This is a genomic window from Runella zeae DSM 19591, from assembly GCF_000423565.1.
GTDB classification, from domain to species: domain Bacteria; phylum Bacteroidota; class Bacteroidia; order Cytophagales; family Spirosomataceae; genus Runella; species Runella zeae.
On the sequence record NZ_AUIF01000017.1, the window covers coordinates 1 to 57671 of the forward strand.

General features: G+C 42.8%; 54 protein-coding genes (1 of these 54 running past the window's edge). 36 read left to right on the plus strand and 18 right to left on the minus strand.

Annotated elements, in window-relative coordinates; all coding sequences use genetic code 11:
- Positions 1 to 272: IS110 family transposase (locus G563_RS33755; protein ID WP_037325935.1), on the minus strand; the 272-nt coding region annotated here is incomplete at its 3' end.
- Between the two features lie 182 nt (positions 273 to 454).
- Between G563_RS33755 and G563_RS0105005 the strand changes: the two genes are divergently transcribed.
- Entirely contained in the window at positions 455 to 1189 is a 735-nt protein-coding gene (locus tag G563_RS0105005) for a lysophospholipid acyltransferase family protein (protein ID WP_028664338.1), read from the plus strand.
- A 51-nt stretch (positions 1190 to 1240) separates the two neighbouring features.
- On the opposite strand, the gene G563_RS0105010 is transcribed toward G563_RS0105005, so the two are convergent.
- The 3 genes from G563_RS0105010 to hisA form a co-directional block, all read right to left on the minus strand.
- Positions 1241 to 1480: a hypothetical protein gene (locus G563_RS0105010; RefSeq protein ID WP_028664339.1), complete on the minus strand. Its 240-nt coding sequence runs from the start codon at positions 1478 to 1480 to the stop codon at positions 1241 to 1243.
- Entirely contained in the window at positions 1455 to 2054 is a 600-nt protein-coding gene (locus G563_RS0105015) for an RNA polymerase sigma factor (RefSeq protein ID WP_028664340.1), read from the minus strand. The genes G563_RS0105010 and G563_RS0105015 overlap by 26 nt, the downstream gene beginning before the upstream one ends.
- Before the next feature lie 305 nt (positions 2055 to 2359).
- On the minus strand, positions 2360 to 3088 hold the full coding sequence (hisA, locus tag G563_RS0105025; RefSeq protein ID WP_028664342.1) for a 1-(5-phosphoribosyl)-5-[(5-phosphoribosylamino)methylideneamino]imidazole-4-carboxamide isomerase: 729 nt from the start codon (positions 3086 to 3088) through the stop codon (positions 2360 to 2362).
- A 170-nt stretch (positions 3089 to 3258) separates the two neighbouring features.
- On the opposite strand from hisA, the gene G563_RS0105030 reads away from it, so the two are divergent.
- The 10 genes from G563_RS0105030 (at position 3259) to G563_RS0105075 (ending at position 14873) form a co-directional block, all read left to right on the plus strand.
- Complete coding sequence (locus G563_RS0105030) at positions 3259 to 5664, plus strand: endonuclease MutS2 (protein ID WP_028664343.1); 2406 nt, start codon at positions 3259 to 3261, stop codon at positions 5662 to 5664.
- Positions 5665 to 5709: 45 nt separating this feature from the next.
- Positions 5710 to 6897 carry a DUF819 family protein gene (locus tag G563_RS0105035; protein ID WP_028664344.1) on the plus strand — a complete coding sequence of 396 codons (1188 nt, stop codon included), beginning with the start codon at positions 5710 to 5712 and terminating at the stop codon, positions 6895 to 6897.
- 25 nt (positions 6898 to 6922) lie between these two features.
- Positions 6923 to 7747, plus strand: a complete 825-nt coding sequence (gene murI / locus G563_RS0105040; protein ID WP_037325936.1) for a glutamate racemase — start codon at positions 6923 to 6925, stop codon at positions 7745 to 7747.
- Between the two features lie 274 nt (positions 7748 to 8021).
- Positions 8022 to 9380 carry a Na(+)-translocating NADH-quinone reductase subunit A gene (locus G563_RS0105045; RefSeq protein ID WP_028664345.1) on the plus strand — a complete coding sequence of 453 codons (1359 nt, stop codon included), beginning with the start codon at positions 8022 to 8024 and terminating at the stop codon, positions 9378 to 9380.
- 37 nt (positions 9381 to 9417) lie between these two features.
- Positions 9418 to 10575, plus strand: coding sequence for an NADH:ubiquinone reductase (Na(+)-transporting) subunit B (locus G563_RS0105050; RefSeq protein WP_028664346.1), 1158 nt, complete (start codon positions 9418 to 9420; stop codon positions 10573 to 10575).
- On the plus strand, positions 10568 to 11299 hold the full coding sequence (gene nqrC / locus G563_RS0105055) for an NADH:ubiquinone reductase (Na(+)-transporting) subunit C (protein WP_051210771.1): 732 nt from the start codon (positions 10568 to 10570) through the stop codon (positions 11297 to 11299). The genes G563_RS0105050 and nqrC overlap by 8 nt, the downstream gene beginning before the upstream one ends.
- Complete coding sequence (locus tag G563_RS0105060; RefSeq protein ID WP_051210772.1) at positions 11296 to 11976, plus strand: NADH:ubiquinone reductase (Na(+)-transporting) subunit D; 681 nt, start codon at positions 11296 to 11298, stop codon at positions 11974 to 11976. Before nqrC ends, G563_RS0105060 begins: the two co-directional genes overlap by 4 nt.
- A gap of 45 nt (positions 11977 to 12021) precedes the next feature.
- Complete coding sequence (gene nqrE / locus G563_RS0105065; protein ID WP_028664349.1) at positions 12022 to 12636, plus strand: NADH:ubiquinone reductase (Na(+)-transporting) subunit E; 615 nt, start codon at positions 12022 to 12024, stop codon at positions 12634 to 12636.
- 6 nt (positions 12637 to 12642) lie between these two features.
- The gene (gene nqrF / locus G563_RS0105070) at positions 12643 to 13893 is read left to right on the plus strand and encodes an NADH:ubiquinone reductase (Na(+)-transporting) subunit F (protein ID WP_028664350.1); all 1251 of its coding nucleotides are present in this window, start codon (positions 12643 to 12645) and stop codon (positions 13891 to 13893) included.
- Between the two features lie 2 nt (positions 13894 to 13895).
- Entirely contained in the window at positions 13896 to 14873 is a 978-nt protein-coding gene (locus G563_RS0105075) for an FAD:protein FMN transferase (RefSeq protein WP_028664351.1), read from the plus strand.
- 27 nt (positions 14874 to 14900) lie between these two features.
- On the opposite strand, the gene G563_RS0105080 is transcribed toward G563_RS0105075, so the two are convergent.
- Positions 14901 to 15089, minus strand: a complete 189-nt coding sequence (locus tag G563_RS0105080; protein ID WP_037325937.1) for a hypothetical protein — start codon at positions 15087 to 15089, stop codon at positions 14901 to 14903.
- A gap of 147 nt (positions 15090 to 15236) precedes the next feature.
- On the opposite strand from G563_RS0105080, the gene G563_RS0105085 reads away from it, so the two are divergent.
- The 13 genes from G563_RS0105085 (at position 15237) to rimO (ending at position 27424) form a co-directional block, all read left to right on the plus strand.
- Positions 15237 to 15671: a CBS domain-containing protein gene (locus G563_RS0105085; protein ID WP_028664353.1), complete on the plus strand. Its 435-nt coding sequence runs from the start codon at positions 15237 to 15239 to the stop codon at positions 15669 to 15671.
- Positions 15672 to 15708: 37 nt separating this feature from the next.
- On the plus strand, positions 15709 to 17016 hold the full coding sequence (gene nhaD, locus G563_RS0105090) for a sodium:proton antiporter NhaD (RefSeq protein WP_028664354.1): 1308 nt from the start codon (positions 15709 to 15711) through the stop codon (positions 17014 to 17016).
- 228 nt (positions 17017 to 17244) lie between these two features.
- Positions 17245 to 18282, plus strand: coding sequence for a DUF4097 family beta strand repeat-containing protein (locus G563_RS0105095; RefSeq protein WP_028664355.1), 1038 nt, complete (start codon positions 17245 to 17247; stop codon positions 18280 to 18282).
- Between the two features lie 166 nt (positions 18283 to 18448).
- Complete coding sequence (locus tag G563_RS36735) at positions 18449 to 20380, plus strand: TlpA family protein disulfide reductase (protein WP_157585082.1); 1932 nt, start codon at positions 18449 to 18451, stop codon at positions 20378 to 20380.
- Between the two features lie 155 nt (positions 20381 to 20535).
- Complete coding sequence (rfbA, locus tag G563_RS0105105; RefSeq protein ID WP_028664356.1) at positions 20536 to 21396, plus strand: glucose-1-phosphate thymidylyltransferase RfbA; 861 nt, start codon at positions 20536 to 20538, stop codon at positions 21394 to 21396.
- Between the two features lie 61 nt (positions 21397 to 21457).
- Positions 21458 to 22048 carry a riboflavin synthase gene (locus G563_RS0105110; RefSeq protein ID WP_028664357.1) on the plus strand — a complete coding sequence of 197 codons (591 nt, stop codon included), beginning with the start codon at positions 21458 to 21460 and terminating at the stop codon, positions 22046 to 22048.
- Between the two features lie 31 nt (positions 22049 to 22079).
- Positions 22080 to 22466: a GxxExxY protein gene (locus G563_RS0105115; protein ID WP_084650767.1), complete on the plus strand. Its 387-nt coding sequence runs from the start codon at positions 22080 to 22082 to the stop codon at positions 22464 to 22466.
- 61 nt (positions 22467 to 22527) lie between these two features.
- The gene (locus G563_RS0105120; protein ID WP_028664359.1) at positions 22528 to 24000 is read left to right on the plus strand and encodes an alpha-amylase family glycosyl hydrolase; all 1473 of its coding nucleotides are present in this window, start codon (positions 22528 to 22530) and stop codon (positions 23998 to 24000) included.
- A gap of 51 nt (positions 24001 to 24051) precedes the next feature.
- The gene (locus tag G563_RS0105125; protein ID WP_028664360.1) at positions 24052 to 24558 is read left to right on the plus strand and encodes a GbsR/MarR family transcriptional regulator; all 507 of its coding nucleotides are present in this window, start codon (positions 24052 to 24054) and stop codon (positions 24556 to 24558) included.
- An 85-nt stretch (positions 24559 to 24643) separates the two neighbouring features.
- On the plus strand, positions 24644 to 25222 hold the full coding sequence (locus G563_RS0105130; protein WP_028664361.1) for a hypothetical protein: 579 nt from the start codon (positions 24644 to 24646) through the stop codon (positions 25220 to 25222).
- A 308-nt stretch (positions 25223 to 25530) separates the two neighbouring features.
- Positions 25531 to 25689: a hypothetical protein gene (locus G563_RS37905; RefSeq protein ID WP_157585084.1), complete on the plus strand. Its 159-nt coding sequence runs from the start codon at positions 25531 to 25533 to the stop codon at positions 25687 to 25689.
- Positions 25637 to 26113, plus strand: a complete 477-nt coding sequence (locus G563_RS0105135; protein WP_028664362.1) for a DUF6169 family protein — start codon at positions 25637 to 25639, stop codon at positions 26111 to 26113. The genes G563_RS37905 and G563_RS0105135 overlap by 53 nt, the downstream gene beginning before the upstream one ends.
- 3 nt (positions 26114 to 26116) lie before the next feature.
- Positions 26117 to 27424, plus strand: coding sequence for a 30S ribosomal protein S12 methylthiotransferase RimO (gene rimO / locus G563_RS0105140; RefSeq protein WP_028664363.1), 1308 nt, complete (start codon positions 26117 to 26119; stop codon positions 27422 to 27424).
- Between the two features lie 64 nt (positions 27425 to 27488).
- On the opposite strand, the gene G563_RS38390 is transcribed toward rimO, so the two are convergent.
- The 13 genes from G563_RS38390 to G563_RS0105210 all read right to left on the minus strand — a co-directional run bounded on the left by G563_RS38390 (position 27489) and on the right by G563_RS0105210 (position 42491).
- Entirely contained in the window at positions 27489 to 27653 is a 165-nt protein-coding gene (locus tag G563_RS38390) for a hypothetical protein (protein ID WP_169579715.1), read from the minus strand.
- A gap of 26 nt (positions 27654 to 27679) precedes the next feature.
- The gene (locus G563_RS0105150) at positions 27680 to 28126 is read right to left on the minus strand and encodes a DUF6934 family protein (protein ID WP_028664364.1); all 447 of its coding nucleotides are present in this window, start codon (positions 28124 to 28126) and stop codon (positions 27680 to 27682) included.
- 41 nt (positions 28127 to 28167) lie between these two features.
- Positions 28168 to 29532, minus strand: a complete 1365-nt coding sequence (locus G563_RS0105155) for a putative oxidoreductase C-terminal domain-containing protein (RefSeq protein ID WP_028664365.1) — start codon at positions 29530 to 29532, stop codon at positions 28168 to 28170.
- A gap of 52 nt (positions 29533 to 29584) precedes the next feature.
- Positions 29585 to 30370: a glucosamine-6-phosphate deaminase gene (locus G563_RS0105160; protein WP_028664366.1), complete on the minus strand. Its 786-nt coding sequence runs from the start codon at positions 30368 to 30370 to the stop codon at positions 29585 to 29587.
- Between the two features lie 137 nt (positions 30371 to 30507).
- Entirely contained in the window at positions 30508 to 31686 is a 1179-nt protein-coding gene (nagA, locus tag G563_RS0105165) for an N-acetylglucosamine-6-phosphate deacetylase (protein WP_028664367.1), read from the minus strand.
- Between the two features lie 83 nt (positions 31687 to 31769).
- Positions 31770 to 33092 (minus strand): sugar MFS transporter, encoded by a 1323-nt coding sequence (locus G563_RS0105170; RefSeq protein WP_028664368.1) that lies wholly within the window; start codon positions 33090 to 33092, stop codon positions 31770 to 31772.
- Between the two features lie 83 nt (positions 33093 to 33175).
- Positions 33176 to 34543, minus strand: a complete 1368-nt coding sequence (locus G563_RS0105175) for a Gfo/Idh/MocA family oxidoreductase (protein WP_028664369.1) — start codon at positions 34541 to 34543, stop codon at positions 33176 to 33178.
- A gap of 28 nt (positions 34544 to 34571) precedes the next feature.
- Positions 34572 to 34907, minus strand: a complete 336-nt coding sequence (locus G563_RS0105180; protein ID WP_028664370.1) for a high-potential iron-sulfur protein — start codon at positions 34905 to 34907, stop codon at positions 34572 to 34574.
- 34 nt (positions 34908 to 34941) lie between these two features.
- Positions 34942 to 37047, minus strand: a complete 2106-nt coding sequence (locus G563_RS0105185) for a PVC-type heme-binding CxxCH protein (protein WP_028664371.1) — start codon at positions 37045 to 37047, stop codon at positions 34942 to 34944.
- A gap of 292 nt (positions 37048 to 37339) precedes the next feature.
- Positions 37340 to 38602: an NHL repeat-containing protein gene (locus tag G563_RS0105195; RefSeq protein WP_028664373.1), complete on the minus strand. Its 1263-nt coding sequence runs from the start codon at positions 38600 to 38602 to the stop codon at positions 37340 to 37342.
- A 115-nt stretch (positions 38603 to 38717) separates the two neighbouring features.
- A complete protein-coding gene (locus G563_RS0105200) occupies positions 38718 to 40061 on the minus strand; it encodes a neutral/alkaline non-lysosomal ceramidase N-terminal domain-containing protein (RefSeq protein ID WP_028664374.1) in 1344 nt (447 codons plus the stop codon).
- A complete protein-coding gene (locus G563_RS0105205; RefSeq protein ID WP_028664375.1) occupies positions 40058 to 41458 on the minus strand; it encodes a DegT/DnrJ/EryC1/StrS family aminotransferase in 1401 nt (466 codons plus the stop codon). Before G563_RS0105205 ends, G563_RS0105200 begins: the two co-directional genes overlap by 4 nt.
- A 19-nt stretch (positions 41459 to 41477) precedes the next feature.
- Complete coding sequence (locus tag G563_RS0105210) at positions 41478 to 42491, minus strand: Gfo/Idh/MocA family protein (RefSeq protein WP_028664376.1); 1014 nt, start codon at positions 42489 to 42491, stop codon at positions 41478 to 41480.
- Positions 42492 to 42646: 155 nt separating this feature from the next.
- Between G563_RS0105210 and G563_RS0105215 the strand changes: the two genes are divergently transcribed.
- The 12 genes from G563_RS0105215 to G563_RS0105270 all read left to right on the plus strand — a co-directional run.
- Positions 42647 to 43285 (plus strand): GntR family transcriptional regulator, encoded by a 639-nt coding sequence (locus G563_RS0105215; protein ID WP_028664377.1) that lies wholly within the window; start codon positions 42647 to 42649, stop codon positions 43283 to 43285.
- 340 nt (positions 43286 to 43625) lie between these two features.
- On the plus strand, positions 43626 to 46790 hold the full coding sequence (locus G563_RS0105220) for a SusC/RagA family TonB-linked outer membrane protein (RefSeq protein ID WP_028664378.1): 3165 nt from the start codon (positions 43626 to 43628) through the stop codon (positions 46788 to 46790).
- 61 nt (positions 46791 to 46851) lie between these two features.
- Positions 46852 to 48639, plus strand: coding sequence for a RagB/SusD family nutrient uptake outer membrane protein (locus tag G563_RS0105225; RefSeq protein ID WP_028664379.1), 1788 nt, complete (start codon positions 46852 to 46854; stop codon positions 48637 to 48639).
- Between the two features lie 78 nt (positions 48640 to 48717).
- Entirely contained in the window at positions 48718 to 49512 is a 795-nt protein-coding gene (locus G563_RS0105230) for a creatininase family protein (protein ID WP_028664380.1), read from the plus strand.
- 2 nt (positions 49513 to 49514) lie between these two features.
- Positions 49515 to 49916 (plus strand): RidA family protein, encoded by a 402-nt coding sequence (locus G563_RS0105235; RefSeq protein WP_028664381.1) that lies wholly within the window; start codon positions 49515 to 49517, stop codon positions 49914 to 49916.
- The gene (locus G563_RS0105240) at positions 49913 to 50884 is read left to right on the plus strand and encodes a 3-hydroxyacyl-CoA dehydrogenase family protein (RefSeq protein ID WP_028664382.1); all 972 of its coding nucleotides are present in this window, start codon (positions 49913 to 49915) and stop codon (positions 50882 to 50884) included. The genes G563_RS0105235 and G563_RS0105240 overlap by 4 nt, the downstream gene beginning before the upstream one ends.
- A complete protein-coding gene (locus G563_RS0105245) occupies positions 50871 to 51995 on the plus strand; it encodes a mandelate racemase/muconate lactonizing enzyme family protein (protein WP_028664383.1) in 1125 nt (374 codons plus the stop codon). Before G563_RS0105240 ends, G563_RS0105245 begins: the two co-directional genes overlap by 14 nt.
- 15 nt (positions 51996 to 52010) lie before the next feature.
- Positions 52011 to 52937, plus strand: a complete 927-nt coding sequence (locus tag G563_RS0105250) for a DMT family transporter (RefSeq protein WP_028664384.1) — start codon at positions 52011 to 52013, stop codon at positions 52935 to 52937.
- Between the two features lie 13 nt (positions 52938 to 52950).
- Positions 52951 to 53904, plus strand: a complete 954-nt coding sequence (locus tag G563_RS0105255) for a dihydrodipicolinate synthase family protein (RefSeq protein WP_028664385.1) — start codon at positions 52951 to 52953, stop codon at positions 53902 to 53904.
- A 90-nt stretch (positions 53905 to 53994) separates the two neighbouring features.
- Positions 53995 to 54738: an SDR family NAD(P)-dependent oxidoreductase gene (locus tag G563_RS0105260; protein WP_028664386.1), complete on the plus strand. Its 744-nt coding sequence runs from the start codon at positions 53995 to 53997 to the stop codon at positions 54736 to 54738.
- A gap of 78 nt (positions 54739 to 54816) precedes the next feature.
- Positions 54817 to 56886 (plus strand): glycoside hydrolase family 20 zincin-like fold domain-containing protein, encoded by a 2070-nt coding sequence (locus tag G563_RS0105265; protein ID WP_051210774.1) that lies wholly within the window; start codon positions 54817 to 54819, stop codon positions 56884 to 56886.
- A 282-nt stretch (positions 56887 to 57168) separates the two neighbouring features.
- Positions 57169 to 57671 carry the beginning of a hypothetical protein gene (locus G563_RS0105270; RefSeq protein ID WP_037325967.1) on the plus strand. Its footprint extends 571 nt past the window's final position, so only the first 503 of its 1074 coding nucleotides appear in the window; its start codon is at positions 57169 to 57171; the stop codon falls past the right edge of the window.

Consider the following 57671-nt stretch of genomic DNA (forward strand, 5'->3'; position numbering starts at 1 on the left):
ATATGGCGAGCATTGACCAATATTAAATTCAGACTTTCACTCAAAATATTGTACACTGGCTTCCAGTAAACACCCGTACTCTCCATTGCTCCGTGGGTTACCTCTTTACTCTTTAACCATGATAAAAGCTCGCCTAAATCCTCAGTAAACGTTAAAAATGTTCGAGTTTCCACTCCTATACCATCACCTCGTATCGTTACTACTACCTTCTTCTCGTGGACATCTATGCCACACCCTCGTTTGATAATCAATTCAAAATTGTTAGATTCCATTGTATGAAAATTGTTGGTTTATATTCCAGAAATCAATTTTCATGCCTCTGTGTGTTATAACAATAGCATGGATGTTTCATGTGATTTTCAGACTTAGTAAAAGGTTTCTCTAAAAGATTTTCTTGTTCAATATTCGACAATTACTTTTACATTTTTGGTATTGTCATTTACAATTTTCGTTGATGAAACTTCTTTACACGATTTGGTGTGGTTTTTGGCTTATAATTATCTTTTTGATTTTATTTCCTACGATGTTTATTTGTTTACAACGTCGTCAATGGAAACCGTATGCTCATTGGCTTAATCGACTTTGGGGCAAGCTTTTCTTTCCACTAGCAGGTATCCGAATCGAAATAGAATATCGTTATAAACCTTCTACTGACAAAGCCTACGTTTTTTGTGCCAATCACTTTTCATACTTAGATATTGCAGTGATGGGGGTTATTTTAGACAATTACTTTGCTTTTGTCGGAAAGCATGGCGTAAAAAATATTCCTTTGTTTGGGTATATGTTTCGCCACTTGCACATACAAGTAAACCGAGAAAATAGCCAAAGCCGTGTATCCTCTCTCAACAAGGCTATTAAGACCTTATCACAAAATAGGAGCGTGGTGATTTATCCTGAAGGGGGTATCAAAACAAAACAGCCACCCAAAATGCACTATCCTTGGATGGACGGGGCTTTTAGGATGGCTATTCATCAACAAGTACCGGTAGTGCCGATAACCCTATTGACCAATTATAAAATTTTACCAGACAAAAATCCTATTCGCTTGCATAGATACCCAATGCGAGCGATAGTACACGAGCCTTTGCTTACCATAGGTCTAAGCTCTCAAGATGTCTCACTACTAAGAGACAAATGCTATCAAGTGATAGACGAAGAGTTAAAAAAGCATCATCTTCTCAAAAATTGAGAAGGAGAAAGAATATTACACAAAACAAAAAAGCAGCCCACCTTCAGCACATTAGGCTACCGGCAGACTGCTCTTATAATTTTGAGAATACTCCAGAATGTTAGCAACGACACCCTTAGAAGGGGTACGTTCTATTTTGTTCATTAGCATTTTTATCTCAAGGGTCTCAAGATAAAACTCTAAAAGCTCTTGATCGCTAATTAAAGCATCTTCAATGAGCGTGTTTTCTTCATCGGTAGTTTCTTCATAAACATACCGAATTACATCATCTGGGGTAAACGTTTGTGTCATATATAGGAACGCGTTTGCTGAGTTGCTTTCGCAAATTGATCAGCGCGTAACGCATTCTCCCCAAAGCCGTGTTGATACTCACTCCTGTGGCATCGGCAATTTCTTGGAAACTCATGTCTTCGTAGTGCCGCATAATAAGCACTTCTCTTTGAGGATCCGGCAATCGTTGAATCAGTTCGCGAAGGTGTTCGTGCGTTTCTTGACGAATCTGAAGTGACTCAATTGAGTCCTCTGAAAAGTCTAACGTATTAAACACGTTGCTTCCGTCTTCAAACACTATTTCGGGGTAGCGTTTGTCGCGCCGAAAATGGTCAATAGCCAAATTGTGAGCAATTCTCAATATCCACGGCAAAAACTTGCCTTCATCGTTATACTTACCAGATTTGATGGTGTCAATCGCTTTTACAAAACTATCTTGCATCAAATCCTCGGCCACGTACTGATCCTTAACAATCAAATAAATGGTGGTGTAAATTTTGGACTTGTGACGCTGAACGAGTTTTTCGAATGCTTTCTCGTTGCCATGCATATACAATGAAACCAGCTCACTGTCGCTAACTTGGTACTTTTCCATTTCAGTATGTACAATTAGTTAACGTAAAGCTTTGTTTCGATATTGTATCCTCCGTAGGTTTAAGTTGAAGAAAAATTATTTGCGTCTGTTCGTTGTGCCAAAGATAAAACATAAAAAAAATATTGTGCAAGTATTTGCCAAATTTTTTTTAAAGTGTAAAGGAAACACCAAATTTAATTCTGATTATTTTCTTGAATGCCGAATTAATGTCTGTATTACACTAATCAAAGAAAAAATTGGATAGGTGTATATTTTGAGGCTTAAATCAATGAGTTGCCTGTATTTTCCTTAAGTAAAAATCATTATTATGTGTAGGCTATCCACTTACTAAGCTCTGACAACGATACCCTGCCTTCATAGATAGCTTTACCAACAATCACGCCAAAAAGATTCATTTCGGCTAATTTTTCAATATCTCCCAAATTGCTCACTCCACCGCTCGCAATTATATTTAGAGAAGGAGATTGTTGTTGAAGTTTTTTGTACAAATCAAAGGATGGTCCTTGAAGCAATCCATCTTTGGCAACATCTGTACTGATAACATAGGTAGCACCTTTTTCTACCCATTGTTGTACAAAATCATATACCCAAATCGCCGTTCCTTCCTCCCAGCCGCTTACGGCTACTTTTTCGTTGCGAGCGTCGGCTCCTAAAATCATTTTATCGCCACCATGCTTTTGAAGCCATCCTTCAAATAGCTCAGGATTTTTGACGGCGATACTTCCACCCGTGACTTGTTTGGCTCCTGATTCAAATACGACTCGTAAATCATCATCGGACTGTACACCTCCTCCAAAATCAATATGAAGGCCTGTTTTGGTAGAAATAGTTTCTAGTACTTTCCAGTTTACGACTTTTTTGGCTTTTGCCCCGTCAAGGTCCACTAAGTGTAATCGACTAAGGCCTGCATCCTCAAATTGCTTGGCCACTTCTAATGGATTTTCGTTGTATACTGTTTTTTGACTATAATCGCCTTGGGTAAGGCGAACACATTTTCCTTCGATGAGGTCTATGGCAGGGATGATTTGAAACATGTTTTTAGGAAACTACAGAAGACTAAAATTGCTAAATACGATGCGAAAGTAGCTTAAACGCTGCGTTAGTCCTACCTTTGTAGGAACTTTTCGTGGAATATTTATCATTTATCACTAAGCATTTACTGCCTCTAAATGGATGAATATTCGGTGGTAAATGTTTGATATATATGTTATACCCGCAAGATTTAGAACAAAAATTAGGATTCGACCGTATTCGCGAGCAGCTAAGTGAGCTATGCCTAAGCCCACTTGGGCAAGCTTTTGTGCAAAAAATCCGCTTTTCCGACAATTTTGTCGTGATTGATAAACTTACCCGCCAAACAGCCGAAATGAAAAATATTTTGGAAGAAACGACGGGGGAGTTTCCAGCCCAAAACTATTTGGACGCTACGCCAGCTTTAGAAAAAATCAGAATAGAGGGCATGTTGCTCTCCTTGGATGAGTTTTTTGATCTTAAGCTTTCTCTACGCACCATTCGCCAAGTACTTAAGTTTTTGGCCGACCAAGAAGAAGGGCGCTTTCCGTTTTTGACAGATTTAGCAGGGAATATAAAAGTAGAAAAATCGGTTAGTGACGCCATTGACCGTATCATCGATGACCGTGGTCAAATCCGCGACAATGCTTCGCCTCAATTAGCGGATATTCGTCGTAGGTTGATTGCCGAAGCGGCAGGTGTACGCAAAAAACTTGATTCTATGCTCAAACACGCCAAAAGCAGTGGCTGGGTAGGAGATGATGTATCATTGACGGTCAGAAATGGCCGCATGGTGATACCTATTGCGGCCGAACATAAGCGCAAACTAAAGGGCTTTGTGCATGATGAATCTGCCACAGGGCAAACCCTCTTCATCGAACCCGCCGATGTGCTGGACGCCAACAACGAAATCAGAGAACTAGAATATGCCGAACGCCGCGAAATCAATCGGATTTTGATTGAATTGGCCAATCGCATCCGCCCTCATTTGGCTGATTTACAAAAAGCGTATCAGTTTTTAGGAATGGTAGACTTCATCAGAGCCAAAGCAAAATTTGCTTCTATACTCGGTGCTACCAACCCCAAATTTGTCAATCAGCCTATTGTAGACTGGCGTCTGGCACAGCACCCTTTGCTTTTTTTATTTTTCCAAAAACAAAATAGAAAAGTAGTGCCTCTCACCATTCAACTCCAGCAGAATCAGCGCATTCTGGTGATTTCGGGTCCGAATGCGGGAGGAAAGTCGGTGGCGTTGAAAACCCTCGGACTAGTACAATATATGCTACAATGTGGCTTGTTGGTACCCATGCGTGAGGACTCGACGGTAGGCCTTTTTCAAAACCTCTTTATTGATATTGGCGATGAGCAAAGCCTTGACAATGACCTCAGTACGTATAGTAGTCATTTGACTAATATGCGCCATTTTTTGCAGTTTTCGCACAAGCGTACTTTGTTTTTGATTGATGAGTTTGGGACTGGTACTGAGCCAAGTTTGGGTGGAGCTATAGCGGAGGCTATCTTAGAAGACCTTACCAAATCTGGGGCCTATGGCGTAATCAATACCCACTATACCAATCTTAAAACCTATGCCGACAAAACCAACGGCTTGGTCAATGGAGCGATGCGCTATGATGGAGAGCACCTTGAGCCGCTTTATGAGTTAGAAATCGGGAAGCCAGGCAGTAGCTTTGCTTTTGAAATCGCCTCTAAGATTGGTTTGCCCAAGACAGTGGTGGAAAGAGCTAAAGGTAAGCTTGGTACTCAACAAGTCAATTTTGAAAAATTGCTCAAAGAACTAGATATTGAAAAGAAAGTATTTGCCGACAAAAACCTAGAGATAGGAATCAAAGAACGCAAGCTAGCTCAACAACTTGTAGAAACGACCGCTTTGCAATTACGGCTTGATACTGAGCAAAAAAAGATTTTGAATGAAGCCAAACAAAAAGCGAAGCAGCTCTTAGCAGAAACCAACCAACGCATCGAAAACACGATTCGGGAAATCAAGGAAAACAAAGCCGAAAGAGATACTACCAAAATCGTAAGGCAGGAGTTAGAGCAATTTGAGAAAAAGGAACTCCAAATTGAAACCGTAATCGAACCAGAAAGAGAAGAGTTTTTACCAGAAAAAGGCGAAATCGCCGTGGGTAGTTTCGTTCGTATCAAAGGACAATCTACGGTGGGAGAAGTATTAGCTTTGAAAGGGAAAGATGCCGAAATACGCATCGGAGATTTAAAATCCAATATCAAACTCAATCGTCTTGAAAAAGTCTCCAAAAAGGCTTTTAAAGAAGCTACTGGCGAAAAAAGCCCCGGCCCAAAACTAGGAGGTATTGACCTCAATGAAAAGATGTTGAATTTTAGTTTTAATCTTGACATCAGAGGCAAGCGTGGCGAAGAAGCAATGGTAGAGCTTGATGATTTTATCAATAATGCCATTGTACTAGGCTACGACGAACTACGCATCGTTCATGGCAAAGGCGACGGGATATTGAGGCAATTGGTTCGAAATCACCTCAAGTCATTCAAACAAGTTGGCAAAATGAACGACGAACACCCCGACCGTGGTGGTGCTGGAGTTACGATTGTGCAGATGCGATAAGAAAGCTTATATTGCATCTGCAATCTACTTCATCATCAGCCCACTATGCCTTTGTTTCAAGACCCACTCGCTATCTTAGTTGTTTTGATGCTCAATATCGTTATTTCTGAGCAGCTAGCACGTTTGCCTTATCTACGTCATATGGGGACGGCACTAATCGTCATTTTGTTTACCGCCCTTACTTCCAATATCGGCTTGATTCCTGCCTCCACTGATGTACCTCCTCTGTATGACGGCATTTTTACTTACCTCGCTCCCGTTTCTATTTTTTATTTATTGCTTACTGTCAATCTAAAGGATATTCAAAAGGCGGGCAAGCCCATGATAGGTAGTTTTTTGCTCGGAGCACTTGGTACAATGTTGGGCGTTACTGCGGGGATTGTTGCTATCAACGGCCCCGAGGGTTTCGGTAAATTTTATTATGCACTAGGAGGGATGTTTACGGGTACCTACATTGGAGGAAGTAGTAACTTCAACGCGATTGCTCTTCATTATGGTATTAACAAAGAGGGGCATTTGTATGCCTCTGCCACGGCGATAGATAATATTTTGACGGCTCTGTGGATGATATCAACCCTTCTTTTGCCGCAACTGTTGAATCGTTACTTTCCTCGTCGGAGTCCAAGTTCTTCTTCAGCCCAAGTTCTACCTTCACTTGAAACGGAAATATCTTCAGCCACCAACGATACCGAGACCTTCACTCCCCAAGATTTAGCTATCTTAATCGGTTTGGGGGCTTTTGGCCTTTTGGTATCTAGCCAAGTATCGCTTTGGTTTCCCAAAATACCTTCGATTTTGGTACTTACGACCTTGGCTTTAGGACTAGCACAGTGGCCTGTGATTCAGCGTTTGCGAGGAATGAAAGTGCTTGCTATGTTTTGTATTTACTTATTTTTGGCAGTTATTGGCGCATTCTGCGATATTGAAGCACTTTTCAAAGACGGCACTTTGGCTCTTAGTATGGTGATTTTCGTAAGTGTGCTCATTACGGTTCATGCCAGTATTATTTTTGGAATCGGAGCCTTATTGAAGCAAGATTGGGATATACTGGCGATTGCATCGCAAGCCAATGTGGGGGGCTCGGCCTCGGCTTTGGCTCTTTCCAAAAGTCTCAATCGCCCAGATTTGTACCTGCCTGCTATCTTGGTTGGAGCTTTGGGCAATGCCCTCGGTACGTACTGTGGGTTGGCAGTAGCTCAATTCTTAACTACTCTATTTGGTACTGAGTTTTAAAATAAATTGTAAAAGTAGGAAGTCGATGCAAGGAGCAATCGGAGTATTTGATTCGGGCTATGGAGGCCTCACTATTTTGAAGGAATTAGTAAAACAGCTTCCCTCTTATGATTATATGTATCTCGGCGACAATGCTCGCGCTCCTTATGGTACGCGGTCGTTTGATACGGTATATCATTATACTTTGGAGTGCGTCAAACATCTATTTGCCAAAGGTTGCCCTCTCGTTATTTTGGCATGCAATACCGCCTCGGCCAAGGCCTTACGCAATATCCAACAACTAGATTTGCCTCATATTGCTCCTGACCGAAGGGTATTGGGCGTCATTCGGCCCACTACCGAAGTCATTGGAAATTTTTCCCACACAGGGCATATTGGCATATTTGCGACGGCAGGTACCGTGGCTTCTGAATCTTATTTGGTCGAAATTGAAAAATTCTTCCCCAAAACTCAGGTCTTTCAAGAAGCGTGTCCGATGTGGGTTCCTTTGATTGAAAACAATGAATACGACAAAGAAGGGGCTGATTATTTTGTAAAAAAACACATTGATAATTTACTGAAAAAATCTCCTGAGATTGATGCTGTGCTGCTAGGATGTACGCATTATCCACTCCTTATCCAGAAAATTCGCCAATTTTTGCCTGCTCATATCCAAATCATCAATCAAGCCGAAATCGTCGCTAGAAGTTTGACAGATTATTTACATAGGCATCCCGAAATCGATGAGCGCTGTAGCAAAAATGGAAGCTGTGTTTTTTATACGACCGATTCTACTGAACCCTTCGATCGTCAGTCAGCTATTTTTTTTGGTGAAAATGTGAAGAGCTTCCATCAAGATTTAATTCCCTAAGTTGGCGCTCTTTCAATATTCGCCAATGAGGTTCGTATTTCTTCAAGTATTTTATTTATCTCCTTTTTTTGCGGCTTAATATTCCTATATCATCTTCTAAATGCTACAAATAGGCCTCTATGAAGTGGAAACGGTTTTTCTAGTTAATCTCTATACAAAAATAGTATAATTGCCTTATAATCAGTGTTATATACTGGTTTGAATTTTTTTGAAAATAATTAGGATTTTCAAAAAAAAAGATTTCTTTTGTATTATTAAAAGAATAAATAGTATTATGGCAAAAGTAATTACTATTAAAAAAGGTTATAATATAAAGCTAAATGGCGTAGCTGAAAACATAACCTCCTCCCTTGACCTCCCCAATTTAATCGCTATTAAGCCTCATGATTTTCCGATGCTTATCCCCAAGCTTTCTGTAGAAGTAGGGCAGGAAATATTGGCAGGTCATCCACTTTTTTATGATAAAAACAACCCCGTCATTCGTCTTCCTTCGCCAGTAAGTGGCGAAGTGGTGGAAATTGTCAGAGGTGAAAAAAGGCGAATTTTAGAAATTCGAATTTTGCCCGACAAAATACCCAAATATATTTCCTTTCCCTCTCCCAACCTTAAAGAAGCTGCGCGAGAGTCAATCATAGACCTATTATTAGAAAGTGGCTGCTGGAGTTATATTCGTCAGCGCCCTTACTGCTTCATCGCCAATCCTACTGATATTCCTAAAGCTATTTTTGTGTCTTGTTTCGACACGGCTCCCCTTGCTCCCGATTTGGGATATATTATCGAACAAGAACGCGCCAATTTTCAACTAGGAATTGAAGTTTTGGACAAACTTTCCAACGGCCATCTTCACATTTCAATTCACGATTCGACAAAAGAGAAAATTTCAGAAAGTGACTTTCAGAGACTTTCTCACCATAAAATACATCATTTTAGAGGTCCTCATCCCGCCGGCAATGTAGGTATTCAGATACACCATATTGCTCCTATTCAGAAAGGAGAAATTGTGTGGTATGTTCATCCGCAAGATGTGATTATTATTGGGCGTTTGTTCAGCGAAGGGCGCTATCGCGCTCACAGAACGGTCGCATTTACAGGAAGTGGGGTGGTTCATCCACACTATTTTAGAGTTATGACGGGTCAAAAGTTAAGCACTATCTTAGAGTACCAACTCCGTGAGGGCAGCTATCGTATTATACAAGGTAATATCCTTACAGGAAAGCAATCTAGCAGCGACGATTTTCTTTCTTTTTATGAAAACCAGCTAACTATTGTCCCTGAAGGAAACGAGCCTCAATTTTTGGGGTGGCTTCTTCCAGGCCTTCATAAGCTTAGTCTCTCTCGCACTTTTCTGTCGTGGCTTACCCCCAATCGTAGCTATAATCTGAATACCAATACCAACGGTGAAGAACGCGCCTTTGTCATGACAGGGCAATACGACAAAGTACTTCCCATGAATATCTATCCGGTACATTTGCTCAAAGCTATTATGGCCAAAGACATCGAACGCATGGAAGATTTGGGGATATACGAAGTATCGGAAGAAGATTTTGCGCTCTGTGAGTTTGTGTGTACTTCCAAAATTGACGTACAACGTATTATTAAAGAAGGCCTCGATTATATCCGCAGTGAAGGATAGTGACTTAGATAATGTTCAACCTCTACTCTCGTTTAGTGTGAAAATAGCTCAAAATCTCATAAAATCCGTAAAACCACATTTTGGGAAAGGGGGGCGATTTGAAAAATTCCACCCCGCCTTTGATGCGCTCGAAACGTTTTTGTTTGTACCAGCCCATACTACAGCTAGTGGGGTACACATACGCGACGCGATTGACCTCAAGCGAACCATGTTTACGGTTATTATTGCATTGGTACCCACCCTACTCTTTGGAATGTGGAATGTAGGTTATCAGCATCACCTTGCTTATGGCGTACAAGTATCAATGATGGATAATTTTTTATTTGGTTTTTGGAAAGTTCTCCCCATCATTGTGGTCTCTTATACGGTAGGGCTAGGGGTAGAGTTTATTTTTGCTATTATTCGCAATCACCAAGTCAGCGAGGGATACCTTGTTACGGGGCTACTGATTCCGCTTACCATGCCCGTCACGATTCCGCTCTGGATGGTGGCACTTGCGGCTATTTTCTGCACCGTATTAGGCAAAGAAATTTTTGGGGGCACTGGCATGAATTTCATGAACCCTGCTTTATTGGCGCGGGCCTTTTTATTCTTTGCTTTTCCAGCGTATATGTCTGGCGATATCTGGACCGATTTATCACCCGAAACCGGACATTCGCTTGTTGATGCCTATTCAGGTGCTACCAATCTCGTTGCTTTTGATACTGACTTCACAAAAATGGGGTCGGTATCTGATATGTTTTGGGGATTTGAACAGGGTTCTATCGGAGAGACAAGCACGTTTGCATGTCTGATTGGCGCTTTTATTCTTATTGTTACTGGCATTGGCAGTTGGCAAATCATCGTCTCTTGCTTTGTGGGGGCATTGTTGATGGGGCTGGTACTCAATGGCCTCGCGCCAGTCGACATCCCTACCCACCCTATGCACACTCCCGCCTACTATCATTGGCTGATGGGAGGGTTTGCATTTGGGGCTGTATATATGGCTACTGACCCCGTCAGTGCAGCACATACCGAAGTAGGTAAATGGATATACGGTTTACTTATTGGGATATTTACGGTTATCCTAAGAGTCTTTAATCCTGCATACCCAGAAGGAGTTATGTTGAGCATTTTATTGATGAATGTTTTCGCTCCTTTGATTGACCATATTGTAATAGAACAACACATCAAAAATCGCAAGAAACGTGCATAGCAATCGATATACTCTCATATATGCCGGTGTATTATCCATCATCACGGCGATTGTACTGACTGTAGCTGCCGAAGGGCTAAAGCCTGCCCAAGTGGCCAACATCGCTCTCGATAAGAAATCTAACATCTTGAAAGCGGTGCGTTTATCTTTTACAAAGGGGCAAGAAATTGAAAATGCCTATGCCAAAGGTATTCAGGAAGTTGTATTAAATAGTGCGGGAGAAATATTGACGGGACTAAAAATCAACGATATTGATTTAAAAAAAGAACTCTCTAAACCTGTCAAAGACCGACACCTTCCTTTATATATCTATACAGCACAAGACTCCCGCAAATATTACATTGTTCCGTTGAGAGGAGTAGGGTTGTGGGGGCCAATATGGGGCTATATCTCTCTTCAAGATGACCTAAATACCGTCTACGGTGCTTTTTTTGACCATAAAAGCGAAACCCCCGGCTTAGGTGCTGAAATCGCCGAAATCCCATTTCAACAACAATTTCAAGGAAAAAAAATCATCTCTGAGCAAGGGCAGTTTGTATCCGTAAACGTGGTCAAAAAAACGGATAAACTAAACCTCAGCGACGAACATCGCGTAGATGCTATCTCAGGGGGGACCATTACCTCCAAAGGCACTGATGCCATGCTCAAAAATTGCACAGCCCCCTATTTAGCTTATTTTGAAAAAATCAAAAACGAATCACCATCAAATCAACAAGCACCATGAGCACCGAAACTTCAGCTAGCTTGGCTACTCAGGAGACAAAAAAGGAGGGATTGTTGTCGAAAAAAAATATTCAAATTTTACGCGACCCTCTGGATGATACCAACCCTGTCACGGTACAGATATTAGGCGTATGCTCGGCTTTGGCGGTGACCGTCCAAGTGAAGCCTGCGCTTATCATGGCTTTGGGGGTGACTGTGGTTACGGCTTTTTCTAATCTTATTATTTCTCTCATTCGAAATTCTATCCCAAACCGTATTCGAATCATTGTGCAGCTTATCGTAGTAGCAATGCTCGTCACGATTGTGGATCAAGTATTAAAAGCCTATCTATTTGATGTCAGCAAAAAGCTATCCGTATTTGTGGGCTTGATTATTACCAATTGTATCGTTATGGGACGTCTAGAAGCTTTTGCGCTTGCCCAAAAACCTTGGCCTTCGTTTTTGGACGGCATTGGCAATGGGCTTGGGTATGGGATTATATTGGTGGTAGTAGCTTTTGTTCGGGAGTTGCTAGGGTCGGGTTCGGTATTTGGTATCAAAGTCGTTCCTCAATGGTTATACGATATGGGTTATGTCAACAATGGCCTCATGATGCTCCCTCCCGCTGCTTTATTTTTGATTGGAATCTATATTTGGTGGCAACGAAGCCGCAACAAAAACCTTATCAATGCCTCCTAATTCGGTGATTACTAGAGATATATTTACTCATAAAACTAAGTAAGTATGCAAAACCTAATCAATATCTTAATCAAGACCATATTTGTCGAAAATGTCATTTTTGCCTTTTTTTTGGGAATGTGTTCATTTTTGGCGGTGTCTAAGAAAATAAAAACGGCCTTTGGGCTAGGGTTAGCAGTGGTGTTTGTGATGCTCCTTACCACCCCGCTCAACTACCTTATTCTACGCTATATGCTTCAAGAAGGAGCATTGAGTTGGATACATCCTTCTTTGGCTTCGGTAGATTTAACATTTCTTTCGTTTATTTTATTCATATCCACTATTGCAGGGGCGGTACAATTGGTAGAGATGGTTGTTGAAAAATTCATGCCCGGTTTGTACAATTCTCTTGGCATATTTTTACCGCTCATTACGGTCAATTGTTCCATTTTAGGAGCTTCTTTATTCATGCAAGAACGCGAGTATAATTTTGCCGAAACTACCGCTTTCTCTCTCGGCGCGGGTATTGGCTTTTTCTTAGCGATTGTATTGCTTGCAGCCATTCGCGAACGCCTACGGTATTCCAATATTCCTGCACCTTTGCAAGGATTAGGGATTGCGATGATTATCACCGCCTTGATGGGGCTTGCTTTTTTAAGTTTTTCAGGAATTCAACTCTAACACCCTATGCTGCCCGTACTTTCTGCCAGTGTTGTTGTCTTTATTCTAGTGATTTTGTTGTTTGCATTCCTTATTTTGACGGCCAAGAATCGATTATTGCCCCAAAAGGATGTGGCTATTATCATCAACGGCAACCAAGACACTCCCCTCATTGTCAAACCCGGTTCCTCTTTGCTGTCAACCTTAGCTGCACAAAATCTCTTTTTAGCCTCCGCTTGTGGTGGCGGAGGCACCTGCGCCATGTGCAAATGCCAAGTATTTGAGGGGGGCGGCGAGGTATTGCCCACCGAAACCAATCACCTCAACCGCCGACAAGTAAACGAGAAGATAAGGCTTGCTTGCCAAGTCAAGGTCAAAGATGATATGGAAATCAGAATCCCCGACGAAGTTTTTGGGATTAAGAAATGGGAGTGTACGGTAATTTCAAACGAAAATGTATCTACTTATATCAAAGAGTTTGTGGTAAAACTGCCTGAAGGTGAACTGCTTAAGTTTAAATCAGGAGATTATATACAAGTGGACGTCCCCTCTACTATGATTGACTTCAAAACCCAGCTTTATCAGATTCCCGAGCGCTTTAAAGACGAATACGATAAGTTTAAGATTTGGGATTTGAAAACCAAAATCGATGAGCCGCTTTTTAGGGCGTATTCGATGGCCAACCACCCCGCCGAAGGCAACATCATTATGCTCAATATTCGATTGGCTACTCCTCCTTGGGATAGAACTCGCAATGCCTTTATGGATGTAAACCCTGGGGCTTGTTCTTCGTATGTTTTTTCACGAAAACCCGGTGATAAAGTCACCATAAGTGGTCCCTATGGCGAATTTCATATCAAAAATACTGAAAAAGAAATGATCTATATCGGAGGTGGTGCTGGAATGGCTCCCCTTCGTTCTCACGTTTTTCATTTATTTCATACCCTCCAATCGGGACGTAAAGTATCTTATTGGTACGGTGCGCGCAGCAAAAGAGAAATATTTTATGAAGAAGATTTCAGGGCGATAGAACGGCAGTTTCCTAATTTTCGGTTTGAAATTGCGCTGTCTATTCCTTTGCCCGAAGACAATTGGGAAGGTTATGTAGGGTTTATTCATGAAGTCGTAAAAAACGAATATTTGGATAGTCATGAAGCCCCTGAAGACATCGAATACTACTTGTGTGGCCCACCTATGATGCTATCGGCCGTACAAAATATGCTCGACAATCTTGGAGTGGCTAGAGAAAATATTGCTTTCGACGATTTTGGTAGTTAAGCATGAAAAGTTTGCAGAGGGGTATTTTGTTTATCAGTTTTTGGGTAAGTAGCTGCCAACAATCACCTACTTTCACTACTTTGGAAGGAGAGGCTCAAGGAACTACCTTTAAAATCGTGTATGAAAGTACGGAAGATTTTTCGCACTCTATCGATAGCCTTTTTAGAGTCATAGACCATAGTATGTCGCTCTGGGACAGTACTTCTATTCTACGCGCTGTCAATACCAATCACCCCTCCATAAAAGTTGATTATCATTTTGAAAAAGTGTTCGAAAAATCGCAGTCTATATCCCAAATCACCGATGGAGCTTTTGACATTACGGTGGGACCTTTGGTAAAAGCATGGGGATTTAGCTATAAAAAAGGAATGCCTTTTCCTGCCCAAACTACACTCGATAGCCTTCGACGATTGATAGGTTATCAGTCGGTGCAACTTAAAAATGGGGTAGTTCAGAAGCAAAACCCACGAACCGAAATCGATTTTAATGCTATCGCTCAAGGATACACGGTAGATGTAATGGCAGGCTTTTTGGAAGCTAAAGGTATTAAAAACTATCTGGTTGAAATAGGAGGTGAAGTGCGTGCTTTAGGACATAGCCAACACGGCAAAATATGGCAAGTAGGGATCGACAAACCTATTTCGGATCCTGATAATCAACGACAACTCCAAGCTATTGTCGCTTTAAATGGCAAAGCCTTGGCTACGTCGGGAAGTTATCGAAAGTTTGTGGTGCGGAATGGGCACAAATTCAGTCATGCTATCGACCCCAAAACTGGTACCCCTATTACTCACAATTTGCTAAGTGTCAGTGTGATTGCAGATGATTGTATGACTGCCGATGCCTTCGCTACTGCTTTTTTGGTGATGGGATTAGAAGCTGCAAAAAAAATAGCTCCCAATCAAAATTTAGAGTTTTACGGTATTTATACTACCACAGACGGTACATTTCAAACTTACCATACTTCAGGTTTTTTTTAATACCCCCTTCTTCACACTGAGGTAGGTTCAAGATTGATTGCTACAGGCTTCTCCTGATTTTTTTCCACAAACACCACACACAATTCCATCTTTTTGTAAAAACGGGTTATTGTTGGCACAGCTGCCTTTAAATTCGCCATTTTTGACAAAAATCAATCTCACGCCCAACAATAGCACACTTATAATCACTACCAAAACGGCTAAAACCAAAAGCATAACTATATCTCTTTTTTAATGACAATTGATCAAATAAATATTTACAAATATAATGATATTTTTCATATATTTATTTGTAAATATTTAATATTGTTTATATATTCGTCTATGTCTATTTGATGCTAACTCACTAAATATGAAAAGATTATGAAATCTGTTAAAAAATTGCTCGCAGACAAAGCTCAGTCCTATGTCTGGAGTGTTTCGTCTGACAATACTGTCATAGATGCCCTGCACTTAATGGCCGAAAAAAACATCGGTGCTGTAGTAGTAATCGACAACAATCAGCTCGTAGGGATATTTTCTGAGCGAGATTATGCACGAAAAGGAATCATCAAAGGGCGAAAAGCCAAAAGCACTCCTATTGCAGAAGTCATGACTTCAAGGGTATTTACGGTAAGTCCTGATACAGACATCAAAGAGTGTATGAAACTTTTTAGTGAGAAAAAATTCCGCCACCTCCCTGTCGTAGAAGATGACCAAGTGATTGGGATATTGAGTATTGGTGATATTGTAAATTCAATCATGAAAGAACAAGTAGATCATATCCAGTTTCTTGAAAGTTATATTACGAATGCCTAATTTTCGGCCCAATTCCCAACCTCTCTAATTTTCTATCATGATTATTTTACTGACGGCCGTATTCATCTTAGGGTACGTGCTTATTGCGCTTGAGCATCCTCTCAAGATCGACAAAGCAGCCTCCGCTTTATTGACGGGGGTTTTTTGTTGGGTCATACTACTCATTGGATATGACTACATGCCCGCCTTCCAAGGAACTAACGGAGATGCTCACGAGACGCTCAATGAATCCCTCTTCGAGCATTTGGGGGAAATCGCTGGTATTCTTTTCTTTCTACTTGGAGCGATGACTATCGTAGAGTTGGTAGATGTGCACGATGGATTTAAGGTAATTACAGATCGCATCTCTACTACCAATCGTGTCACTCTATTGTGGATTATTTCTTGGATAACATTCTTTTTATCAGCGGCCTTAGACAACATGACCACGGCTATCATCATGTGTGCTTTGCTTCGGCGGATTATTAAAGACAAGGAAAATATCTGGTTTTTTGGGGGCTTTGTGATTTTAGCAGCCAATGCCGGGGGAGCATGGTCGCCGATTGGAGATGTGACTACCATTATGTTGTGGATTGGCGGACAAGTAACTACTTTGAGTGTTATAAAAACCCTGATTCTGCCGTCGGCGGTTAGTCTTCTCACGCCTTTGTTAATAGCCTCTTATACTTTGCGCGGGCATATAGAAACCCCTAAAATAACCGAAAAAGAAAAAAAAGCTCATGCTCATACTACACCGCTAGAACGTAATTTAATGTTTGTACTAGGGGGCTTAGGATTACTCTCCGTACCAGTGTTCAAAGCCCTTACTCACTATCCACCTTATATGGGAATATTGCTAGCGGTGGGGCTTCTATGGTATTTTACTGAATTTTTGCATCGTCATAAAGAACCCGAATACAAACAAGGCTATTCGGTAGCGGCGATGTTGCACCGTATTGATACACCCAGTATTTTGTTTTTTCTAGGGATTTTGTTGGCAGTAGGTGCCCTCAATACTTCGGGGCATCTTCGTTTGATGGCTACTTATTTAAACCAAACTTTCGGGAGTATTTATTTGATTAATGCCCTCATTGGGTTATTGTCGGCGATTGTAGATAATGTACCTTTGGTAGCAGCCGCTATGGGAATGTACCCTATTTCGACCTATGCACCCGACCATGATTTTTGGAATTTGTTGGCCTATTGTGCTGGTACGGGCGGCAGTATTCTGATTATTGGCTCGGCGGCAGGCGTAGCTTCTATGAGTATCCTAAAAATTGATTTTTTATGGTATCTCAAACGAATCTCAGGATATGGATTGGCAGGATATTTGGCCGGAATCGGCGTTTATTATTTAACGCATTAGATGAAATTCACTACTTAGCTATAGGCGGCGATAAGCTTATAGCTAAAAAAGTTTCAATAGAATGACTTATCGTTGTGTTGATTTGAGAATTCCCCTTTCTAGAAATGCCTATCATTAAATGATTTTATTTTAAAAAAATATAGAGGTTATGCAACGTTGCGAATCGAATTAGCATCTTTCTAAAAAATCACCAACAATTTCATCCTCTCATTTATAAATTTACAGCTCATGAAAACCTTCTTAACCTTCGCAATGCTTGTTTGTACCGCCGCAGTTGCGCTTGCCCAAAACGACGACAAGCCTTATTTTACCAAAACATTTAGTCCTTCTTCTTTTAAAGCCTTGAATGTTCGCACTTCTGGAGGAAGCATTCAGGTGACGGGCGAAAGCGGTGAAGCAAGGGTAGAAATGTATGTACGGTCTAACAATTGGAACGGAAAGTCTTCCATGAGCAAGGAAGAAATCGACGAGCGTCTCCAAGATTATGAAGTAAGAGTGGCATTGGACGGCGAAACCCTCGTTTGCAAAGCCAAACGTAAAAGCGAAAACGATAGCTGGGACTGGAAAAAATCACTTAGTATCTCTTTTAAAGTGTTTGTTCCCGAAAAAACGACTACTGACTTAGCCACAAGCGGCGGAAGTATCAAATTGGCACGTTTGTCGGGTGTCCAAAACTTTACAACGAGCGGCGGCAGCCTTCATCTGAACGAATTAAGAGGTAACATCAAAGGTCGTACTTCAGGTGGTAGTATACATTTGACCAATTGCCGTGAACAATTAGATTTGAGTACAAGCGGTGGAAGTATTCATGCCGATGCCTGTGACGGTGATATTAGACTTGTAACTTCGGGAGGCAGTATTCAATTGGACGAAGTAACAGGCTATGTGAAAGCTACTACGAGTGGAGGAAGTATCAAAGGCGGCGGTATCAAAGGCGAGCTTGTGGCTTCTACTTCTGGCGGCTCTATTAGACTCATGGGCGTTTCCGCAGCACTTAAAGCAAGCACTAGTGCTGGTAGTATCCACGCCGAAATCGTAACTCTCGGCAAATACCTCGACCTCTCAACTTCGGCAGGCGGAATACATGTGCAGATGCCCCTCAACAAAGGGCTTGACCTTGACCTACGTGCCAATCGTGTAAATGTAGGTACGCTCCAAAACTTTAATGGTATTATGGAAAAAGACCGTATCAATGGCAAACTCAATGGCGGCGGAATACTCGTCAGCATGAGAGCTAGTTCGGGTTCTATTTCTATCAATGACTAAATCTTTAATTTTAGTTTGTAAAGGTTTCCTTATTAGGCCTCTTACTTCGGTGAGGGGTCTTTTTTAATTCCTATATTTTGAGATTTATTACTTGGGATTGTTTCCGTTTTTTTTGACTTTTGGTGATATAAACTCTTTACATTCCACATTTTACTTCATCTTTCCCATGAAACAAACACTTTTTTATGCTACTTTACTACTTATTTGGGGTAGCAGCGCCATAGCTCAATACAGTGGCAATTCTCTTAAATTAACTACTGATAGACCTATCGTAGGACAAGCAATGGGGGTAACATACGATCCTAGCCAAACAAAGCTAAGAGAGGCGACATCCATCGAAGCCGTTGTATATTGGTTGCGTACCAATGATGAGCCCCTCGCTCAAGCTTATGTGTTGACCAAAAAAGCCACAAAATTTGAGGGGCAAATTACGGCTCCAACCGATGCTGTCGCGTTTTGTATCATTCCCCAGACCGAAGAAAAGAAAGACTTTAACAATGGTCAAACTTATGCCTTTTTGTTGTATGGTCCCGACGCTAAGCCTCTTTCGGGTAGTTATGCAAGTCTAGGCTATGCCTACGCTAACTATTATTATGATATGGGCTTGGATGACCGTGATATTGACCTAGCCAAATCGCTTTTGGAAAAAGAGTTTAGTCTTTATCCTGCCAATAAACGCACGTTTTTTAAAGAATATGCTTCCACGCTGAGTCCTCGGAAAGAAGAAGACAAAAAACAGCTCCTTGCCGATGCAGATTTGCTTGCCCAAAGTACTGACTTAAAGGAAGAAGAATTGGGTACGTTACAACAAGTTTATCAAAGATTTCAACAAAAAGAAAAAGCCGAAGCTATCCAAAAAGTGAAAGAAAGTAAGTTTGGTAAAAAAGAAGATATGGTAGCTATGTATAGCAATTTTGTACGTACCAAATCAGCAATTGTCGACAAGAAAAAAGAATATGCTAAGGTCTGGAGTAATTTCCCGTCAGCGCCTAAAACTGTTGATTGGCAATACATGACATATATTCATAATAATTATTTGAGAATGCTCGCCGATTCTAATCAATGGGATGATTTCAAGAAAGTAGTGGCCGAAGCACGGCCTGAACTAAAATCTCAGTCGATACAAGTATATAACACAATCGCATGGAATTTGGCAAAAAAAGACCAAAACCTAGAACAAGCTGCCGAGCTATCGGCCCAAGCTACTCAATGGGCCAAGGAGCAAATCAATCAGCCTCGTCATGCCAGCGATCCTTCTTCTAGTACGGATGCGAAAATTCGGAAAGGACGTGAAAATCAATACAGTACCTTTGCTGATACCTACGGTTATATTTTACTCAAACAAGGCAAAGCAGCTGAAGCTGTGCCATTTTTAAAAGACGCGGCTGTCACTTATGGACATTATAAAAATGCCGAGGTAAACGAGCGATACATTCAAGCTTTAGAAAAAGTAAACCCTGCTGCTATCAAAGAAGTGGCCGAAAATGCCATTAAAAAGGGGAAAGCTAATGACGCTATCAATACTGCTCTCAAACAAGCATACGTGAAAGAAAAAGGAAATGAAAATGGTTTTGAAGGATACATAGCGGAGTTGAATCGTATCGCTTCCGAAAGCACTCGCGCCGAACTTCGCGAAAAAATGATTTTAAAACCTGCGCCTGCTTTTAGTCTCGTCAATCTAGAGGGAAAACCCGTTGCCTTGGCCGATTTGAAAGGCAAAACGGTAGTCGTTGATTTTTGGGCTACTTGGTGTGGGCCTTGTATTATGTCTTTTCCTGGCATGCAAAAAGCCGTTGATAAATTTAAAAATGATCCCAATGTAGCTTTTGTTTTCATTGATACTTGGCAAACCGAAGCCGACAAACGCAAAAACGCGGCTGACTTTATCGAAAAGAAAAAATATACTTTCAATGTATTGCTCGACGAAAAAGACGAAGTAGTGGCCTCTTATAAAGTATCAGGGATTCCTACCAAGTTTGTGATTGATAAAACAGGCAATATTCGTTTCAAAAGCATTGGCTTTGGTGGCAACACCGATGCACTTGTGGATGAGCTTTCGACCATGATTGCGCTCGCCAATGAAAACAATCAGCCTTAGAAAGCGTTTTTTGAATAGGTATTTGTCAAAGCCCGTTGCAAGACGGGCTTTATTTATAGGTAACAGCGTTATGACGCTAATTTATTATTTTTGCGCTTATCAGCTTAATACCTGCTACCAAATCAATTGAAAACCAATTCGATAATCATCCAAATATGAAGGGAATTATTCTTGCCGGAGGCTCTGGCACTCGTCTTCACCCACTTACGTTGGCCGTAAGCAAGCAGCTCATGCCTGTTTATGATAAACCTATGATATACTACCCCTTGTCAATTTTGATGCTAGCGGGTATTCGTGAAATCCTCATTATTTCTACGCCTCATGATTTACCTCACTTCCAGAAGCTCCTTGGGGATGGAAGTCGGATTGGGTGTAAATTTGAATACGCCGAGCAGCCTAGTCCCGACGGACTCGCACAGGCGTTTATCATTGGAGCAGATTTCATTGGCAATGATAAGGTAGCGTTGGTACTGGGCGACAATATTTTTTACGGCAGTGGATTGAGTAAATTGCTCCAAGCCAACAACGACCCCGAAGGAGGTGTGGTATATGCTTATCAAGTCCACGACCCTGAGCGCTATGGCGTGGTAGAATTTGACAAGGATTTTAATGTGCTTTCTATTGAAGAAAAACCCGAAAATCCTAAGTCAAACTATGCCGTGCCGGGGCTTTATTTTTACGATAATGAAGTCGTAGAAATTGCAAAAAATATCAAACCTAGCCCTCGTGGGGAGTTAGAAATTACCGACGTAAATCGTGTTTATCTTGAAAGAGGTAAACTGAAAGTAGGCGTACTGAATCGTGGTACTGCTTGGCTTGATACGGGTACTTTTGCTTCTCTAATGCAAGCAGGGCAATTTGTAGAAGTAATCGAAGAACGTCAAGGGCTTAAAATTGGTTGTATTGAAGAAGTCGCTTATCGCATGGGTTTTATCAACGAAGAACAACTTCGTGAAATCGCCCAACCATTATTGAAAAGTGGCTATGGACGCTATTTGCTAGGACTTCTTAAATAATTTTTTGACTAATCAGCTAGTGGCTTCACTAGCTGGTTTATCTTTTTGAATCTCGAAATCTATGTTTACGGGTATTGTTGAAACTACCGCCGAAGTAATCGAAATCTTGGCTGAAGGTACCAATCTCACTTTCAGGCTGCAATCGCATTTGGCATCAGAACTCAAAATCGACCAGAGTGTGAGTCACAACGGCGTATGTTTGACTGTGACGAGTTTAGAGGAGCAATCTTACACCGTCACGGCGGTAGATGAAACCCTCAAAAAAACCAATTTAGGGCAGTGGAAAATAGGCACCAAAGTAAACATCGAGCGTTGTATGCCGGCGCATGGGCGTTTTGATGGGCATATTGTACAAGGGCATGTGGACCAAACGGGGATTTGTACCTACATCGAAGAGGTGGGAGGAAGTTGGCTTTTCGATTTCCAATACGATGAAAGTATTGGTAATATCACCGTCGAAAAAGGTTCGATTTGTGTCAATGGCGTGAGTCTGACTGTTTTTAATTCAAAAGACGATAGTTTCCGCGTCACTATCATTCCATATACTTACGAGCATACCAACTTTCATCAGCTTCAGGTAGGAGATATTGTCAATTTGGAGTTTGATATTTTGGGGAAATATATGCAGAAGATATTGGCAAAACAGAAGTAATTTTAACCGCAATAGACGCAATAGAATCGCGATGGACGCAATAAATGAAAATGAGTTGGCGCGCCAAATTTATTTTGCTGCTTTGAAAGTCCATCAACATCTTGGGCCTGGCTTGTTAGAATCTGCTTATGAGGAATGTCTTTTTTATGAACTTCAAAAAATAGGTTTGAGAGTTGAAAAACAAAAAGCATTGCCCCTTATTTATGAAGAAATACGGCTTGAAATTGGCTATCGGTTAGATTTGTTAGTTGAAAATAAGGTAGTTGTTGAAGTAAAAGCCGTTGAATCATTTACAGATGTTCATACGGCACAAGTCATAACTTACTTAAAATTAACAGGTTGTAAATTAGGACTGCTCATCAATTTTAACGTCGCTTTGCTCAAAAACGGTGTAAAAAGACTCGTAAATGGCCTTTAAGTCTTTGCGCCTATTGCGAAACCTATTGTGTCCATTGCGGTTAAACAAACCTTGAAAAATCTTGTCTCACCCACGCATTTGTTACGAAATCTTCGTTCGCTCATTTTGTGATTCAAACGGCGACGGTATCGGTGATCTCAATGGTATCACTTCCCGCTTGGATTATCTCACCGACTTAGGCATTGAAGCTATCTGGCTCACCCCTATTTTTACCTCTCCAAGCTATCACAAATATGATGTAATTGATTACTACGCTATCGACAAAGAATATGGCACGCTCGACGATTTTCGGCGGCTACTCTCAGAAGCTCACGCGCGTGGCATTGCCGTTATCATGGATTTAGTCATTAATCACACAAGTGCCAATCATCCTTGGTTTCAGGAGTCGGTTAGGGGTACCGACAATCCTTATCGACATTTCTACAACTGGAAAAGTCCCCAAGAAATCGAAGAGCTAGGCATTGCTACGCGCGAAGTTACGCCCGATACATGGGATCGAAATCCTTGGCATGAATGGCCCGATACCACCGAAAAATACTACGGTCTGTTTTGGAGAGGTATGCCCGACCTCAACTGTGACCATCCTCCAGTGCGCAAGGCGATTTATGAAATAGGGCAGTTTTGGCTTAAAATGGGAGTAGATGGTTTTCGACTCGATGCGGCACGGCATATTTATCCTGAGTGGGAAGAATATAAAAATCATGATTTTTGGGTAGAATTTCGTACCGAAATGCAAAAAGCCAATCCACAGGTATATCTTGTGGGGGAAGTATGGACCGAAGCACCCAAAATTGCACCTTATTTTCGAGGGCTTACCGCCAATTTTAATTTTGATTTGAGTTTGGCACTCCAAAAAATCGCCGCCACCGAAAGGGATTCGGTAGGGTTGGTGAAAAAGCTGGCTCAAAATCGCATGATTTTTGCGCAAACCAACCCGCGTTTTATTGATGCTATCATGCTTACCAATCACGACCAAACGCGTATTGGGAGTGTATTGAAGGGTAATATAAATCGCCTAAAAGTAGCCGCCAATCTTTTGTTGACTTTGCCCGGACAGCCTTATTTGTACTATGGTGAAGAAATCGGAATGTTGGGTAAAAAACCTGACGAGTACATCCGAGAGCCTTTTTGGTGGGATGATGCCGAGAAAGACACCCAACGCACACGCTGGATGGTGCCTAAATACAACAAAAATAAAAGGATAATTCCTTTGACAGTACAAAGCCAAAACCCTGACTCGCTCTTTAATCATTACAAACGCCTCATTCATTTCCGAAAATCGAACGCAGTAGTGGGTGATATTCGAGGAAATCTCCAACCCTTAGATACCCACTCCGACCATCGCCTAGTAGCTTTTAAGCGTAGCGTGGGGGAGAATGAAGTCTGGGTGATTCATAATACTTGTGGTGAAGAAGTTACATTTTCGGCTCCGTTTTTACCTCATCATGTTTTGTTTAGTACTTCTTCGGTTACTTTCCTAAAAGCCGACACTCTTTCTATTGCTCCTTACGGTTGTGTGGTATTGGGGGAATGAATTTAATTTCAATTATTTTTGAAAGTACAATAATTTATCTTACTTTTGGCTATGGAATTACAAGAGGCAAAAGACCGTTTTGTTCAGGCGTGGGGTACGCTGGCTACCCAATGGGGGATTAATCGTACCATGGCACAAATTCATGCATTGTTGATGATTTCTGCCAATGCTCTTACGACCGAAGACCTAATGGCTCAGCTTCAGATTTCGCGTGGGAATGTGAGCATGAACTTGCGAGATTTGATGGATTGGGGGCTAGTCTTTAAAGAATTACGCCCTGGCGAGCGAAAAGAGTACTTTTTTGCCGAAAAAGATGCTTGGAAAGTAGCAAAACAAGTGGCTAAAGAGCGCAGAAGAAGGGAAATAGAGCCTGTCATTAAGCTGTTAGAAGAGCTTCGTGGTGTTCCTGTTCGGGCGGGTGATGCCGATTCAGAAACATTTCATGCAACCATCGAAAGCATCAGTCGAGTAGTAAACTTAGCCGACGGGGCGCTAGACGCCGCTATGAAAGCTGAAGAAAGCCTGATTTTAGGAACACTCATCAAATTATTACGATAGCATTCAAAGCGTAAATGAGCACTTGTGTGCTTATTTTTTGAGTTTTTAATTTCAATAATTTCTGAAAATTCTAAATTTGTAGAAAATGAATCGCGTCATGAACCTTCCACCCCAAGCGCCAGACATCCGTTCGGCCTTTCATAAAAAATGGTTTTGGTTGTGGGTTTCGTTACCCATCGGAGCCTATTATGTAAGTTGGCTGCTAATGATGATGCCTTTTCCTTTATTCTTAGTGATTGGCCAATGGTTGGCTTTGCAAAGTTCTCCCAAAAAGCAAAAACCAATGACCTCATGGCTACTGAACTTGGGGACACTTTTGATAACGGGATTGATTATCACGTTGATGGTTGATAAAATGTGGACAAACAACTACGATGATTATCTCATTTTTTTTCTTTTCGGAACATACTATCTAGTCCAATGTTTCAATGAGTGGATTTTCTTTCAGTTGTTTCCTTCTTGGCGCTTTGGTTATTGGTCGGCTGCCAATCTCATCGCGGCGGTAGTATGGATAGTAGTTTTAATGGGAGGTAAACACGCTTTACCTTTCACTGTAAAGCAAGAATACGTGCTTTGGTTTATCATTCCATTGCTCGGAATCATTTCCAATGTTATCACGGGCTTAGGAATACACCTTGCCACTCAAACGCGTTATGGACTATGAAAAAGAGGATGATTTATTACATTTCTCCGTAGCTACAATTATTTCGCCTCTCTGAGGCTGTAAATGATTAACTCAGTCTACTATATATAGCCCCCGAAAAACAACCCATGCCTGCTAAATTCAAAAAACTAACCCCACCTCGGCAAACCCTTCTTTGTATACCCCTACAGCGTAAGGGTGCTGGAGAATAAAACGGATGCTAAAAACAGCACCAATTTTGGTGCTTCCGATTCAGTTACCGAACTTTGTTTGTGTAAGCTAGTGTTCATCAGGGAGGTTTTTGTAATTTTGTAAAAAAATAAGTCGCTATGAGCGAGCAAGAAAAATATCAACGGCTGAAAGAAATTGCTTTACGTATTTCAAAGGATAAAAAAATTATCCATGAAAAAGGCGTAGAACAAGCTGCAAAAGAGCATGGTATCAAGTTTATCGTCCCTCAATCCATATCCAAGTTATCGCAAGAATAATGATATAGTCTTTTGTACCGAAGAAGGGACTGAGTACGAAATTTATTTTGCAGAAGGAGAAGGGTATTTTGAACAAGAACCTTTTGCTGAATTTGTGAAAATTTTCGGATTTCGTGTTTTAACTAATCCATTCTCCCGCATTTACAACCCTCGAATTGCTGAAACTGTAGTCTATCATCTTCTTGAATTTTTTGAAGATAACCGAGCTATTGTTTTGTACACTTGTGATCAGTCGGATGGACGTGAAGCCAAACGTAAAAAGCTTTTTGAAAAGTGGTATAAGATATATGCCACTTCCGAGTTTGTAAGATGGGACTTTTCGTTCGAAGGAACTCTTTTCCTTTCTATTCTATTAAAATCAGACAATCCATATTTGGATGCAATAAAAGAGGCTTTGCCCAAGGCGGGAGAGCCGTACAAATAATCAATGAAAACCAAAGGAACCAAACGAAACAAAGTCAATATCGTGACACTGGGTTGCAGTAAAAACTTGGTGGATAGCGAAAATATTTTTACTCAACTCAAAGGCAACGGCTACAACGTGACCCACGAGTCGCAAAAAGACGATGCAAACATCGTGATTGTGAATACGTGTGGGTTTATTGACAATGCCAAACAAGAATCGGTGGACACGATTCTGCGCTATGCCGATGCCAAAGAAGCAGGGTTGGTTGATAAAGTATATGTAACAGGCTGCTTGTCACATCGTTATAAAGACGAATTGGCCGTTGAAATTCCAACCGTGGATGCTTGGTTTGGAACGAATGAACTCCCTCGTTTGCTCAAAACCCTCAAAGCTGATTACAAACAAGAGCTTGTAGGAGAGCGTTTATTGACGACACCTGCGCACTATGCCTACCTCAAAATCGCAGAAGGCTGCGACCGTCCTTGTAGTTTTTGTGCCATTCCATTGATGAGGGGCGGGCACGTTTCTCGCTCAATAGACGAGTTGGTGATCGAGGCAAAATCATTGGCGCGTCGTGGGACGAAAGAACTGATTTTGATTGCCCAAGATTTGACCTACTACGGGCTAGATATTTACAAAAAACGCAATTTATCGGAGCTGCTGAATCACCTTGCCGATGTAGAGGGCATCGACTGGATTCGTTTGCAGTATGCGTACCCGTCGGGTTTTCCGCTGGATGTGTTGGATGTGATGCGCGAGCGTTCCAATATTTGTAAGTACTTAGACATGCCACTTCAAAGCGGCAGTACCGAAATGCTCAAAATCATGCGTCGTGGGATTACGCGTGAAAAAACGGAAGACCTTATCAAGACCATTCGTGATAAAGTGCCAGGTATTGCGCTCCGTACTACCTTGATTGCAGGTCACCCTGGCGAAACCGAAGAAATGTTTGAAGAAACCCTTGAGTTTGTTGAGCGTACGCGTTTCGATCGCTTGGGTGTTTTTGCTTACTCACACGAAGATCAGACCCATTCGTTTTCAATGCCCGACGATGTGCCTGCGGAAATAAAACAACAACGTACCGACGACATCATGGCGGTACAGCAAGATATTTCGTGGTCGCTGAACCAAGCTAAAATTGGAAATACCTACAAAGTGTTGTTTGACCGTAAAGAAGGCGGGTATTTTATTGGCCGTACCGAGTTTGACTCGCCTGAAGTGGACAATGAAGTGTTGATTTCGGCTGAACAATACGTTCGTTTAGGGGATTTTGCCCAAGTAAAAGTCAATGATGCCGAGGAGTTTGACTTATATGGGGATTTGGTGTAAATAAAAAAGCCTAGGAAAGTTTTTGAAATTTCCCTAGGCTTAGTAATTCTTATATTACTGGAGGCTATTTTTTTCCTAACCATTGTTTAGGAAGCCCCACTTTTTTTAGCATATTGTTTGCTTTCTCCAATTTTTCAGGAAACAAGACTTCATCATCATACTTGTTTAATGACTTATCTAGGCGTACAATTGGCGTTTTCCGATTTTTTATTTCAGCTATTACTTTCATTTGGGTGAAGTTTAACTACTACGAAATTAGTCATTTTTTCTTCTTACCAAAAAACTTTCATACTCTATATTTTTTCTGAAAGTTTCCCAATCACCATTTCTTTCTCCGACTATTTCAAAATCATTTGTAACTTCCGAATGAAATTTTGTAATTCCCATTCTATAAAGCCTCGTTCGAGTTTTCGTACTGCCTGTAGCATAAATCCAAGCATCAGGATATTTATCAGTAAATGCATAAACGGTAGCTACGACTGTTGCCAATACCTTTTCACTGTCCCCGTTGTTTGAAATCACAAGATCGTCTATTTCTCCAGTATCCAGATTTTTGTCACCAAAAGCTAAATTATACACTCCTTTTAAGTTAGTAGGTTGATATTTTACGAGCTTGTAGATAGGTCCCTTTTGTCCTTCACTAATAAACTCAAAGGTCATCAACGTATCACTTGAAGCCAACGGATATTTGGGTAATTTCATAAGTCGTTTATCCGTAAATTTCCTAAAAGGCTATAATAGAGCTACTTCTTCGCTTTTGCGATTTTAAGTGCTTCGGTCGTGGTATAATATTTTGCAATCATATTAGGTACTTCCCACTCAGGCAATTTTCCTGCTTTCAAAAAGTCCATGTATTTTTTGGCAACTTGCGAGAAGTGAGCTTCGTGGCCGATGTCGTATTTTTTAGGAATCACCACTTCCCAACCTTTGTCATTTTTCTTTAACTCAACGCCCGGATAAGTCGCTTGTACTTTCTTAAAAGCATCCGCTACGGCTTTTTCATAGGCAGGCGTGTTGTTGATAGCCTCAATGTAAAGTACAGGTTTGAAGTTTTGTTCTTTGCCTTGACGAATAATGAGGTTTGCCTTACTTCCTTTCATGATTGAGTAATGCGTATCGCCCGTACCTTGAGGGGCTTGGAAATTCCAGATTACTGACGCACGCGCATGTACCCCCTTGAGGGTGTAGTCAATCTGACCATTGGCATATACTTCTAGGTTTTTACCTTTTACGTCTTTTTTGAGGTAGTCAGGATAAGTGTCGTTTTTGGTCACTAGCTTAAACTGCTCAGGCGTGAGCGTAGTAGGCGTGTGGGTAGCGTTTATGATTTTTATATCTTTTTGATAATCAAGTGCCTGATTAGGGAAGCAACTCCACTGAATCAAATCTACTAAGTGAGTGGTAACGTCCACAATGCCTTCTCCTTGCTGGGCCACATCAAAAAACCAACTTGGGCGAATCAACGGCTCGCCTGATACATATTTAAAAAAATGGTGAACGCTTTCTTTGGTCACAGCGGGGTCTTGTGGCGTCCCTTTTTGTAGCGTGCCAAACAATGCAGGAAGCAAGGCTAGTTCGCGTTGAAGGGCGTTGCTGATTTCATAACGCTCCGTCATGATATCGTATAGCAATACATTGTTTTTCTTGGCTTGCGCAAAAGCCTGTTTCAACAAAGCAAATCCAGCGGCATCAATCGCCATAGGCTTATCGGCCAATACATTCAAGCCCGCATCTACCGATTTTTTGATGTAATCCGTTTTTTTCTGATTGTTTCCGGCCAATACCACTAAATTTCCAGCTTTTTCAGCAATCATTTTTTGGAAAAAATCAGGACCAGTATATACCTTTTCATCCCATTTGGTGGGGTCTTCGGGGCGGGTATTGTACTTCTTGATTTTGTCGAGATAAGCTTCTACGTCGGGGCCTTTGGAAGCATATACATGCACCACAGGGTTGACGTTGTCGTAGCGAGTGTTTTGAACCAAAGCGGCATGAAAGTGACCAGGTTCTAACACAATCAGATTAACAGGCTTACTATTTTGTTGTCCCATACTTGGAATCACGACACTACTTGCGGCTAATAAACAACCTAAAATGCGGGTTTTCATAAAAATGTGGGTGTTTTTTTAGGGGAATAAGCTAGCTAAGAGACAAATTTACTTACAAACTTACGGCTTCCCTCCATTTTTGAGCGCTATTTTGGTCAATAAACAGCGTAGCATTAGGGTGATTACGTAAAATAGTGGAAGGGTACAATTCTTGAATATCATCTACCAGAGTATGATAGATTGCCTCTGCTTTGTGCGCCGCAGGTACCATGCAAAATACACTTGGGGCCTTGACTAGCGCCGGAATCGTGAGCGTGAGGGCATACTCAGGTACTTGTTCGAGCGTGGCAAAACATCCATCGTGCACTTGCTGTAGGCGGCTTGTCAGGTCTAAGTCGATTCTTTTTACCAATACAGGGTCGTCAAAAAATGCAACGTGAGGGTCGTTGAAAGCAATATGGCAATTTTCGCCGATACCCATAAACACAATGTCGGTAGGGTACGTCTCCAGAAGTGCAGAATAGCGTCGACACTCTTCGGCGGGGTCAGAGATATTGCCGTTGAGATAATAAACGTTTTTAAGAGGTACTTTGTCAAAAAAACGGTCTTTCAAAAAATTCCCAAAACGCTGTGGCGCGTCATCGGCCAAGCCAATGTATTCGTCCATATGAAAGGCATTTACCCGTCCCCAATCAATGCCCTCCTGAAGTGCCAAGGCATCCAAAAATTCATTTTGGGAAGGCGCGGCTGCAAATATAATATTAACTATGTCTTGATTTTGGAGTAATTCTTTGATTTTAACAACGGCCATTTCAGCCGCATTTTGACCCAATTCTTGGCGCGTTTCAAAAAGTTTAACGTTGAGTTTGTCAACGGTTGTTTCTTGTAATGGATTCATTTTTGAGAATGTTTTATAAAGCTTTTTTCTACCACAACGAAGTGTAGTTATGATATGTGTATTAGAATTCTGTTGTATTTGTGGCGATTAGGTAAGCAAAATTAAGTCAGGGCTAAAGCCCTAAATTTTACTTTTAATTAATGATTCGAATAAACCACTCTACCATCTACCATCGTCATACTTACATGAATGTCTTTATCGAAAATAACAATGTCGGCATCTTTTCCTTTCGCTAATGAGCCTTTTTGTTCGCCTACACCCATGATACGCGCAGGTGTGGTACTCGCCATTCTGACGGCTTCGAGCAATGACACATCGGCCATAAAGACCATATTTCTGACCAAGCGGTCGAAAGTAGCTACACTACCCGCAAAAGATGTACGGTCGGGGAGTTTGGCTACTCCGTCTTCAATAATGACCTTCAGTCCATTTTTGAGTGAACCTAAAGTGCTTTCACCCTCTGGCATTCCAGCCCCACGCATAGCATCGGTGATGAGAGCGGTACGGTCAGCGCCTTTGATTTTGTGTACCAATTTGAGAAGAGGGGCGGGCAAATGAATGCCATCGCCGATGATTTCAACATCTAAGTCTAGCAAATAAGCACTTTCAATCACTCCTGCATAGCGGAAGGCATTCTTACGAGTTACTCCCGACATAGCCGAATACAGGTGTGTAACGAGCGAATATCCATTTTCATATGCCTCCAACACGTCATCATAAAAGGCATCGGTGTGGGCAATAGCTGCCAAAATTCCTTTTTGACGAAGTCGTTGCCCAAAAGCAATAGCGCCGTCTAGTTCGGGAGCGGCACTCCACCGCACAATCGACGACGAATGAGAGAGTATCTCTTCGTATTCGGCAGGGTCAGGATTACGAATATAGCGCGGGTCTTGTGCACCCCGCTGACTTAGGGCAAAATAAGGGCCTTCGAGATGTATCCCCAAAAACGCCGCCCCACTTATATTCAAGCGATTGGCATTTTCATAGACATCGAGGGTTTGGAGTAAATCTTCTTTTTCGGCGGTGAGTGTGGTGGGTACGAGGGCAGTGGTACCGTATTGGGCATGGAGTTGGGCGATTTTCAAGAAAGCTTCTTCGGTGCCATCCATAAAATCGAACCCTCCTCCCCCGTGCACATGAATATCAATAAAACCTGGAGCGATGTATAGCCCTTGGGCGTCTATTTCCTCGGCGTTGGGTACTTCTACGTTATCTTCGTGAACCCCTAAAATTTTCCCTTCTTCCACAACTACCGTTCCGTTTTTAATGGCGCGGAAAGGACTAAGAACGGTACCGTTGGTTATTTTTATTTTCATGAAAAAAATGTCTTCTTTTAGTGCTTCGCTCTAATTACCTTATTCAAACCTTCCAAGTTTTCAAAACTTGGAAAGTTTCGGAGCTATAAAGACCAGCGTTTTACTTTATGGCCGTAAGCTGCATAATACACCAAATACAGATAGCAAGGGAATAATACCCAGTAAGCAGTACGGACATCGTACAAATCGGCAAAATATCCGTAAAACAATGGCATGATGGCATTGCCACAAAGTCCCATAATCAAGATAGAAGCACCTAGCTTGGTATAACGCCCTAGACCATCAAGTGCTAAAGGCCAAATACCCGCCCATACCAAGGAATTAGCCAAACCTAACAAGACCACAAACCAAATAGAGAGGTCGGCGGTATGGCCTAGAAAAGAGACTGTTCCTTTTGCGAAAATGATGAGTAAAGTAAATATCGTGCCCAATACCGTACAAAACCGCAGAGCATTGACTTGGCTAATGAATCGAGGAATAGTAACGATTCCGATGATATAACCTGCAATGGTACAAGCCAAGGTATAAGAAGGAAAAGTTTTGGCTTTGAGCAAGTCAATCCCCATCGAATTGGCATAACCAATGACGGTATCAATCGCAATTACTTGCGTACCTACGTGTAGGAAAATGGCCACGGCTCCCAAAATCAAATGTGGGAACTGAAAAATACTGTTTTTGCCGGCATTGGCCGACGCCACTTCGGGGCTTTCGTGCTCGGTGTTGATTTCGGGCAAAGGCGAACGATAGACCAAATAACCCAATACAAATAAAAATACGCCTAACACAGAATAGGGAGTAATGACACGTCTCACTAATTCATCCAAAGCGGCTCCTCGTTGGGCATCGCTCATGCTGCTAAGTTGGGCAAACAAATCGGTATCAGTAGGTCTTAAAATGACCGCCGCAAATACCAAGGGGGACAAAATTCCTGCTGCTTTGTTGCAAATCCCCATGATACTTATACGCTGAGCGCCACGTTCTTTAGGCCCCAAAATCGTAATGTAAGGATTGGCGGCAGTTTGAAGAATAGCCAATCCAATACCAATGGTAAAAAGACCAGCTAAAAAAACGCCATAGGTGCGTGTCATAGCTGCCGGTACGAAAATAAACGCCCCCAATGCCATAAACCAAAATCCAAACATCATTCCTTTTTTGAATCCTTGGGTTTTGAGCAAATACGAAGCGGGCACCGACATGATGAAGTAGGCGATATAAAACGCAAACGCTACCAGATACGCCTGAAAACTCGTAAGCTCACAGGCGATTTTGAAATAAGGAATCAGGATAGAATTGACCCAAGAAATAAAACCAAATATAAAAAACATCAACCCGATGAGGAAGATAGAAACGGTGGTTTCGCGGGGGCTTAGGCTGCTTACTTCAACGGCAGCAGTAGAGGGTTTCATAGCAAGAAAAGGGGTTTCAGGTTGAATTTGTTTGAACCACAAAGAGCCTATAGAATCGCTTCTTTGTGGTTCCGAAAGAATCGCTACACGGTAGGCTCCCAGCCTTTTTCGTATTCGCGTTTCCAGAGTTTTTGGGCTTCTTTATTGTTTTTGATATGTCCGTTGGAAGGGTCAATATCTAAAATGCTATTGGAGCGAATCGCGATATTCCCGAGCTGACAAAGCAGCGTACTTTGATGCCCGCTCACAATTCCCGAAGCCAAAGTGGCACCTTGTTTGATTGCTGCCACAAAATTTTGGAAGTGAGTGGCATCCAATGCTTGCGAAGGGTCCATTTTATTGCGCGCGTCAATCGGCATATCATTCTTTACGTCTTTGATAAGCTTATTGTCGAGGTCATAGATTTTGTAGGCGTTGCCCCCACCATATTCTAAAGTACCTTTTTCTCCATAAAACGATACGCCTACACTGCTTCCTTCAATGTTGCGGCTATTGCAACTACGGCCTTCCCAAGTCATAAACTTATCTTTACCAAACTCTAAGTTAATCACTTGAGTATCGGGAGCTTCCCAATCATCTTGATAACGATAGCGTCCACCCGACGACGATACCTTGGTGGGGTATTCTACTTGCAATCCCCACCGCATAAGGTCGAGCATGTGTGTGCCGTTGTTGAGGGCTTCGCCAGTACCCCAGTGCCAAAACCAGTGCCAGTTATAATGAATCACATTGTCTTTATAAGCTCTACGTGGAGCTGGCCCTTGCCACAAGTCATAATTGAGCCAAGAAGGTACAGCGGCGGCTTTGCCGATTCCGATAGAGGCGCGATTGTTGGTGTACCAACCTTTGGCAAAATAAGGCCGACCAATCACTCCGTCGTGGATTTCTTGAATGGCTTGTTTTACATTAGGCCACGAACGGCGCTGATTACCCATCTGAATCACATTTTTGTACTTAGCGGCTACCGCTATCAAAAGCTCACCTTCGTGTGGGTTGTGGCTGCATGGTTTTTCGAGATATACGTGTTTGCCCGCTTTTGATGCCAAGATAGCGGCTGGGGCGTGCCAATGGTCAGGAGCTGCCACGATAAGCCCGTCCATGTTTTTGTCTTCCAGTGCTTTACGAAAATCAGGCGTATCTTTCGGTTTTGAATTTTGGATAGTTTCTACGGCCTTGATACATTTTTCGGCAGCACGCGAATCTACATCCGAAATCGTAACTATCTCACAGTTAGGCTGTAATGCGAAATTTTTGGCCAAGGCGAGTCCACGGCTATTGACTCCCATTACTCCGAGTCTTACTTTTTCGTTGGCTCCGATGATACGCCCGTAGCTTTTCGCGCTGACGCCTGGCAAAATTCCGCCAACGGTGAGAGCCGCCGTTCCGGTCAAAGTCTTTTTGAGAAAATCGCGTCTCGACGCACTGCTTGAAGAGTTTTCCTGCTTATTCATGCAAAGATTTGTTTTGAAAAAAAGGTTTTTATTTGCTTTGGGGAACCCAATAAGTACAATAGCCCGTGGCCTCTACAGGGCCTTTAAACAGCATACAGCCTCCGCAAGTTTTTTGTTCTTTGGGCGGCAGCCACAAATTACAATTGCTGCATTGAGACTCAGCTTGGGGCGACACCTCCACATAGCCTAATTTTTTCCGGGTCTTTAGGTCGTTGTCCGATACACCCGATAAGTCTTTGCAAGGGTCAATATTTACTTTTGAGTTCTTTTCCTCAGAAGTCGATTTTGACTGGCAGCTACTCACCCAAATTCCTAAGGCAGGCAGGGTGTAGACCGTTTTTTCGATAAAATTCCTTCTTTTCATGTTGATGAATCAGCCTCTTATAAGCCACCTTATTTTATGGGTTTTTGCTTGTGTTAGAGGAAATTAAAAATTCAATGTTTGCTTTGGTGGTGCTGTCGGCCTTTGCGACTTGTTTTTTTAGTACTTCTTTCAAAGAATCTTCAGGTTCTACTTTTAATTTTTTCATTCCTCTGATTGCTCCTTTCACCACCCAAATTTGCGAATCAGACCCTTCTTCAAATATTCCAAATAGCTCAGTGATTTCTCCTTTACGATTGCGAGCTCCAATCACGTGTCCAAATTCTTCTAAAAATTCATTCTTTGCAGGGGTGATTTGTTGGAAAAAGTTTTTTTGCTGTAATCCCTTCAACAAACCTAACGAGGCGCCTGCCTCTGAACTTAACACACCCATCCGAAACCATTTGTCCGAAACTTGCTTTTCTAGGATGCTAGCCAATGCTTCGGTGCTTTGTGGCGTCCCAAATTGCCCTACACTCAAACACGCCTGAAAAGCTACTTTGGGAGAGGCATCTTTGGTGGCGGCTACGATTTGGTCAAAAAGCGCAGGAAAACGCTCCGCTTCGGCTACCGCATAAGCCCTTATTTCAGGTTGGTTGTCTTTGAAGGCTTCAGCTACTGTATTCTCTTCCAATGCATTAAGACCTTCTAGTGTAAAAAAGGCGTGTAAACGAGCATGAGGATTGGTGTCTTTTAGCAATATTTCTTTCAGCGATGCTAACACCGATTTGTCTTGTTTTTCGAGCAAAAGGCGTTGGGCTTGTAGCCTCCACCATTGCTGAGGATGCGCCAAAAGAGCTACTAATTCGGCTGCACTTTTCGACCTCAAACGAGGCTGAACGGGCGTAGGTTTAGCGCCTTTAGGTATAATACGATAAATACGCCCCAATTGACTACCCTTGAAAAAATCCATTTCTTCTTTTAAATCTTCGGGAATAGCCGTAGGAGTTTCGATGTGTTGACGATACATATCAATCATGTACAAAATGCCATCAGGGCCTACGCTCAACTGAACTGGACGAAACCAAGGGTCAGATGAAACCAAAAACTCCTTGTCTTTTTCTTTATCGCCTCTTTTGGCAATAAAAGTGGGACTATTGGGAGCCAACGTAAGTATATCTCGATGAACCAGATTGCCAGCTACTTCTCCCGTAAAAATCGACCCTTGGTATTCTTTGGGTAATAAGTCTGCCCCATAAAAAGTGCCACCTGATGCTCCCGTGAAGTGGTCTTCGGCGTATTCGTGGCGGTCTAGCTTGGCTTCGGCAAATTGTTCGTTTCGGCGTTTGGTACGTTCTTTACGCCAATAGGGCGGCGGTGTTTGCTGAAACATCTCAGGGTCGTGGTCGGAGATATTGAGCGCTACATCGTAAGAAGGCAAAAACCCATGCCGATACAGATACCGTCCTGCGATAGGTGCATGCTGAATGTGAATGGAATTTTCGGTAAAAAAACGATTGCCCCAATCATCTACCGCCATTCCAAACTGCCCCGAACTAGACTCAATTTCAAACTTTCCCTTATCTAGTCGAAACCTAAAATCGCCACCTTTGATAGAAATAGGAGGAGCTTTGGGGGTTCGTAAAAACTTGATTTCGCCTGCTTGTCCACAGTTAGAAGCATAAATCCAGTTATCTACATTGTAGTGCAAGTTGGTGATTTGAGCTTCGGAATTGCTGGCAAAAAATCCTGTAAAAACCACTTCTTTCACATCGGCACGAAAATCGCCCGTTGTGTCTTTCAAAAACAAAATATCGGGCGCAGCGGCCACTAATAGCCCCCCTTCCCACGGCAAAATACTGGTAGCTTCCGAAAGATGCTCCGCAAAAATCACGGCGGAGTCAATCCGCCCGTCTCGATTGGTATCTCGCAATAGCCTAATGGCTCCGTTGAGCGTGCCGTCTTCGGGTTTGGAAGGATAGTCGGGCATTTCTACTACAAAAGCATTTCCTTCTTCGTCAAATACCATCTCTACGGGGTCGAGTACCTGAGGCTCAGTAGCGAAAATATCGACTGTGAGTCGGTCGTCACTCAAAGTAAAACTTTTAAGCGCTTCCTCTGCCGTGAGCGAATCGGTATAATGTCCACACGACAAACTCATCCCTATCAAGACGAGAAGCGATAATTTTGTTGGAGCATTCATGGGGTTATTTATAAAAAAATCTACAAATATTTCGGTCTACAAATATTTTGGTGCGCTGCACCTTTTGTTGTTGCGGGGTTTATTTTGGTCTACAAATATTTCGGTGCGCTGCACCTTTTGTTGTTGTGGGGTTTATTTTGGTCTACAAATATTTCGGTGCGCTGCACCTTTTGTTGTTGTGGGGTTTATTTTGGTCTACAAATATTTCGGTGCGCTGCACCTTTTGTTGTTGCGGTTTATTTAATTACGTCTACAAATATTTCGGTGCGCTGCACCTTTGGGGGGCTTTGTCTTATTTGGGTATTTTTACCAAATCTTGTATCTCGTGGCCTTCGTGGTCAAAACGGGCTAAGGTATAAACGCTACCATCGTGGCCTACGGCAATAGAGTTGACATAAGTCGGGCGACTACCATCGGGATAAAAAATAGGGCCGTGGTCTTTGTATGTTTGAGTCGGAATATGAAACGTAACCAAATGCAAATTTTCTAAACCTTTAGCGGCTCCTTTGGCGATTTCATCGGCTCCTTTTAAGCGTTTACCATTGATGTAAATCGGCCCGCCCGTAAGATAATAAATGGTTTCGTTGTCGGGGCCGGGCTGAAAACCTAGATAGCCATAGCTAAATTGGTCAAACATTCCGCTTTTTCGCGAAGGCTCTGAAGTAAGCCTTTCTACCAATTCTATTTTAGGGATTTTGGGATCAAAGCGAAACAGATAACCCGAATTTCCGTGGATACCATACGCCACTTCTTCGGGTGCGTACCAAAAGATTTTGCGCCAATTGTATCCCATACTTCCTGGACGGGTAGGGTCGTATTTGCCAAAATAATCTAACCTTAAATCTACCCCTTCTAGCTTTTGAATAGATTCGTTGTTGGGATGATACGTGAAAATATCGCCTTCGGAAGTGGAAAAATAAACAGTTCCGTCGCGGGGGTCGACCACCATAGAGCGGCACAGTACACGATAATCATCTCCCGGAATCCCTGCTTCGCCCTTGGCCGATACCAACCCTACGGTTTTGAGGGTTTGAGTATTCAAATCAAAATGAATAAAATACCCTAACGGCCATGTGATTCCATATAAATGACCTCGCTCACGGTCGATAGTCATGGTAAGAATGCCTTCTCCTTCGGGAGCAAGGGCTAAATTCTCAAACTGACCTGTTGCCAAATCATAAGATATAAAATGCCCCCCTGGGTATAACGCTTTTCCCGCTGGCGCCGACACTGGCAAACGTTCCATCCCGTCAATCATGTCGTACACGCCTACGTGTGTAGCAAAGTAAAGTTTGCCGTTGCTTTCATAAAAGCGCACATGACTTTTGCCTTGCGGAATGGCATCGGCATTTTTTTCGCCGCATATTTCGGTCAGGTCAGCTACCCATTCGGTGAGGTCGGTGGCGGGGTCATAAGCGTACATTTGACCACCAATCTCGTAAGACTCGGAGCAGAGAACATAATAAATTTTGCCGTTGCTTGCGGTCGTAATGGCATTATAAGTATCATGTGCCAAATCAAAACCAGAGAAATAAGGAGTTGCAATCAGGGTCATAATTGGGAAAGATTTGAATTTGACAAGGCACAAAAATGACTTCAAAGGACTTTGCTTCCTTTCTAAATGTGCTTGACAATAAATTATTTGGCTATAAAAACTTTGTTTTCAATTGTTATTTTGGAATAAGGCCTACTTGGGTGGCTAGTTTATCTATTTCTTGATAAATTAGCCCTGGCACACGTGCATCCCAAACACTCGGCAAACCATACACCATTTGAGAAGAAGCCCCCTCATAGCCCCCTTCTTTCAGAATAGTAGCCGACGGGATGTAGCCCATCACATCGTTGGAATAACCCATCACAAACACCTCATGTCCAAATCGCTTCTTGCATTCAATGGCATATTCTATCACTAGCTCTCCGCCAAAACTAAACAATGCTTGGTCGCCTATTTTCCAGATTTGGATGGGGTAGCTATAGGAAGAAAGGAAAGGTTTGCCTTGTTTTTTCTCATTCAAAAGTCTCGTAGCCCAGCGCTGCATATAAGGGGCATCTTCTTTTTGGACTTTAAGCAGTTCGGCTTCTGTAGGGGGAGGCGACAAGGGCAAATCTATTTCAGCATAAGCCGTGAGAAGCTCTGCCGTTAAGGGGCGCATAGGTTCTTCTATTACACGTTCTACTGCTGCCGCAAGTTCCCGCCCGTACTGTTTTGCCAGCGCAATCGTCCGACGAGGAAGGGGGTTTTGGTCGCCCGCAGCTCCCTGAAAAAACAAAGCGGTGGCTTCGGGATGGGCTTTTTCAAGCTCAATTTGAGCAAATCCTGGATAATCTCCCGACAATTGATAAATATCCAATACCGTCGGATGACACGCATACCCAAAAGCCAAAGCTTTGAGTACACCTTTGGTATTGACAACCTTGATGACCGGCACTGCATAGTCATTAGGGCCTTTGAGTTCTGTTTGTTCTCGCAAACTCGCCTCTTTGTTGTTACGACGATTTACCTGAAACCTTGTTACTCCATTTTGGGCAAATACTTCGACTGGTTCCAAAGATTGAATGGCTTTGGCCGCCAATGCTATAACCTGCGCTTCTAATTGGCGAGAGTATTTGGCGATTTTGGCTTCTTCGGTTTCATTCAAAGGATAAATATCGTGCAAAGCATCGTCCAACACTGGCCCCGAATGCGTGTGTGAGCTGTTGAGAATGATTTGGGCTTTAGACAATCCAAACTGCCGCTTGAGTTGCTCCCGAATTCGGTCAGACATTGCCTTGGGAAACCCTAGCATATCAGTGGTAATAAGCAAAACCTTTTGGCCTTTTTCGTCTTCTAATGCCAACGCTTTTGCCCATAAGTCATGTAGTTTTCCTTCAGAAGCGTGCGTACGAGAAGCATAGCCTGCTTGCCAAATCGCCGTTTGAGGAGTAATGATGACTTTGGCTACGCCGGCTTTCCAACCTTTGGCCCAAGTGGTAAGGCTCACCAAAAGCCCAATAACCCAAAGCATTTTTTTCATTTCAAACTAATGAGTTTATCGGCGTGAGTGTAGATTTTTTCGATAGCATTCGCAATCTCGTCCATATCAGCGCGCGTACCTAGGAGCATATTTTGCGTAAACCACACTGCCTCTTCGTTGCAGAGTTTGTCATTTTGGGGGCAATGATTCCTTTCTACGTATCGCTTAAAATCCAATTGAGATTTTGGATACATTTTCTGGAAATTTTTCGACTGAAAAGCGTCATTGAGATAAGGCATATTGTTGAGCGTAGCGTAACCTTTTGAACACGGCACTCCTTCCGCAGTGAGTGCTTTCAGAAATGTATCTCTCGACAACCCCTTGAAATCCTGCTTTTTATAACGAAAAGGAAATAAATGAAAGGCGGCACGGGTTACATTATCATATAATTTATAGGGGACAATGCCCGGGATTTTCTCAATCTTTGCTTTTAAATAAGCCGCATTTTCGTTGCGTAGGGTTGTTTCGGCATCTAGGCGTTTGAGCTGTGCCAATCCAATCGCCGCTTGGTATTCGGTGATGCGCTGTTTGTTGCCTTGCATAATCGTCCCGGCGCCAATCACGCCCGAGGCCATTCCGTAAGGATTTCCGTAGTTGTGATATGAAAAACAACGATCCATCAACAAGTCGTTGTCACTCACGATAGCACCCGCTTCGCCAATAGCCAAGTTTTTAGAGTTTTGAAAACTAAAACAGCCTGCATCCCCAAAAGTCCCTACTTGCTTGTGGTTGATTTCGGCCAAGTGCGCTTGGCAAGCATCCTCAATCACGGCCAATTTGTGTTTTTTCGCGATTTCCAAAATCTTGGGCATATTGGCAGGTAAGCCCAAAATGTGCACCGGAATGATTGCCTTGGTACGTGGCGTAATTTTTGCTTCGATTTTGGCCGGGTCCATTTGAAAAGTTTCGGGGTCCACATCCACAAAAACCGGCATTGCTCCGTTTGCAATCACGGGGGCCACTGTACCTATAAAAGTATAAGGCGGGACCAATACTTCGTCCCCACCCCGAATATCCAATTGTGCCAAAGCTGTAATGAGGGCATTGGTACCGTTGACAACCGCCAAAGAACGTTTTGAGCCGACGGTTGCCGCCCATTTTGCTTCAAATTCAGTTACTACACCCGCTCTTGACCACACACCACTCCGAATCACCTCAAGGAGCTGTTTTTCGTCAGTTTCGGGCTTCCAAATCGGCCAAGTAGGCCACGGTTTTGTCCGTACGGGCTTCCCGCCTAATAAAGCAGGTGGCTCTGCCAACGAAAAAGTAACGGGTACTTCTCGTGAAGGTGGCGTTTGAAGTTTTTCGGTGAGCAAGGTCGGCGTCAGCATGGCGCCTAAACCCGTCAGAGAATTGCGCTTCAAAAATTCGCGTCTGGAAAAGGGTTGAGAGGGCATAGTAATGACTTTTTTAGATTTATGCTTTTCTTGCTTTTTTGAGTACACTTTCTATGGTTACGGGTGCACCACCTTGGCGCTTGCTTTCGTCTGCGGCTTCCATAAAAGCAAAGATTTCGATGGTTTCTTCGGGAGTAACAGGCACACTTCCTGTCTCAAAATAGTTAACAATATCTTTGAGCAACGGCTCGTATCCACCATAAGGCCCTAAGACGATGTTGCCGTTTTGGGTATAAACCGTTCCGCCATAATCGTGTTTTCCAGTACGAGTGCCACGAAAAGTACCTACTCGTCCATCCGCCCAAGTACCTACTACAATATCCGTACTGTCGTTGTTGATTCTCACTACCTGCTTGCAGCCTGTACCCATGACGGTATAAAGCGTCTCTACTCCATGAATACCGTACCAAAACAAATCGGGGTGCGTTTTTTCTAAAACAGCAGGACTAAATGTATCGGCTCCTACTACGATGCTTTTATCGACTTTTTCGATTCCTTTGATATGTCGTAAAGAGGAGGCCGAGAAAACGGGTATTTTGTACTTTTTGGATGCTTCAAAAATCGCAATCGCATCCGAAAGCGAAGCGGCGATTGGTTTGTCAATAAAAAGACGTTTTTCTGACTTAAGAACCTGAATCGCTTGCTCCAAATGTAGACGACCGTCGTTGGTTTCGAGCAATACTACATCTACTTTTTTTAGTAAATCAGCAATCGAATCCACGATTTCTACATTATACTTTTTTACTTCTTCGATATAGCCCGGAATCCGTTTCGTGCTACTTTCGATGTCTTTGCTACCGTATGGATAAGCTGCTACTATTTTATAACCTCCAAAATCAGCACTCGCTTCAGGGGCGTTGAGTACTTTGGTGAAGGCCGTACTATGAGAAGTATCAAGCCCGATAATGCCCACCCGCTTGCCTTCAGCTATCGTCTGAGCAGAAGTACGAAGAGGGTCTAGCATTCCCAAAGTTAAAGTTCCTAAAGCAGCATTTTTTACAAACTTTCTACGGTTATATAGTGATTGAGCCATGATAAAATGTTGAGAGTTAAATAATAGACAATAATATATCTATATTTAGTAAGTCTTTTTGTACTATTACTACGGTAGTTTGAACAAATATTTTTTTAACTTTACAAAGATAGTTAAAATTTGTTTACATTTTTGCATAAAATTTGATTACAAAAATGAAGATTGATTCTCTTGCTAATAAAGTATATATAGAGCTTCGCAAAAAAATCCTCTCCAACCAACTCGTATCAGGCACGCGCCTAAAGGAGGATATTTGGGCCAAACGCCTAGATGTAAATCGCATGGCTGTAAGAGAGGCACTAACGCGACTTTTGGGCGAACAGCTCATTGAGACGGGCGAAAAGGGCGGGTATTTTGTAAAATCGATGAGTGCAGAAGATGTAAGGCAAATCCGCGAACTCCGCGAAATCTTAGAGTTGGGGGCTATTCGGTTGGCTATTCAGAAAATCGACGAACAAGGCATTCAGAAGCTGGAGGAAATCTGCAATGATTTTACATCAATGGTGGAGCGGGGGTATTTTGGAGGTGCTTGCGAAGCCGATGTTAAATTTCATGAAACTTTGATTGATTGTGCTCAAAATGAGAAACTAAAAGATATTTATGAAATCAGTAATATTCCCTTATTTCATCAAAAGCTAGGTAAATCGCAGACTCATATGGATGACTATGAGCTTACCGACCAAGAGCATCGACAAATCTTAAAGGCGCTCAAAGAAAAAGACATAAAGCTTGCAGAGGAGACTCTTAGCAAGCATCTCCTCCGTGGCGAAGTAGAAGCGTTGGAGCTGGATTGATACTTATTATACTTGTTTACTGTTCCTTTGATTCACCCTAGGCTGTTATCTTATTAAGGTAGCAGCCTCTTTTTTCTCTAAAAACTCCAATTATTGCTTGGCATTGTTAACTAACAGGCTGTGTGTAGTTAGTTTTCGTAAAAAAAACTTTACACAATTTTTTTTGTTTACAAAAATAAGTTTTCTTTGTAAACAAATTAACAGAATATATGCCAACAATCATGATCAAATTGTTTTATATATTTTGGTAAACTGTAAGTCTAACCAATCAACATCTCAAAAAACCTGTCTGCATAAACCCTATTTCAACGTAACGCATTCCTTAAAAACCATCTAACACATGAACAACTTTTTCCTACTCCGAAAAAAAGGAGTAAGTATGCTACTGCTTTGCCTACTTACCTCCATTGCGGTGTATGCCCAAACCCAAGTCTCTGGTCGAGTGGTGGGTTCTGACGATTCGCAGCCGATTGCGGGGGCGTCTGTACTTATCAAAGGAAATACGACAAATGGCACCATTACGGCTGCCGACGGAAGTTTCAAACTATCGGTTAGCGCTAATGCCGTCTTGGTGATTTCTTATATAGGATACCAACTACAAGAAATTCCAGTAGGTAGTCAAACCACTTTTAATATCTCCCTAACGCCCTCTTCTACAACTTTGGGGGAAGTAGTAGTGACAGGCTACTCTGCTGAAAGAAAAAAGGATATTACAGGGTCGGTATCGGTAGTAGATGTAAAAGCACTAAAGTCAATTCCGGCAGGTTCGGCAGTGCAAGCGCTTCAAGGCCAAGCAGCTGGGGTCAATGTGATTAGTTCGGGTGCCCCCGGTAGTCCAAGCAATATCTTCGTACGAGGTATTTCTTCGTTTGGAAACACGCAGCCGCTTGTACTCGTAGATGGCGTACAAGCCGAGCTCAACGACGTCAGTGCCGATGATGTAGAGTCGATTCAGGTACTTAAAGATGCGGGTGCGGCCTCTATTTATGGGGTTCGTGGTTCAAACGGGGTCATCATCGTAACCACTAAAAAAGGAAAATCAGGACAGCCTGTAATTTCGTATGATGCCTACTACGGCAATCAGCAACCTTTGCAAGGAAATGTGTTTAATTTGCTCAATTCAACGGATTTTGCTCGTTTGACCAAAATCGCTTATCCTACGACAGGCTTGTTTCAAAATGGCCTTCCTGACTTTACGTATAGAGGTCCGGGTGCAACGGGAGTGGGCAAAGCAGGAGATGCCGCCGTAGATCCTTCCAAGTACAATTTCGATGCCAACGCGCCTGGTCGCAATTACTTGATACAAGCCGTCAATAAAACAGGGACTGACTGGTTTCATGAGTTGTTTAAAAATGCGCCTATGACTAGCCACAACCTAACCGCGAGTGGTGGAACCGACAAATCTAACTATATGGTTTCGTTGGGCTATTTCAACCAACAAGGTACGATGTTGAAGAGTTATTTGGAACGTTATTCGGCTCGTATCAATACCCAATTCAAGATTAAAAACAACATCAGAGTTGGAGAAAATGTGTACATGTTTTATAAGAAAAACCCTGGTTTTGACAACCTAAGTACCGGAAATCCTATCGCTTGGACTTACCGCGCTATGCCCATCATACCCGTGTATGACATCAAAGGCAATTACGGTGGTACATTTGCTGGTCCAGAGCTAGGGAGTTCTTCCAATCCAGTGGCGGTACAAATGAATACCGTCAACAACAAAAACAATGCTTGGGATGTGGTAGGAAATGTATACGCAGAAGTAGATTTCTTAAAGCACTTTACCGCTCGCACAAGTTTTGGTGGAACTATTGATAATCAGTACGCTACCAATTTCAATTTTACCCCTTACAACAATTCCGAAGGAAATACCAACCCCAACTCCTTCTCCGAAATTGCGCTCTACAACAGCAACACTATGTGGACCAACACCCTCACTTATACCAATGCTTTTGGGAAACACAACCTAAAAGCGATTGTAGGGTCGGAGGCAATTCGCAACTACGGTCGCTATTTGATTGGGTCGGCAAGTAGATTATTTTCTACCAACTTTGATTACTTGAGCCTTTCAAATGGTACTATCAATATTACCAACTCAAGCAGCGCGTATCACAATACACTCTTCTCTATTTTTGGTCGTGCTGATTATGCTTTTGACGACAAATACCTCGTGGGTGTCACAGTTCGCCGCGACGGGTCTTCTCGTTTTGGAGCCAATCGCCGCTACGGCACTTTCCCCTCGGTATCACTAGGCTGGCGCTTGACAGGCGAAGAGTTTTTGAAAGATGTAGCGTGGCTCAACGAGCTTAAACTCAGAGGTAGCTATGGTGTATTGGGTTCTCAAAACAACGTAAGTCCTCAGAATGCTTATACGCTATTTGGTGGAACTTTTGCCAATGCCTACTATGACATCAATGGCAACAATGCCTTGGTACAAGGTTTTGCGCAAACTAGCATCGGAAACCCTAACACAGGTTGGGAAGAAAACATCGTAACCAACGTCGGGCTGGATGCGACTCTCCTAAACAATAAATTGGATGTATCGGTCGAATACTACCAAAAATCAATCAATGGGCTACTATTTACCCAACCGCTCCCTGCCACTGCAGGTGGTGCGACTGCGCCTACTGTCAATATCGGAGACATTCAAAACAAAGGGGTGGATTTGGGGCTAACGTACCGTCATGCGGTTAGTTCTGACCTTAAATTTAACATTGGTGCCAATATTACCACTTACAAAAATAAAGTAGTCAATACGCCAAGCCCTGGGTATTTTGACGGAGCTAATACCCAAAATTTAGGCAATGTAGTACGTAACCAAATCGGTCAGCCGGTGAGTTCGTTCTTTGGATATCAGGTGATTGGTTTATTTAAAAATGATGCAGAAGTAACGGCTTCTCCTACTCAAAGTGGTGCTGCGCCGGGTCGCTTCAAATATGCCGACATCAACGGTGATAACAAAATCGATGCAAGTGACCGTACTTTCTTGGGAAGTCCTAACCCTGACTTTACTTATGGACTTAACTTAGGTGCTACGTATCGTAACTTTGATTTCTCGACGATTTTGTATGGCTCACAAGGCAACGAAATCTTCAATACCGTAAAATCCTTTACGCATTTCTTCAGCACTTACGTAGGTGCCAAAAGCAATGACCTTCTCAACGCTTGGACGCCCGAAAACCCCAATAGCGATATTCCCAAAATTGAATCGACGGGGTCGTTTAGCTCATCGGGCGTTTCTAATTCATTTTACGTAGAAAACGGTTCGTTTCTGAAAATGCGCTCTTTGATGGTCGGATATACGGTTCAGCCTTCTTTCCTCAAAAAATACGGTATGAGCAAGCTGCGGGTATATGCCCAAGGGGCCAACTTATTCACAATCACTAAATACAGTGGTCTCGACCCTGAGTTGAGTGGTAATAGTTCGGCTTTTGGAATTGATTATGCTAACTACCCCAACAACCAACGGAATTTCATTCTGGGCCTCAACCTTTCTTTCTAAGTATTGAATAAATGATAAACAAGAGAAATCATCGGATAACATTCCAAACATTTTGACTCTCATGAAAAGATTTAAAACACTTTTATATGCCGCTGGATTGGGGTTGATTTTGACCACCAACTCCTGTAAGGACGATTACTTAGAAATTGGCGCACTAGGCTCCACAAGCGAAGCCACTTTGGCCAACAAAGCCGGTGTCAATGGCTTGCTTGTGGGTGCTTACTCGCTCCTCGATGGCTGGGGCGTGCCTGGTACTACCTATTATTTTGTCGGGGTAAGCAACTGGATTTTTGGGGGTGTGACGTCCGACGACGCTCATACTGGTACCCAAGCCTCTGCGCTCCCTCCTATGGAAGCCGTAGAAAGCTACAACTACGATGCTACTATGGCACCTTTCAATAACAAATGGATTGTGCTATATGCAGGGATTCAGCGTGCCAACGACGTATTGAGGGTATTGGCCAAAACCACTGACCCTTCGCTTTCGGCAGAGGAAGCCAAACAAATCAAAGCAGAAGCCACATTTTTGCGCGCTTTGTATCACCTTGAAGCCGCCAAAATGTGGGAAAATATTCCTTATCTTGACGAAAACGTGAGTTATTCTAACGGTAACTTCAACGTAAGCAATACCACTTCAGCATGGCCCAAAATCGAAGCAGATTTCAAATTTGCGGCCGATAATTTGAGCGCTACCAAAACCGACGTAGGCCGCGCCAATAGCTGGGCTGCCAAATCTTTCTTGGCGAAAACCTATATGTTTCAAGATAAATATACCGATGCTAAACCCGTGTTGGAAGATATTATCGCTAATGGGGTGACGGCTTCAGGGGCTAAATATGCTTTGGTAAACTATGCCGACAACTTCAACCCTTCTAAAAAGAATGGCCCTGAATCGGTATTTGCAGTTCAAATGTCGGTAGCGGAGTCGTTTCAAAACGGAAACTATGGCGATGCCCTCAACTTCCCAATGGGGGGGCCTGCCACTTGCTGCGGTGCTTATCAGCCTTCATTTAGTTTGGTAAATTCTTATAAAACTGACGCTACTACGGGACTTCCTTTGATTGACACTTTCAACAACTCTGATGTCAAAAACGACCAAGGTATCGAAAGTAGCACACCTTTTACCCCTTATGAGGGTACACTTGACTCGCGTTTGGACTGGACAGTAGGTCGTCGGGGTATTCCTTATTTAGACTGGGGGCTTCATCCGGGCAAAGCATGGATTCGGGTACAGGATGTGGCAGGACCTTACAGCCCTATCAAAACCATTTATTACCAAGCGGCTGCAGCTACTACTTCTTCGTCGTCGCGTTGGACTTCCAACAACTATACCATGATTCGCTTTGCTGATGTATTGCTCTGGGCCGCCGAAGTTGAAGTAGAGGTAGGAAGTCTAGCCAAAGCGCAGGAGTATGTAAACCGCGTAAGAGCACGCGCCGCCAACCCTGCGGGATGGGTCAAAAAATATGTTGACAATAGCGCTCCTTTGAAAGGTTTTACCAGCGAACCGGCCGCTAATTATAAAGTAGGTTTGTACACAACAGAGTTTACGGCCAAAGGCAAAGACTTTGCCCGTGAGGCGGTTCGTTTTGAGCGTAAAATTGAGCTAGGAATGGAAGGACACCGTTTCTTCGATCTTCGTCGTTGGGACAATGGTACAGGCTACATGGCCAATACCCTCAACGCATACGTAGCGCATGAAACATCAATTCCGGGCTATAACTTCACTTACATGAAAGGAGCTACTTTCAAAAAAGGTAAAAGTGAATTGTATCCTATTCCTCAGGCGCAGATTGATTTGAGTGTCGTAAATGGCAACTCGGTATTGAAACAAAATCCGAATTATTGATTAGCTTTAATATCCTTTCCAGGGTGCGAAGCCTTGGAAAGGATTCAATGATTTCTTTGCCTAATTTTTAGATTAAAAATGCTTTTTTACGCCTCCACTTACGCCGACCTCAACAAGGCAACCAAAGACAAGGTTGTGCTTCTTCCTCTAGGAGCTATCGAACAGCACGGGCCTCATTTGTCGGTTTCGACCGATACCGATATCGTTACGTATGTCGCTCAGCAGATAGAAAAATTATTGCCCTACTCTGTTTTACTTTGTCCTACGTTGCCTTTTGGGTCGAGCCATCATCATTTGTCTTTTGGAGGAACCATAAGCCTAGCCCCCGAACTCTACACCCAAGTCGTCATTGATCTCGTAAATTCGCTGGTAGTGAGTGGATTTCGCAAAATCTTATTGCTCAATGGACATGGCGGTAATATCTCGCCCGTCAAACAAGCTTTGGCGGTATTGAGCAAGCGTTTTGATGTATCTCATCAGCCTACCATCGCATTGGCTACTTATTGGGAAGTAGGCGGGAAAGCCTTTGCCGGTGAGGCACCCATGCAAAGCCCCGCCCTAAGTCACGCTTGTGAGTACGAAACCAGCATGATGCTCCACCTCTTTGCCGACAAAGTATGGATGGATAGAGTCGAACGTGCCCAACGCCCCGAAAGCAACGGCTATATCCCTTGGGAAGATGATGAGCCCTATCGAGGTGTTACGGTATTCAAGCAAACTGAATTTATATCGAGCAATGGCAGCAGCGGAGAGCCGCAGCTAGGCACTGCTGAAAAAGGCCAATATTTATTGGATAAAGCAATAGAAGGGCTAGTGACTTTTGTAGAGTCATTCAAAAGTTGGCCTTTGTCAGATTGCTTAGTAAATGAATGATTATGAAAGATATAACTGAAAAAATAGAAATCCATCACCCCGACAAAGCGGTCGATACAGGCGCTTATTCGGCTGGCGTACAAGTAGGCGAGTGGCTCTTTGTGAGTGGTCAAGGACCTCTAGATTTGGCTACGGGCGAGGTGATTCATGGCACGATAGAAGAAGAAACTTTACATACGCTTTCTCATATCCAGAAAATAGTAGAAGCCGCCGGAGGCAGCATCGACAACATCGTAAAATGTACGGTACATTTAGAAAACATCAACGATTTTGACCGCTATAATGTGGCTTATGCCTCTTTTTTTAAAGGCATTAAACCCGCTCGTACTACAGTACAATCCGTATTGGCGGATGGTATCAAAATAGAAATTGACGCAATCGCCATTATTCCAAAAAAATCATGACAGACAAAATACTTATTGGGACGGTAGGCTTGGGCCTGATGGGAAGTAGTATCGCTACCTGCATTTTAGCCGCAGGGCACGATGTGACATCGTTAGTCAAAGACTTATCACAAGCCAACGAAGCCAAAACTCGGATTTTGGGTTTTTTGGAACAGCTACACGAAGAAGAAATTCTGACCCAAAATCCCCAAGAAGTTTTAAAACGCCATACCATTACGGATGATGTTTCGCTGTTGAAAGGACACAAAGTAGTGATTGAGTCTATCACAGAAAATATCGAAGAAAAGAAAAATGTATATCAACGCCTCGAAACGGTACTATCTCCGACGGCGATTATTGGTAGCAATACTTCGGCCATTCCGGTTACGGTTTTGCAAAGTGGACTCCAACACCCCGAACGGGTCTTGGGCATTCACTGGGCTGAGCCTGCCCATATTACGCGATTTATGGAAGTAATTTGTGGTAAAGACTCTGATTTACTCTACGCTCATCAAATGATGGCTTTGGCCGAAAGTTGGGGAAAAGAACCTTCGTTGTTAAAAAAAGATATTCGCGGGTTTATTACCAACCGCATCATGTACGCCATGCTACGAGAAGCTTTTTATTTGGTCGAAAATGGCTATGCTACCGTGGAGGACGTGGACCGCTCTCTTCGCAACGACCTTGGCTATTGGATTACGTTTGCGGGGCCTTTTCGATTTATGGATTTGACGGGCATTCCGGCTTATCTCACCGTTATGAAAGACTTATTTCCCGAACTCAGCAATACCGCCCAAGTACCTTCTATGATGGAAGAATTGGTAGCTTCTGGTGCCAAGGGGGTAAGCAACGCCCAAGGTTTTTATCCTTATACAGCCCAAAGTGCGGAGCATTGGGAAGAGCAATTTATTGAGTTCAGCTACGACATCCGAAAATTGGCTAAAAAATATTCCTCTACTTCTTCAGAAGATAAAAATGACATTTATTAAAACCATAAAAGCGACACAAGTAGTAGTCCCTGCCAAACCTGGCAGCCTTAACTCTGAGGACGTAATTGACAAAGATGCCGCCTTTGCCCAAAAATTTTTGACTGGCGAACGATGGACTGAGTTTGCCAATCAACCTAAGTGGATTATTGAGATTAGCTTGACAAACGGTCTTACAGGTATTGGTGAAACGTATCGGAGTGCTTCCGAAGAGTTGCTTTTGGATGCGATGAAAACGTTTGTAGGGCAGGATGTTTTGAAACTAAACTGGCGTCGTTTGCCAGTCTCCGACCAACGTATTTACGAAGCTTTTGAGACGGCCGTACTGGATGTGGTGGGCAAAATACTGAACGTACCGGTCGCTCAATTGCTCGGAGGTATCTATCGCAATCGTATCGATTGCTTCGGCTGGACAGGCCGCCGTACTCCCGAAGATGCTGCCCAAAAAGCCTACGAAGCCATGCAAAAAGGACACAAGGCGTTTAAATTCAAGTGTTCGGATGAAGACCCTGTGCGACTTTGGACGGCTGAAATAAAGAAAAAATGTGGCGATGGCATCAAGATATTGCTCGACCCCAATCAGCGCTGGACCGACGTAGCTACCACGCTTCGGCTAATGGAAGGCGTCGAAACCGACATCATGCTTGGCCTTGAAGATCCTATTCTTCATGCCGATGTGGCGGGTTTTAAATACCTCCGTCAAACCTTGGGAATACCGATGTATCGGCATATATCCCTTCCTTATACCCAAGACATCCGCGATATGATTGCTTTTGTACGCGCCGATGCGGTGGATGGCTATAATTTCAATGGTTCGGCCTACAACTGCGTGCTTTTGGCAGAGATTGCTCATTTGGAAGGCAAGTCATGCTGGCGTGGCTCAGAGGTAGACTTGGGTATTTCCGAAACCATGGGGCTTCATATAGCGGCGGCTAGTGTCAACTGCACCATTCCGTCCGATATTTTCGGCGAATTGGTTCGGGAAAATGATTTGATTGTAAATCCCATTCAGTTTGAAAATGGTGCTGCCCTACTGCCTTCGGGAGCTGGGCTTGGCATCGCGCTGGACGAAGAAGCGCTTCATCATTACAAACAGCGCGAAATGAGCGTTTAACCCCCTTTTTGTTTTATGAAAAAATCTGTCATGTCTTGGATTATCTTGTTTGCTTGCAATTTTATGTGGGCATTCCACTTTACAAGCATCAAGCTTACCCAAGACCAAGTAGGCCCTTATTTCACAGTATGGGCACCCATGTTGCTAGCTACGGTATTGTTGGCTCCTTTTGTGGCGAGAGATTTCAAAAAAGGGGGTAAAAAACTCAAAGACATTCTCATTTTTGTACAGCTTGCCGCGCTAGGTGCTTTTCCCTCCCAAGTACTCATGACCTGGGGTACCCAATACTCACTGGCAAGCAATGCCGCTATCTTGGTCTTGACTTTGCCAGTTATTACGGCAGTATTTGCCTTTCTCATTCTAAAAGAAAGAATGAATACTGCGCGCTGGATAAGTTTTGGGATTGCGATTATTGGGGTAGCTCTGTGTTCGACCGACGACATTAAGCGCGTGGACTTGGGCTCTCGCTATGCGCTTGGGAATGTGCTGATTTTCTTAGCGATTTTAGGTAATGCCTATTACAATGTAGGTTGTAAACAAATCGCCGAAAAATATACCGAAATCGAAATGGTGTTTTATACCTATCTCGTGATGTGTATTCTACTTACTCCTTTGGTGCTGTATTACGAGCCTGATATGTTTGGCAAAATTCCAGAGTTTACTACCAACACTTGGATAGGAATGATTTCATTGACAGTATTCCATAACTTCTTGTCTATGGTGCTGTTTTTCAAGGCTCTAAAAAATTTGGATGCCACCCAAGTTGCCTTGTCCAATTACCTCATTACGTTTATGGGGCTGCCTATTGCCGCCTTTTGGCTAGGCGAAAAACTCAATACCCAAGCCATTGTAGGAGGTGTATTGGTACTAGTTTCGACCCTTATCCTTTCTATAGTTGATAATAGAGTACAACAAAAAAAATTGATTAATAACAATCCATAATCAGTCAAATATTATGTCAGAGCTAACCAACGAACTTTTCGGCGTTGTTCCGATTATTCCCACGCCATTTACCGAAAACGAAGAAATCGACGAAGATGCCCTTCGCAGCCTTATTGATTTCGCTATCGCAGGGGGCATCAAAGCCGTATGCTTACCCGCTTATGCCAGTGAGTTTTATAAACTTACCGACGACGAAAAACTCCAAGTGGTACGTGTAGCCGTCCAACACGCCGCTGGCCGTCTCAAAATCGTCGCTCAATCCAATCACCCTTCGCTCAAAGTAGCCATCAAACTCGCTCAAGCCAATGTAGAAGCAGGAGCAGACGTGGTTTCGTTGGCCGTACCTCGGATTTTTAGTTTACCCGAAAATTCGTTGAAACAATACCTTTCCGAATTTTTACAATCCATTCCCAACACCCCCGTTCTTATTCAAGATTTCAATCCGGGAGGTTCGTCTATTAGCGTGGAATTTATCAAAGAGCTAATGAACGAAAATCCCAATTTCAAATACCTCAAGCTAGAAGAGCCTCTTTGCGCTCCCAAGTTTGAGAGTATCATCAAAGCTACCAAAGGTCAAGTGGGACTTTTTGAAGGTTGGGGGGGGTTGTATATGCTCGAACTCATCCCGATTGGCATCCAAGGCGTGATGCCAGGACTAGCCGTGTCCGATATTTTGCAACGCGTATTTGACCTCCGTCGCAATGGAGAAGATGGTAAAGCGTTTGATTTGTTTGAAAAAGTGATGCCGCAAATTTTCTTTTCGCTCCAAAACATGGAGTTGTTTCATTATGCCGAAAAAGAATTGCTCATCGCCCGGGGTGTACTTTCCAACAGCATCGCCCGCAAGGCTGCTTACATCCCCGACCCGTCGAGCGTAAGTTATATCAAAGAGCTTAACCAACGAGTGTTGGATGTGCTCAATGACGAAACCTATGCCCTTCGCCCTTCAGCTGTAGTAGAGTTATAAATTAGGTTAGGAAGCCATAGGCAAGCCCGTACTTTGTATGGGCTACTGCCTAGGTTGTATTGATTTGCATCATTTTAATCAGATTTCATCATGAACGAATTTAGCGGACAAGTCGCCATCGTAACAGGTGCCGCTTCGGGAATTGGGCTTGCTATTGCCCATAAATTATTAGCAGAAGGGGCCAGAGTAGCCCTATTAGATTTTAACGAGAAAGGTTTAGAAGAAGAGTTTTCAAAGTACGAAGCTCAAGTATTAAGCATCGGAATCGACATTACCAACGAAGCAAAAGTACAAGAAGCCGCCGACCAAGTTGTAGCTCATTTTGGCAAAATCGATATTCTTATCAACTGCGTTGGAATCACGGGTATCACCAACCTCAAAAGCCACGAAGTAAGTACCGAAAATCTGCAAAAAGTGTTTGAAGTCAACTTTATGAGTTGTTTTTATACTTCAAAGGCCGTTATCCCGTCGATGTTGGCCCAAAAATACGGGCGGATTTTGCACATTGCTTCTATTGCAGGCAAAGAAGGCAATGCAGGTATGTTGGCTTATTCGGCTTCCAAAGCAGCGGTCATTGGCATGACCAAAGTACAAGGCAAAGAATACGCCGAGCAAGGCATTACCGTCAACGCCCTAGCTCCTGCCGTGATTCAGACACCGCTCGTAGATGCCATGCCCGAAGTCCAAGTCAAATACATGACCGACAAAATCCCCATGAAACGCTGCGGCACGCTCGAAGAAGCCGCCAATCTTGCAGCCTATATCGTCTCGGTCAAAAACAGCTTTACAACAGGCTTTACTTTCGACTTATCGGGAGGAAGAGCCACTTATTAAAAAGATGAGGTTGAAACCAAAAAACATTTTGCTGCCTGTTACTTTTTGGACAGTCTCATTGTTGAAAATCAAAGATGTATGAAATTTCTCTTCACTATTTTTAATCTTGTTTGTTGGGGACTTGTCGAGGTTTTGGCCCAAAATCACCCTGTTCTTTATCCCCAACCGACGGCTGTCAAATACAACCAAGGAGAGATTCTTCTGCAAAATATTGCTGTTTTTGTAGCTCCTTCTGCTCCCGAAGAAGTTAGTTTTGCCCTCAATGAATTGAAGCAAATTTTGCGTGAACGAAGTGGCAAACTTCCCAAAGGAGCAAGCAATGCACAAACTTCCACGCTGCAGTACCGTATCCAAACCCCCGGCGGCGCACTCCCTCAACCCAACGAAGCCACAACTCAAAGTCCCCGCGAACATTATACGTTGACTATTTCGGCCAAAGGAATTGACATCAATGCCCACACCTCTACGGGTTTGTATTATGCTGTTCAGACCTTACGTCAATTGATTAGGGGAGAAGGTAGCAAAGCTTCTTTGCCTTTTGTGGATATCAACGACCGCCCCCAAATGGCTTTTAGGGGCGTGATGATGGATTTTGCGCATGGAGGACTGCTGACGGTAGAGGAAATCAAAAAACAAATTGATTTTTTAGCCCGCTGGAAAACAAACCAATACTATTTCTACAACGAAGTAAGTATCGAACTAGAAGGATACTCTACGCTCAACTATCGGGCAAGCTATACCCAAGCGCAAGTGAAGAGTATCATCGAATACGCCCAACAACGCCACATGGATGTGATTCCATTTGTCAATTTTTATGGGCATTTGCATGAATTGATTCGCAATGAAAAGTACGCTTCTTTGGCGATTGGAAAATATGGTCACGAATTAGACCCTCGTAATGCGGGCGTAAAAACACTCCTCCAAAATTGGATAAAACAATACACTGCATTATTTAGAAGCCCTTTTATTCACGTAGGTTTTGACGAAACATGGGAGACCAAACGCCTCAATAGCACTGGCGAAATGTCGCTCAACCCAGAGGCTTTGTACATCCAGCAACTCACGTTTGTAAGCAATGAACTCAAACAGTATGGCAAAACCTTACTTGCTTGGACAGATATGAGTTCTTTTTATCCAGAAATCATCAAGAAATTCCCCGCCGATGTGATTCCGGTTATCTGGCAATATTCGCCCGATTCGGCGGCTACGTATCATTATCTTGACCCTGTTTTAAAAGAAAAACGACCCTTTTTTATTCAGCCGGCGGTTTCGGGTTGGGGGCATATTTATCCCGAATCTGATTATACTTACGACAACATCGCCCTGTGTCTGCGCGCAGGTCTTCGTCACCAAACTCTCGGCTTTATCACTTCTGTCTGGACCGATTCGGTAGAGCCTTTTGTGCGTTCGTCTTGGATGTTTATGGCCTATGGATGTATCGCTGCTTGGCAGGGGCAAGTGCCTGACAAAAAGACCTTTGCCCAGCATTACAGTAATATTATGTATCCTCGCATGGGGTCAGAGATGGGTCAAGCTTTTGAAAACCTAGCCATTGCGGGCGATTATTTGGGAAAATGTCTAGGAAAAAACACCCAAAGTATGCCACGAGGTACTTTGGTAGAAGCTTGGTCAAATCCTTTTGCTAGTTATTATTTGGCCAATACCGAAGCCCACATGGCCGATTTTCGGGAAGTACGCAAATACAGCGAAGAAGCACAGGCTCAGTTGATTGCGGCTCTTCCCAAAGCCACTCGTGCCGATAGTGCTTTTATCCACTCGCTATGGGTTTCGGCACGCCTTATCAATTATACAGCTACGCGCTTTATGTGGGCCAAAACCATCGTTGACCGGTGGGATTATGCTATGGTAACCAAGAAAAAAGAAGATTATGTAATTTATGATTTGACCTATCCTTGTCATAGTTTACTAGTAGATGCGATGGACGAGACAGGCGAACTGAAACGTGTGTACGAAGAAGCATGGCTGTCGGAATGTATGCCGTATCGGCTAAATGGTATTTTGAGTAGATTTGATGTCGAATATAGTTTGTGGCGAAAATTACATCTCAAAGTAGTAGATTTTCAGATTCAGCGTGATAAACAAGCTCCCGTCAAATCTTTTGTTGAATTGTTCAAACCTGATTTTTGAAATTGAAAAATGACACAATATCCCATAGAGGCTGTATATCGGTAGGGAATTAACAACATATCCAATGAACACCAATGCCCCGTAGGGGCTATATATTGGTAGGAAATTAATAGCATACCCAATGAACCTCAATGCTCCCTAGGAGCTATATATCGGTAACCTCAAATGACACGCAAAATTGACGTCAATGCCCCGTAGGGACTATATATTGGTAACCTCAAATGACATACAAAATCGACCTCAATGCCCCATAGGGGCTATATATCCGGCAAACCCAAACACATGAAAACCATAGAATTTATAAATCCTATCGAAGGCGATATGCTCCATGCCCGCGACGGTATTGTGGTAAATGGAAGCCTACAAACCATCGTCAAAATCAAAGCGCCGCTACAGCATCTGCTCACCATCAACGGCGTAGAAGCCCAAGAGCGTGAAGGGGTTTTTGAAGCAACGATTACTCTTAGCGACTACCAAAATACCATAGAAGTCAAAAATATGACTACGGGCGACAATGCCCAAATTACCGTTTTTTGGTTGCCGCGTTTTGCTGGCAACTACCGACTTTCGATTGACGACAACATTTGGTTTTTGCGCGATATTCATCAAAATGAAGACAAGTACGCGTCTATTTTTGACAATCCCTACTTAGGGTTTCTCAAACAAGTACATGATACTTATGGGACCAAGATTCATTTCAATTTGTTTTACGAAACCGACGGTTTTAATCTTTCTCAATTGACTGATAAGTACAAATCCGAATGGACAGCTAACGCCGATTGGAT

Excerpts from the sequence above, each read along its gene's own strand:
- G563_RS0105005 (WP_028664338.1), top strand. The coding sequence starts at position 455 with ATGAAACTTCTTTACACGATTTGGTGTGGTTTTTGGCTTATAATTATC.
- G563_RS0105010 (WP_028664339.1), bottom strand. The coding sequence starts at position 1,480 with ATGACACAAACGTTTACCCCAGATGATGTAATTCGGTATGTTTATGAA.
- G563_RS0105015 (WP_028664340.1), bottom strand. The coding sequence starts at position 2,054 with ATGGAAAAGTACCAAGTTAGCGACAGTGAGCTGGTTTCATTGTATATG.
- hisA (WP_028664342.1), bottom strand. The coding sequence starts at position 3,088 with ATGTTTCAAATCATCCCTGCCATAGACCTCATCGAAGGAAAATGTGTT.
- G563_RS0105030 (WP_028664343.1), top strand. The coding sequence starts at position 3,259 with ATGTTATACCCGCAAGATTTAGAACAAAAATTAGGATTCGACCGTATT.
- G563_RS0105035 (WP_028664344.1), top strand. The coding sequence starts at position 5,710 with ATGCCTTTGTTTCAAGACCCACTCGCTATCTTAGTTGTTTTGATGCTC.
- murI (WP_037325936.1), top strand. The coding sequence starts at position 6,923 with ATGCAAGGAGCAATCGGAGTATTTGATTCGGGCTATGGAGGCCTCACT.
- G563_RS0105045 (WP_028664345.1), top strand. The coding sequence starts at position 8,022 with ATGGCAAAAGTAATTACTATTAAAAAAGGTTATAATATAAAGCTAAAT.
- G563_RS0105060 (WP_051210772.1), top strand. The coding sequence starts at position 11,296 with ATGAGCACCGAAACTTCAGCTAGCTTGGCTACTCAGGAGACAAAAAAG.
- nqrE (WP_028664349.1), top strand. The coding sequence starts at position 12,022 with ATGCAAAACCTAATCAATATCTTAATCAAGACCATATTTGTCGAAAAT.
- nqrF (WP_028664350.1), top strand. The coding sequence starts at position 12,643 with ATGCTGCCCGTACTTTCTGCCAGTGTTGTTGTCTTTATTCTAGTGATT.
- G563_RS0105075 (WP_028664351.1), top strand. The coding sequence starts at position 13,896 with ATGAAAAGTTTGCAGAGGGGTATTTTGTTTATCAGTTTTTGGGTAAGT.
- G563_RS0105080 (WP_037325937.1), bottom strand. The coding sequence starts at position 15,089 with ATGCTTTTGGTTTTAGCCGTTTTGGTAGTGATTATAAGTGTGCTATTG.
- G563_RS0105085 (WP_028664353.1), top strand. The coding sequence starts at position 15,237 with ATGAAATCTGTTAAAAAATTGCTCGCAGACAAAGCTCAGTCCTATGTC.
- nhaD (WP_028664354.1), top strand. The coding sequence starts at position 15,709 with ATGATTATTTTACTGACGGCCGTATTCATCTTAGGGTACGTGCTTATT.
- G563_RS0105095 (WP_028664355.1), top strand. The coding sequence starts at position 17,245 with ATGAAAACCTTCTTAACCTTCGCAATGCTTGTTTGTACCGCCGCAGTT.
- G563_RS36735 (WP_157585082.1), top strand. The coding sequence starts at position 18,449 with ATGAAACAAACACTTTTTTATGCTACTTTACTACTTATTTGGGGTAGC.
- rfbA (WP_028664356.1), top strand. The coding sequence starts at position 20,536 with ATGAAGGGAATTATTCTTGCCGGAGGCTCTGGCACTCGTCTTCACCCA.
- G563_RS0105110 (WP_028664357.1), top strand. The coding sequence starts at position 21,458 with ATGTTTACGGGTATTGTTGAAACTACCGCCGAAGTAATCGAAATCTTG.
- G563_RS0105115 (WP_084650767.1), top strand. The coding sequence starts at position 22,080 with ATGGACGCAATAAATGAAAATGAGTTGGCGCGCCAAATTTATTTTGCT.
- G563_RS0105125 (WP_028664360.1), top strand. The coding sequence starts at position 24,052 with ATGGAATTACAAGAGGCAAAAGACCGTTTTGTTCAGGCGTGGGGTACG.
- G563_RS0105130 (WP_028664361.1), top strand. The coding sequence starts at position 24,644 with ATGAATCGCGTCATGAACCTTCCACCCCAAGCGCCAGACATCCGTTCG.
- G563_RS37905 (WP_157585084.1), top strand. The coding sequence starts at position 25,531 with ATGAGCGAGCAAGAAAAATATCAACGGCTGAAAGAAATTGCTTTACGT.
- G563_RS0105135 (WP_028664362.1), top strand. The coding sequence starts at position 25,637 with ATGGTATCAAGTTTATCGTCCCTCAATCCATATCCAAGTTATCGCAAG.
- rimO (WP_028664363.1), top strand. The coding sequence starts at position 26,117 with ATGAAAACCAAAGGAACCAAACGAAACAAAGTCAATATCGTGACACTG.
- G563_RS38390 (WP_169579715.1), bottom strand. The coding sequence starts at position 27,653 with ATGAAAGTAATAGCTGAAATAAAAAATCGGAAAACGCCAATTGTACGC.
- G563_RS0105150 (WP_028664364.1), bottom strand. The coding sequence starts at position 28,126 with ATGAAATTACCCAAATATCCGTTGGCTTCAAGTGATACGTTGATGACC.
- G563_RS0105155 (WP_028664365.1), bottom strand. The coding sequence starts at position 29,532 with ATGAAAACCCGCATTTTAGGTTGTTTATTAGCCGCAAGTAGTGTCGTG.
- G563_RS0105160 (WP_028664366.1), bottom strand. The coding sequence starts at position 30,370 with ATGAATCCATTACAAGAAACAACCGTTGACAAACTCAACGTTAAACTT.
- nagA (WP_028664367.1), bottom strand. The coding sequence starts at position 31,686 with ATGAAAATAAAAATAACCAACGGTACCGTTCTTAGTCCTTTCCGCGCC.
- G563_RS0105170 (WP_028664368.1), bottom strand. The coding sequence starts at position 33,092 with ATGAAACCCTCTACTGCTGCCGTTGAAGTAAGCAGCCTAAGCCCCCGC.
- G563_RS0105175 (WP_028664369.1), bottom strand. The coding sequence starts at position 34,543 with ATGAATAAGCAGGAAAACTCTTCAAGCAGTGCGTCGAGACGCGATTTT.
- G563_RS0105180 (WP_028664370.1), bottom strand. The coding sequence starts at position 34,907 with ATGAAAAGAAGGAATTTTATCGAAAAAACGGTCTACACCCTGCCTGCC.
- G563_RS0105185 (WP_028664371.1), bottom strand. The coding sequence starts at position 37,047 with ATGAATGCTCCAACAAAATTATCGCTTCTCGTCTTGATAGGGATGAGT.
- G563_RS0105195 (WP_028664373.1), bottom strand. The coding sequence starts at position 38,602 with ATGACCCTGATTGCAACTCCTTATTTCTCTGGTTTTGATTTGGCACAT.
- G563_RS0105200 (WP_028664374.1), bottom strand. The coding sequence starts at position 40,061 with ATGAAAAAAATGCTTTGGGTTATTGGGCTTTTGGTGAGCCTTACCACT.
- G563_RS0105205 (WP_028664375.1), bottom strand. The coding sequence starts at position 41,458 with ATGCCCTCTCAACCCTTTTCCAGACGCGAATTTTTGAAGCGCAATTCT.
- G563_RS0105210 (WP_028664376.1), bottom strand. The coding sequence starts at position 42,491 with ATGGCTCAATCACTATATAACCGTAGAAAGTTTGTAAAAAATGCTGCT.
- G563_RS0105215 (WP_028664377.1), top strand. The coding sequence starts at position 42,647 with ATGAAGATTGATTCTCTTGCTAATAAAGTATATATAGAGCTTCGCAAA.
- G563_RS0105220 (WP_028664378.1), top strand. The coding sequence starts at position 43,626 with ATGAACAACTTTTTCCTACTCCGAAAAAAAGGAGTAAGTATGCTACTG.
- G563_RS0105225 (WP_028664379.1), top strand. The coding sequence starts at position 46,852 with ATGAAAAGATTTAAAACACTTTTATATGCCGCTGGATTGGGGTTGATT.
- G563_RS0105230 (WP_028664380.1), top strand. The coding sequence starts at position 48,718 with ATGCTTTTTTACGCCTCCACTTACGCCGACCTCAACAAGGCAACCAAA.
- G563_RS0105235 (WP_028664381.1), top strand. The coding sequence starts at position 49,515 with ATGAAAGATATAACTGAAAAAATAGAAATCCATCACCCCGACAAAGCG.
- G563_RS0105240 (WP_028664382.1), top strand. The coding sequence starts at position 49,913 with ATGACAGACAAAATACTTATTGGGACGGTAGGCTTGGGCCTGATGGGA.
- G563_RS0105245 (WP_028664383.1), top strand. The coding sequence starts at position 50,871 with ATGACATTTATTAAAACCATAAAAGCGACACAAGTAGTAGTCCCTGCC.
- G563_RS0105250 (WP_028664384.1), top strand. The coding sequence starts at position 52,011 with ATGAAAAAATCTGTCATGTCTTGGATTATCTTGTTTGCTTGCAATTTT.
- G563_RS0105255 (WP_028664385.1), top strand. The coding sequence starts at position 52,951 with ATGTCAGAGCTAACCAACGAACTTTTCGGCGTTGTTCCGATTATTCCC.
- G563_RS0105260 (WP_028664386.1), top strand. The coding sequence starts at position 53,995 with ATGAACGAATTTAGCGGACAAGTCGCCATCGTAACAGGTGCCGCTTCG.
- G563_RS0105265 (WP_051210774.1), top strand. The coding sequence starts at position 54,817 with ATGAAATTTCTCTTCACTATTTTTAATCTTGTTTGTTGGGGACTTGTC.